The organism is Limnothrix redekei LRLZ20PSL1 (assembly GCF_043235035.1).
In the GTDB taxonomy this organism is placed as follows: Bacteria; Cyanobacteriota; Cyanobacteriia; order CACIAM-69d; family CACIAM-69d; genus CACIAM-69d.
On the sequence record NZ_JAZAQF010000043.1, the window covers coordinates 1 to 47842 of the forward strand.

The following is a 47842-nucleotide window of genomic DNA, read 5'->3' on the forward strand; positions in this document are numbered from 1 at the left end:
GAACAGAAACTATAGAGGTGTTGGAACAATTAACGAGACTAGCAGCCCGACTAGTGGATTTACAGTGCCTGAGAAACTGGTTTACTAAGTGCTGTTATTGTACCTAGTGATTGCGGCAAGGGCTGTATCTTCTAAAAAATCATCCCAGTTTTTTTCTTCCCAACTATATTGACGCTGAAAGTATGGCAGGACATAATGCACTGCACCGCCATTGCTGAACACTTTTGCAACGTTGTAGGGATTAGCTTTCACAGTCAGTTTGGAGTTGCAATGCAAATTGAGAGAGTTGCGCGACCTCGATTATCACACAGTTGAGCGTGCTAAAAATCAAAAATTTTTGAATCTGTGTTGAATGAGCAAGGGTAACGATGGACTCAGGAATTGGGTGAAGTGTAAGAAGTTTTGGAGTTCATGATGCGATCGCTCCGTTTGCAGTTGTTGGATCACGACTATCTCGATCAATTGGTGGCGATCGACCAGATAGCCTTGGGTGGTCTATGGAGCGCCGACACCTATCGTCGGGAACTGGATAGCCCGAATAGTGATTTGCTCGGGGCGATCGATCCGCAAGGACAACTGATCGGGTTTGGTTGCGCCTGGGCGATTGTTGACGAGTGCCACATCACGGCGATCGCCCTGCGGCCCGAGTGGCAGCGACAGGGCTTGGGCCAAACCCTGCTGTGGGGTCTGTTGAGCTTGGCGCGGCAACGGGAAATGAAACGCGCCACCCTTGAAGTGCGGCCCAGCAACCAAGCCGCCCTCTCGCTTTACGAAAAATTTGGCTTCCAGGAGGCCGGCCGTCGCAAACGCTACTACGCCGATGGCGAAGATGCGGCGATCCTGTGGTTAGGCAAGTTGGATTGGCCCCAGTTTGCTCAACAGCTCGATCGCACCGCTGCTGACCTGAGCGATCGACTGGCGCAACATCAATGGCAGTGGTGGGGAGAGATTGTGACCCCAACCGCCGGGGTCGGCAGCCCCCCAAGCCATGCGCTAGATTAAAAACCTATCTTTCAATCCTGCCCAACAGGTTCAACCAATTTTTGGGATTCACCCCAGTTCGCTGGCTCAATGGGGGTCTGCCAAATTCTGGCTAGCGATTGAGCTGGCCCATGTTTCACTCCCGATCGGGTTGTTTTGCCGCTGGCCCTTGCCATCAGTAATCCTGAGATCCGATTTTCAACCCAAACGTTCTTTAAAAATCCTAAAAGCATTCATCCATCCATCCCCCAGGATCGCCCAAAAGGCTTGATCCCCCCTTACCCCATCGGGGAACAAAATCTCCCGAAAATTAATGGCAATTTCTCGAGTTCTTGAGCTTGCCAAGGGGAAGGCGATCGAGTTGGGGAAACCGCCCGATCGCCCCCCAATTGCCGGCCAGGTCAGCCCCAAACTGCCCAAACCGCGCGTGTTAAAATCAGATTTGCCAGCACTTCGCAGGTGATAGGGAACCGCCAATGTTTGAACGCTTCACTGAGAAAGCCATTAAGGTGATCATGCTCGCCCAAGAAGAGGCCCGCCGCCTGGGTCATAACTTCGTGGGCACTGAGCAAATCCTTCTCGGACTCATTGGCGAAGGCACTGGTGTAGCCGCCAAAGTCCTGAAATCCATGGGTGTCAACCTCAAGGACGCTCGGATTGAGGTCGAAAAAATTATCGGTCGCGGCTCCGGTTTCGTGGCTGTGGAAATTCCCTTCACGCCCCGGGCCAAGCGGGTTCTGGAACTGTCGCTCGAAGAGGCCCGCCAACTGGGTCACAACTACATCGGCACAGAGCACCTGCTGCTGGGCCTGATCCGCGAAGGAGAGGGGGTCGCGGCCCGAGTGCTGGAAAATCTGGGCGTTGACCTGTCGAAGGTGCGCACCCAAGTGATTCGGATGTTGGGCGAAACGGCGGAAGTGACTGCCGGTGGCTCCCAAGGCCGCACCAAGACCCCGACCCTGGATGAGTTTGGGGCCAACCTGACCCAACAGGCCGCTGAAGGCAAGTTGGATCCGGTGGTGGGTCGCCAGAAGGAAATTGAGCGGGTGATTCAGATTTTGGGTCGCCGCACCAAAAACAACCCGGTGTTGATTGGGGAGCCGGGCGTGGGTAAAACCGCGATCGCCGAAGGGTTGGCCCAACGGATTGCCAATGGCGATGTGCCGGACATCCTGGAAGACAAGCGAGTCGTGACGCTGGATATCGGTCTGTTGGTGGCCGGTACCAAGTATCGCGGGGAGTTTGAAGAGCGCCTGAAGAAGATCATGGATGAGATTCGCCAGGCCGGTAACGTGATCCTGGTGATCGATGAAGTCCATACCCTGATTGGCGCGGGTGCTGCGGAAGGGGCGATCGATGCTGCCAATATACTGAAGCCAGCCCTCGCACGGGGCGAATTGCAGTGCATCGGCGCAACGACCCTGGATGAGTACCGCAAGCACATCGAGCGGGATGCAGCTCTGGAGCGGCGCTTCCAGCCGGTGATGGTGGGCGAGCCGACCGTGGACGAAACGATCGAGATTCTGCGTGGTCTGCGGGAACGCTACGAACAGCACCACAAGCTGAAAATCTCTGATGAAGCGCTAGAGGCGGCGGCCAAGCTGTCCGATCGCTACATCAGCGATCGCTACTTGCCCGACAAGGCGATCGACTTGATCGACGAAGCCGGATCGCGGGTGCGCTTGCTGAATTCCCAACTGCCTCCGGCCGCCAAGGAATTGGACAAGGAGCTGCGGGAAGTCCTCAAGCAAAAGGACGAAGCCGTGCGATCGCAGGACTTTGACAAGGCCGGCGAGCTGCGTGACAAGGAAATGGAAATCAAGCAGCAAATCCGCAACATCGCTCAAACCAAGAAATCGGAAGAGCGGGCCGATGATCCGCTGCAACCGGTGGTGGACGAGGAGGACATCGCCCAAATCGTCGCCTCCTGGACGGGTGTGCCGGTGAACAAGCTCACCGAGTCCGAATCCGAAAAGCTGCTGCACATGGAAGACGTGTTGCACCAGCGGCTGATCGGCCAAGACGAAGCGGTGAAGGCCGTGTCTCGCGCCATCCGCCGGGCCCGCGTGGGTCTGAAGAACCCCAACCGCCCGATCGCCAGCTTCATCTTCTCTGGCCCCACTGGGGTTGGGAAAACCGAGCTGACCAAGGCCTTGGCGGCCTATTTCTTCGGCTCCGAAGAAGCGATGATCCGCCTCGACATGTCGGAATACATGGAGCGGCACACGGTCTCGAAACTGATCGGTTCCCCTCCGGGCTATGTGGGCTACAACGAAGGCGGCCAATTGACGGAAGCCGTACGTCGTCGCCCCTATACCGTGGTGCTGTTCGATGAAATCGAAAAGGCCCACCCCGATGTGTTCAACATGCTGCTGCAAATCTTGGAAGATGGTCGCTTGACCGATGCCAAGGGCCGCACGGTGGACTTCAAGAACACCTTGATCATCCTTACCTCGAACATCGGTTCCAAGGTGATCGAAAAGGGTGGCGGCGGTCTGGGCTTCGAGTTTGGCGAAGACCAAGCCGAGTCCCAGTACAACCGGATCAAGTCCCTGGTGAACGAGGAGTTGAAGAACTACTTCCGCCCCGAGTTCCTGAACCGCCTAGACGAGATCATCGTCTTCCGCCAACTGAGCAAGGACGAGGTGAAGGAAATTGCCGAAATCTTGCTCAAGGAAGTGTTTGCCCGCTTGACCGAGCGCGGCATCACCCTGGCGGTGACCGACAAGTTCCGCGAACGGTTGATCGAAGAGGGCTTCAACCCCAGCTACGGGGCGCGGCCACTGCGTCGGGCAATTATGCGCCTGCTGGAAGACGTGCTGGCGGAGGAAATCCTCTCGGGCCGGATCAAGGACGGCGACACGGCGACGATCGACCTCGACGAAGACCGCAACGTGAAGGTGGACGTGACGGCCGGTGCGCCGCCCGCTGAAACCCGCGAGCTGGTGGGTCAAGGGGCTGAGTAACTCTGAGTCGAACGCGATCGAGCCAATCTCGTCTTGATCGCGATCGGGTTTAGTTCAGCTCAGTTCCAGCCCTTGATGGGGATGCACTAGTGCTTATTTGTGAAAGGGCGGCCCCAACGGGTCGCCCTTTTACGGTTTTTGCTGGCATTTGCTGGCATTTGCTGGGGCCAGTTCTTGATGTGGATTGGCTGAATACCATCCAGGGATCACCGCTGACCGGTGTGGCGACATCGATCGCACTGACCACAGCGCCAGTTAGCCGACTTGGGCGGTAACCCCAACGCTTGCAACAAAAAGCGCCATCGACAACCCCGATCGCCCCCGTAGCGACGCATCGAAAGCTCAACAGATCGACCCATGCGAGCTTGGCGGGCGATCGCCGCTGACAATTGCCCCGACAATTGCCCCGACAATTGGTAGTGGAACGGGTCGAGCCAGTCCAGTTGACCGAGGGCATGGAGCCAACTGAGAGCGATCGCCCCTTCAGCAAACTGATCGGCAATTTCAGCGATCGCGCCTTCCTGGGGCAAATGCCGGGCCACAAGACCCAAATTTTGAATTTGTTGGCGGGTTTGTTGCTGAAAGTGGCGATCAAGCCGTCGATCGGTGCTGTCCAGCCAGCCGGTGGGTTCACTGACCAACAGCAAAATATCGGCCGGCTGCCCATCCCGACCGGCACGACCAATTTCCTGCACATATTCCGCCGGGATCAGCGGCCGATGCCAATGAACAATCCAGCGCACATCAGGGCGATCGATCCCCATGCCAAAGGCGCTGGTGCAGACCAAAAAGGGCAACTCACCCCCCACCCACTGAGCTTCCAACCGGCGGCGATCGGGCGGTGGTAACCCGGCATGATAGGCGGCTGTCTGGTGGCCCCGATCGCGCAAATTCTGGGCCAGGTCTTCGCAGGTTTGGCGGCTGCGGGCAAAAATCAAGCCCCCTTGGCCGGGGCGATCGCGTAACCACCGCCACAAACGCCACTGGCGCTGGGCGGGAACCCAACAGCGTTGCACCTGTAATCGCAGGTTGGCTCGATAAGGAGATTGCTCAAACCGCGCTGGGTTCCGCAACCCCAGAACTTGGGCAATGATGGCGCGATCGGTGGGGGTGGCGGTGGCCGTGAACGCGGCGATCGGGATTGGCTTTTGGGCCGCTGCTTCCAGGGTTTGGCGGGCGATCCCTAACCGGCGGTAGGCGGGCCGGAAGGTTTCGCCCCACTGGGCCAAGCAATGGGCCTCATCGATCGCCAGGCCCTGAATTTGGGGAGCCAACCGCAACAACCGTGACCAAACTCGCTGGCTGAACAGGGTTTCGGGCGACAGATACAGCAATCGCAACTGGCTCCGCTCCAAGCGATCGAGCACCTCTTTTTGTTGCGATCGAGGCACTTCACTATGCAGGGTGGCGGCCGGCAATCCCTTGGCCCGCAGGTCTGCCACTTGCCGATCCATCAGCGACACCAGGGGCGACACCACCACAGTCAACCCCGATCGCAACAGGGCCGGCAACTGAAAGCACAAGGATTTGCCGGTTCCCGTTGGCAACAGGGCCCACAGATCCCGCCCTTGCAAAATGGTTTGGATGATGTCGCCCTGGGGGCCGCGAAATCCGTCGTAGCCCCACAGGGTTTGAAAGAGCGATCGCGCCCGCTGCCACTCATCCATCCCGATCGCGCCTCTGTCCCAAATGCCGCGCCATTCGTCAATGGTCTACACCGAAGCCAAGGGGCGATCGGCCGGTTTGGGATCAACTTTGCTGCACACTTCGTAGAAATTCGTGACCGGCGGCTTCAGGAAAAGGTGAGCCATTTTGGCAAAAATGGCCTCGCAAACTTCATTGCGATTGGCATCCATATCATCAATGTTGTCCCAAAAGATCACCGCAATGCCGCGATCGCTGTTGGTCTCTTGCAGCAAATAAGCCCCTTCAAAACCCTGTTTGTAGGTGGAAACTGCCGCTTCAAACAGTTGTTGGGCTTCGGCAAATTTGCCCGGCCGAAATTCCCCGATCGCCACGTAGGCATATTGATGTTTCAGGAAGTCTAGAAATTCGCTCATAGTGCTCGTCGAGTTCTAACGGTGCTTGCTTAAGGCCAGCCTAACTCGATCCTTTGGCGCAACTGGAAAAAGCCGATCAAACATCACTAACTTGTAGCGAATTGAAATGCTTTGCAACCTCTTTGTTCGCTAACTTTACGAAGCAATAATCAAAGCGATACTAAAGGTAATAATAAGCCAGTTGAACGAATCGACTTTCGACCAGATTTTTTTAGTTAACTTGGTTAACTCGGTTAACTTGGCTAACGGCGCGATCGGGTGATTGCCCAAAGTCCCAAAAATCCCAAACCCACGCCACCCACACCCAACCACACCAGTTCCCCAGAATGCCATGGGGTCTCGGTGGTCGTTTCAGCGGTGGCGGCCACTGGTGAAGCGATCGCAGCGGCCACCGGTGAGGGAGCAGGACGGGCCGCGGGGGCAGCTCCGGCCAGCACAGTGGTTTCGTATCGAAACTCAAAGGGTTGAAAGTCGCCCGGTTGTTTCGGCTGACCTTGCAACACCAAATCATAGGCCCCCGCTGCCGGAAACACGGTGGTTGCGCCGGGCATGTTCTGAAACCCTTCGGCGGCCTTGGGTGTGAGGGGCGGTTGCCAGGGTTGGGGGGCTGTCGGACTCTGCAAGCGGGGGCTGATGGTGAGTTGGCAGTTGCAGCGATCGAGGGGAATCGTTGCGCCGCCTTTGCGAGTGAGGCTAAACCAAACGGTGGCCGGCTCGCCCGCTCGGGGATTGTGGTCGGGTTCCAAGTGAAACAGGGCCGCCACGTCGGCTCCCGTCTTCACCTGGTGGGCCCCCGAGGGCCAGGTCAGGCCAAACCCCAGCCCGATCGCCCCCAAGCCAATGACCATCCAGCGAGCTGCTCGGTTCATGCGGCTTGCCCTAGATAGGCTTCCAAAACCCGTGGATCCGCTTGGATCATGTCCGGGGAGCCATCCGCTAAATTCTGACCATCCGCCAAAACCCACACCCGATCGCACAGGGACATAATCACATCCATGTTGTGTTCCACAATCAGGAAGGTCAGTCCTTCTCGATTCCAGGTTTGGATTCGATCACAGATTTGCTCAATCAGGGCTGGATTCACGCCGGCCGCTGGCTCATCCAGCAACACCAACTTGGGTTGCACCATCAGGGCCCGTCCCATTTCCAGCAGTTTGCGCTGCCCACCGGACAGGGAACCGGCATATTCCCGCGCCATGTGGGCCAGGCCGATCGCCTCCAACAGTTCCATGGCTCGCAATTCCAATTCCCGTTGCTGGCGACGGATGCGGCTGCTTTGGGTCCAAACTTCCCAAAACCGTTCGCCCCGTTGATCTTGGGCTGCCAAAATCATGTTCTCCAGCACCGACAGCCGGGAGAGCACCCGCGCCACCTGAAAGGTTCGCACCATCCCCTGGCGGGCAATTTGGTGGGGCGACAGATTGTGAATGGGTTGCCCATCCAAAAACACTTCACCACTATCGGAGGGAATGAAGTTAGAGAGCAGGTTAAAGAGGGTGGTTTTGCCCGCGCCGTTGGGGCCAATCAGGCCGGTAATGCTGCCCGATCGCACCTCAATGTTGGCTCCCTTCACGGCTTTCAGCCCCCCGAAGCTTTTGCAAAGTTGCTTGGCTTGCAGCAGGGGCCGAGCAGGCAGGGTTTCGGTCATTTGGGGCCGATCGCTGGTGGAAGGGGTCATGGCAACGGGCGACTCAAGGGGCAACGGGCCCCACGGGGCCCCACAAACACGGGACTGGCGGGATTCGAACCCGCGACCTAGCGCTTAGGAGGCGCTTGCTCTATCCATCTGAGCCACAGCCCCAAATCCAAATTTCAGACCGATTATAGGCGAATTTTTTGCGTTCCTTTAGTTAAGGCGGCAACGGTTACGGTGGTGGATTCACCTCCGGGGCGATCGCCTGGAGGGTCAATCGATAATGGTAGAGGGCCACGGGGCGGTTGCGGGTCACGGAGGCATAGCGATCGCGCGGGGCCAGATAAACGGCCGTGAACTGATCGGCTTCGATCGCGTCCGGGGCGGTGTGGCGATAATCCGTGGTGGTTTCCACCGCGTTGGCATAAACCGATCGCCCCTGTTGAGCACCCTCGTTTTGAAAGGACTGCACGATCACTTCCGTAGCCAAAAACCGTTGATCACTCGGAGTTTCGCTGGCTCGATCGGTCACGGTGGAAACCAAGGCCCGCTGATTGGCCAACTTCAAAATCTGCTCGTTGGGATTACCCGGATCCGCCACCACCCCAGCAATGGCCCCTCGTCCCAGGTAAGCAGCAGCAATATTCAAACCGTTAAAGGCGCGATCGGCCACAATCGGGGCCCGATCGGGCGGTTGATATTTCCGCAGGGGAAAGGCACTCAGGGCCGGCGCAATGGTTTGGGGGCCAAATCGCACCGCAAAGCTCACGGGCTGTCCCAGGAGCGATCGATTGCTCTCAAAACCGGGGGTAACAATTTCCGGCGCGAACGGAGCCGACAACTCCAGCAACGTACTGGTGACCTGCCAATCACCCGCCATCCACGGGGGATAGATCAAGTCGCCGGCGGCGGGTTTGGTGGGGGGCTTGGTGACCCAATAGGGAAAGGCATTCACCCGATCGAGCAGGGGGCCCGCCTGGGCCGCGGATGGCCAACCCAACCAAGCCATGAACCCCCAACCAAGGGCCAAACCCAGGGCAACCCCCGGGGCAATCCAACGGCTGAATCCTCGGCTTGCCGATCGCTTCAATCGCCGCGTCACCCCACTACCACCCCGTTTGGAAATTCATAAACAGCCCCACAAAAAACGCCAACTGGGCCGCCAGCACGAACATATACAGCACCGCGCGGGGCCGAAAAATGGACAGCAGCAGCCCGATCGCCTTCAGGTCAATGATGGGGCCAAATACCAAAAAGGACAGCAAAGAACCGCTGGTGAACGCACCCGAAAAGGAAAGGGCAAAGAAGGAATCCACGGTGGAACAAATGGAAATCACCGCCGCTAACACCATCATGGCGATGATTGAGGTGACAGGCCCTTGTCCCAAACTGAGCACCACCTCGCGCGGCACGGCCACCTGCACCACCGCCGCGATCGCGCTGCCCAAAATCAACACGCCGCCCAGTTCTCGAAGCTCCCGCACCACGTTCTCCAAAAACAATCGCCAGCGCTCGGCTCCGCTCATGCGCTCGCGCGATCGATCCACCGCCAAGGACTGCATCGTGGCCAACGAAGACTCCAGCGGTTTACCCGTGGTCACCCCTGGCCAGTAGGTTCCCGAGGTGAGCAAGCCCCGCTCTTGGGCCACTCGCTCAATGCCCGTTAGCTCGCGCGATCGCAGCATGGAACGGGCCAAACCCGGATTCAGAAAAGGTCGTAAATCCTTTTGAGCCCCAAACACACAGCCCACAATCACCGCAATCAGCAAGGCCGCCAAAACCCGAAACACCACCAATTCGGGTCGATCGCGAAAGGCCGTCCAGGTGGCCCAAATGGCCACCGGATTGGCCGTGGGCGCAGCCAGCAAGAACCCCACCGCCACCGGGGCCGGAATTCCCTGCAACAACAGCCGCCGCGCCACGGGCACATTGCCACATTCACAGACCGGAAAGCAGAATCCCATGACGCTGCCCGCCAAGGCCCCCAAAACGGGATGGCGCGGCAGCAGGGAAATTAAGCGCCCTTCGTCAATGAACAATAACAGCGCGCTCGAAAACACCACTCCCATGAGCAGGAAGGGCAGTGCCTCCACAATTAGGCTCAGGAACAGCGTAAAACCAGCGTTGAAAGCGCGATCGAGCGGCATTCAAATCTCCAAGCTCAAAGTCGGAAACTAACGAGGCCCAGGGCCCCATCGACCGGCGATGCTACGGGGCGATTGTACCGCACCGATACTAAAGAACTGACCGCCAGTCAGCCGCCCATTCGCCGCCGCTCGGCCACCCATTAACCCAGTTGGGCCGCCGCCGCTTCGGATACCTGGGCGATCGCATCTTGGCTGAGGGTCTCCAGCGCTGCCCGGGCCTCGGGTGCATCGAATTGCCCCAAGGTGAGGGCTAGCCGGTGGCGCACCTGCCAATCGCTGCTGTCCATAAACGGTAACAGATGGGGCAAGGCGCGATCGTCCGCCAACTCGCCCAGGGCCCCAATGGCCCCCAACCGCTCCAACTCGTTGTCCGAAGCCAAGGCCGACAACAGCACATCCACCGCCCGCAGATCGCCCAATTCTCCCAGGGCCGAAAGGATGCTGAAGCGCACCAGCCATTCCCCGCTGGATTGGTACAAGGCCACCAAGTCTTCGTAGGCCGCCGTCAACTTCAAGCCACCGAGGCAGTCGGCCGCCGCCGCCTGCACGTCCGGTTCCGGATCCGACAGCAACCCCCGCAACAACTCCAGCGATCGATCGGGATCTTGCCCGCCCAGGCTGTCAAACTGGCTCACCGCCGCATAGCGAACTCGGGTGTTGGCATCCCCGATCGCCAGTTGAATCAGCGCAAATCCTTGATCCGGCGGTAGGGCACGAATATCATTCACCGCTCGCAGGCGATCGCTCAAATTCTCAGAATGCAGCAACTCGCGAATTTGGTCAGGCGTGGCAGTCATAACAGCGTTATTTCAAGAACGTAGTCAAACAGAGATTCATTCAATCAACCAACGAACCAACAAACCATCAACCCGGCCCCAATCCCAGCCGAACAATGGGCGAAACAGGCGATCGCCCTTGGGCCCAAAGATGGGGTGGCGCTTTCAGCAACTATACGGAAAAACCGGAGGAGCTTCACGGCCCTGCGATCCCCGTCCAAGGACTTGACAGGGCTTTCAGCGTTGGGATCGCCATTTCTTAAACATACTGACAGATCCCCAGGCAAGTGGTTGCACAAATTTAAAACATAAATTTAAGAGCCGTTACCTGAAATAGCAGCTCGCCGCATTTCTGATACAAGGCTGTTATATTCATCAACCATTACTCAACGAATGAGTAAACATTGATTGCAACAGGGACTATCTCCAAAAACTCGATGGTAGATTAACAACATGAAGCGAGAGAGCTTCAGCTCCGAAACAGCCTCCTAACGACTCCTGTTGAAGAGTCAATTGCAAATAGTTTGATTGCAAAACGCTGTTTTTTGTTCAAAATCGAGCAATAGCACCCTGCTGAGACGCTCATTTCTCCCCAGCTTAATTATCCAGGGAATTTCGGTTTAAGTTGCTAAAATAGCAATTTTCAACCTTCATGAATCCTGTGTGAGTCATGGCAGTGTTGAGACCGAATCCGCTAAGGATCAACGTATGAGAGGAGAACAGAAGCAGTCTATCGCTTGGGTGCTATTCTCGTTTTTGGATTTGGGATTGAATCCAATTGCGCAAATAATCATCCACCAGATCCGGCACTTCATCATGGGGACAATGGCCCGCATTTAAAAAGTGCTCCGTGATTCGATCAAAGTATTGATGAAACTGAGCCGATCGCGCCCTGGTTTGCATCCAAGGATCTCCTTCGCCCCACAGCAACAGCAAGGGAGATTGCAACTTGCCCAGGAGTTGATCGACGTTTTCGCCCCGAGGGGATTTAAACACCGAAGCGAACACTTTCACGGCTCCCGGATCGCAAGAAGGGCGATAAATTTCTTCCACCAGGCGATCGGTCACAGCGGTTTGATCTAAATACACCTTTTGCAGGGTTTTGCGAATGGTGGATTTGCGTCTGGCATTTTGGAATAGTAAATAGCTGGGCAGCGGCTGCAACAGCACATTTTGAACCAGAGATCGAACCAGTTTTTGGAACCCATTGGGCTGGGTTTGGGTTGTGGTTTCCGTGAAGGGGCCCGCACTGTTCAAGAGGGCAACCCCACAAACCGATTCGGGATGATTGGCAGCCACACAAAGGGATGCATAGCCCCCCAAGGAATTCCCAGCAATCACAACCGGCTGACCAATCACCTGCTGAATGAATTCCTGGAGCTGCGCTTGCCATAGTTGACCGCTGTAAACCCAATCGGGCTTGGCCGATCGCCCAAAGCCCAACAGATCGATCGCCCAGACTTCAAAGTCTTGCTGAAGATCCGCGAGGTTTTTGCGCCAATGATCCGTCGAAGCCCCAAACCCATGCACCAACAGAATGGGCGGTTGCTGGGGATGGCCCGTTCCCGATCGCACGTAGTGAATCGCTTGATCGCGCCACTGCCAAAACTGACTGGGGGGCGCATCGGCCGCCGCCAACTGAGCACGGCGATCAAGATTCGGGGCGATCGGGAGATTCACGGCAGTCATGGGGCTAAGTCAAGAGGCAATTGTAAACCTATGTAAACATTCTAGCGCCAAGCTCAAATCTTGTCGCGATCATGGAACTTCTACAGGCCTCACTCCAGTCAGGGTGTTATGAATTCAATCACAATGTTCACCAGGTCAAAATAGATTAAAAGATTTGGCTGAAACAAGGATCGACTCTATGGCAGATGCTAAAACAGAGCTTCTTTTGGGATCTGAATAGAGACCATTTTTTGAGCGAGTTTGAACAAGTTTGGATAAGTTTATTCTGAGCGAAATCTTGAGCCACGAAATTTTAGTCACTGTTCACAGTCGGTTTTTATTTACACACAGCATCTCCCGATCTTGTTTGTAAATAAAAACTTGTGAGCAGAAGCTTGTGAACAAACGCTTGTGAATTTGATCTTGAATAGTCAAAAGATTGCGCGATTAACTAGCGCGATCAATTCGTCTGTTCTTTGAAATTTGAAACTGCTCCCCCAACTGGTCGGGAGCCAGTTTCGCTTGCCCATTAACCCTAGTCAGGACTCAACCCAATGACAGCCTTGAATAGCTTGTTTGATGAATCCTTTTATCTGGCAGCCTATCCCGACGTGGCAGCGGCCGTTCGCAATCGTCAACAGGTTAGCGGTTTGCAACATTTCCTGAATTCAGGAATGCGGGAAGGGCGCACAGCCATCAGCCGGTTCTATAGCCAACCCGATCGAGAGTTGGCCTATCGTCAAGCCTATCCCGACGTGGATGCAGCCATTCGATCGGGTGGTTTGGCCTCCGGTTTGCAGCACTATTTCCAGTCAGGAGAATCGGAAGGCCGCAGCCTGTTTCCCCGCGCGTTTGATGAGCAGTGGTATCGCAAACGGTTCTCGGATGTGAACAATGCCATCACCCAAAAAACCTTTACTTCCGGATTAGAACATTACGTGCGGTTTGGGCGTGGCGAACAGCGTGCCCCCTCAACCTTTTTTGACTTTGACTATTTTCAAGCCTATCCCGATGTGAAAGCGGCCAGGGACAACGGCGCGGCGTTTTTATCCGGCTGGGATCACTTCAATCAAGCGGGTCGCATTGAAGGGCGAGTGGCCACATTTTCGGGAACCAAAGGCAATGATTTGGTGGTGGGCAATGGGGCCCTCGATACGCTCACAGGGGTCGAAATGGATGCGGGACGATGCTTTGCGGGTGGCACGTTAACCGGTGGACAATGCCGAGAATATCTCTCCTTGGGAGCCAATGAACTGGATACATTGACGGGCGGGCCCGGTGTGGATTCCTTTGAAGTGGGCCGCCAACTCACCACCCGACTTGGCATCAACTACAACCCCTTTTACACCGCTGCTGGCAATTCAGATTTTGTGCGCATTCAGAATTTTGAACCGGGCAAAGATCGCTTAATTTTGGGAACTAAGCAGGGAGATCCTGGCTTTAGGGCATCAGGCACTGAATTTGTCAGCGCTCCGGATGGTGTTTATGTTTATGCCCGGTCTCAATCTCTGACGGGTGGGGCTGACCTGATGGCGATCGTGGAAGGGGTTGATCTGGATGCTAGCGATGTGTTGGTCAGCACAACTTTCTTGGGTAGCTAATTTGGAAAGCGGCTAGTTTGGGCTACCGCTATCCTTGGAATTTCCTTGTTTCTTTTGGTCACTGGTTCCTCAACGCCGATCGGGATTGAGTTCGGTGAGGCGATCGAGCAGGGGCTTAGCCATCCAATTCAAACCCACCTTAATTTGATGTTCCAGGGTGGGCATTCGGTACAGATACACCAGTCGCCGCAGGGCATAGGCCAAGGGCCCATCCAATTGCACCCCCAGGCCGGTGAGGGTGGCGCTGGTGTTGCCGAGGGCCAACATTTCGCCCAAATGCTGATATCGGAACGGCAGCAGGGGCCGATCGCACAAGGAAGCCCAAAGATTCCAGCCCACATAGTCTCCCGCTTGCAAGGCCGCTTGGCCGGTGCTGGGCACGGGACTACCTTGGGGATCGTTGGCATCGCGCATTTCGGCAATGTCCCCGAGGGCAAAAACCTCGGGATGGTCGATCGCCTGGAGGGTGGGTTCCACCAGCAGTTGATCGCGACCATTTTTGGGCAGGGGCAAACCTCGAACCAGCTCAGGTACTCGGTTCCCCACCGTCCAAATGGTCAGTTCCACGGGAATATCTTCTAGGCGGCCGCGATAGTCGAGCATGATGCGATCGGGGCCGATGTCGCGCACGCTGGTTTCCCAATCAATCCAAATGCCGCGCTGTTCTAAGGCCTTGTCAGCCGCTTGACGGTTAAAGTTGGGCGAATTGCGCAGAATTTGATCGCTTTGTTCAATCAGCCGCAACCGCCCTCGATCCTGAAGCCGATCGGCAAGTTTGCAAGCCAGTTCCACACCGCTGTAGCCGCCACCAACGACCGCCACTCGAATTTTGTCGCGATCGGTCGCCTCCAGAGACCGCAGCCGATCTTCCAACCGATAGGCATCAGCGATCGACCGGAAGGGCAGGGCATGTTCCGCCGCGCCGGGAATCCAGTCCATTGGCGTTTCGCAGCCCAGGGCCAACACCAACCGATCGTAGGTCAAGGTTTGTGGTTGGCCGGTGACGGGGCTGAGGCTCACCTGCCGCTGTTGAAGGTCGATCGCCTCCACAGTTCCTTGCACAAACCGCACTTGGGTTCCGGCCAGCAACTCTGCAAAGGGCGGGGCCACCTCCCAAGATTGCAGCTCGCCGGTCATCAACTCATACAGCAAGGGCAAAAACACGAATCGATCGCCCCGATCGACCAACAGAATTTCCGGGCGATGATCCCCCCAATCCAAGCGATCAAGGCGGAGGGCCGCATACAAACCCCCAAAGCCCCCTCCCAAAATCACAATCCGTGGGCTAGTGCTGTGAGCGGTCATAGGCTGGCGAGAAATAGAACTTGAAAGCAAACAATCGATCAGCCCAAGGGCGCGATCGAGCCGGGCCATCTACGGCCCCTAGCCTCTTCAGTGTAGAAAAGCTGTGGTCTTTTTGGGTGGTTCGCAGATCATTCGCCGTGCATTCGCAAACTACTCGCCGTGCATTCGCAAACTACTCGCCGTGCATTCGCAAACTACTCGCCGTGCGTTCGTAGTGCGTTCGTAGCCCATTCGCCAAGCCAACGCCAGCCGATCGCCACAGCATTGTCAAACGGAGTTGCCATCCTGAAGGAGTTCAGCACCTCAACACCCCTTAGCGCTCAACACCATCAGCGCCCCAACACCATGCAGAAACTCCCTTCTCTCCAATTTTCGGGTCAACTGTTTTCGGCGGAAACCCTGTTTCAGTGGATCGATCGCCTGTCCGATCGCCTGGGGCTGAGCCAGCCTCCCGTGGTCACCCGCGAACAATTGCAAGCCTGCCCGCCCCAGAGCCTCGGCCGGGAATGGATTGAGTTAGTCACCCGCAATGGCTATCCCTTGCTCACCAGCGGCCCCCGTCGCAAGCAATTGCATGATGCGATCCATGTGCTGACCGGTTATGGCACTGATGATTGGGGAGAATTGGAAGTGCAAGTTTTTCTGTTGGGCTGCAAATTCCGCCATCTCCATCTGCCGATCGTGGCGGGTCTGTTACGGCGATTGGGGCGATCGGGACAACTGACTGGCCCATGGCGCGATCGAGTCCGTGCAGCCTATCGTCGCGGCCAAGCAGCCGCCGACACCTTCGATCCTGACAACTGGCCCGCTGAATACCTGCTGGATATGCCGGTGATCACTGTCCGTGAGTGCTTGGGAATTCCCGCCCAATAGCCTTCTCTGGTAGCCTGGTTGGTTTGGTGATCTGGTTTTTTCATCACCATTCATCACCGCCGATCGCGATCAATTGCCGTCGATTTGCCCCTCAGCGCTGGGCAGCTCAGTTTCTCAATGGAGACGGGGACTTCGCAGTTCCCGCTCCACCGCGATCGCCCAAATATTTTTCCAACAGAGCCACAATCTTCTCCTTGCGAGGCGGTTTGGGCAAAAAGTCCGTAGAACCAACCAACTTGGCCCGCACGCGATCGACCAACCCATCTTGACCCGTCAAAATTGTGACCGGCGTATCGCGAAACCCTTCCAAACGGCGAATCTGAGTACAAATCTCATACCCATTCACCACCGGCATATTCAAATCCAAAAAGATGAAATCCGGTCGGTGTTTGCGCAACAACGGAATCGCCTGCACCGGATCCTGAGTTGACACAAACCGATAGCCCGCATGGGTCACAATATTTTCTAAAGATCGACAAATTACAATACTGTCATCAATACAGGCCACCAGTGCCCCCGCCGTTGGTTCCAGCAAGCCCGAAAGGGGATTGGGTAAATCTGGCAAGCTCCGAAATTCCACCGCATTTTGTTGCAAGAAATAGCGCAAAATGCGAATAGCCACCATCGAAGATTGTTGCAGCTTAACGTCAATGTCCCAAAAGGTTCGCTGACCATTAAACAGCGGCTGCAAACTATAAAAAGATGTGCTTTCCGTTTGTTCTTGAATTTTGGTATTCAAAGCCGACGAATCTTTCAACATCGGCGCACGATTGCTATAGTCCAAATCCAAACCCAGCAGTTGCCAGCGCTGCCAAAGCTGTTCTGCTACCTGCATCAAGGACTGGACTTCGCATTGTTCCAAAGTCACCTGGGATCCGGTGTCATGATCCAGCAGGGGAAAGGGCTGCCAATTAAATTGCGGCTCCATCATGCTGGCCGCTGTAAAAAGCATTTCCTTGGTCGCCGTGCAGACAATATCACGAGCCTGCTCTGGGTTAATTTCTTCGGCTTTCAGGCCACGGGCCAGGGTGAGCTGTTCCCAAAAACGCAATTCTGAAGGGCTGGCAAATTCAATCCGAATTCGGCTGGGGCGAAATTGCGGGCAACTGCGTTTGATGGCGCGGCTCCAGCGACGCACACGGTGAATTTCGCAGGTGGGATAACCGAGTTTGCCACGGTAAAACGGGAGCAACCAGGTGTGCTTGGTGTCGGTAAGCGACAGAACACCCGAGAGCTGCTTGGCATTGATCGTTGTCAGCAACGCCCTCAGTCTAGAAATCCCTGATGTTTGCCTCAACATCAACTCTGCGTATCCTCGTACCCTCAATAATTGGCAATGGCTGATTCAGATGGGTGACGATCGCCCTCGATCTTTGACTTACCCCAAGCATAAATCGATCACTGCGGGCGATCGGTTGTCTGTGATCAGTTGTTAGCGATTGTCTGTTAGCGATTGTCAGCGATCACTGGCGCGTGCTCGGTGGGCCTGTGACCAGTTGTTAGCGATCGGTGGTCGGTTACGGGTGAATCGGTAACGGGTGAATGGGTATCCGTGATCGTAGGCTTATTCGGCCGACCCGATCCGAGGGGTCACGGGTCGAATAATTGCTTTTTCGCTCGAAATCCGCAAAAGCCGGACTTTAAGCCACCAATTTTGCGCCTAGGCGGAGACAACCTCAATAATGCCGAGTTGGCGAGCCTTGGAGGGGTTGGAAACCCGGTTGACTCGCGGCACAGCAAATGGGTCACGAAGTTTGGCCGACTTTGACCATAGAAGATGGTTCAGACGATGGTGGGGTGATAGTTGCATCAACCCGGCTTGGGTGCAACGATCGAGATCATCGATTCCCCTGATCAGAGCGAATGCCGGCGAGGGTGTATAGCGGCTGGGCAAATCGATCAGGTTTATGTCGATCAGGCTCATGCCGATCGGGCTAGTTCGGATCGAGCTAGTTCAGAGCAGGCTAGCTCGGATCGAGCTAGGCAGATCGAGGCGTGGAAACAAGCCGTCCATCTTCAACGGAAACGAGGCGATCAGCAACATCAAGAATGCGATTGTCATGGGTCACCATCAAAATTGTGCAACCCTGCTGCTTGGCGAGGCCTTGCATGAGGTTAACCACCTCCCGGCCAGATTGACTGTCGAGGGCGGCAGTCGGCTCGTCGGCCAACACGATTTTGGGATGGCTGGCAAGGGCGCGGGCGATCGCCACCCGTTGCTTTTGCCCACCGGATAAATCATCGGGATAGTAATCCGTGCGATGACCCAGGCCCACAAGTTCTAGCATCTCGATCGCGCGCGATCGCATCTCCTGGACACTCCAACCCACATGCAGGGACAGACTCATTTGCACGTTTTGGGCAGCGGTCAGACTGCGATGCAAGTTGTGTGCTTGGAAGATATAGCCATTGTATCGTCGCGCCAAGACCAATTCTTCGGAGCTGGCCCCGTGGAGTTCTCGCCCCAACACGCTCAGGTGTCCTTCCTGGACGGAGCGTAAACCGCCAATCAGCGTCAGCAGCGTGGTTTTGCCGGAACCGGAAGGGCCCGTCACCAACACGATTTCCCCACGCCGAATTTGCAAATTAATCTCAAAGAGGACTTGTTTTTTCAAGTCTCCGTGACCAAACCAGTGATTGAGGTTGGCAATTTCAATGGCCCAGGCGGCTTCGGGTGCGCTGTTGATCGCTATGTTCAGCCTGTCGATCGCCCCGTTGGGCTGTCCCGTGGCGGCTTGGTTAAGGATGGGGTGAGTCATGGTGGTTGGTTTGCCTGTCTGAAATTGCCGCACTAGTTGCCTTGCTAGTTGCCGCACTAGTTGCCTTGCTAGTTACCTTGCTGGTTACCGCGTTGACTGCCGTGCCGGTTGCCACACCTAGAACATGTCTGCCGGATCCGCCGATTGCAAACGCCGCGAGGCGATCGCCCCCGACAAACAGCACATTACGAAGGTGACCATCAACACCAACAGCGCCCGCCCCAAGGTCATAAACATAGGCAAGTTGGTAGCGTTACGGGTCAGGGCATATAACCCAGCGGACACGGCCAAGCTGGGCACAAACCCAACAATGGCCAAGATCAGCGCTTCTTCCAAAATCACGCCAATGAAATAGCGGTGGCGATAGCCCATGGCCTTGAGGGTGGCATATTCCCGAATGTGGTCGTTGACATCGGTGGAAAGCACTTGGTAAACGATGATTACGCCAATGCCAAACCCCAGGGCCACACCAAAGCTGAAGATGAACCCAATGGCGGTGTTTTTGGCCCAGTAGTCCTTTTCAAATTGCACAAATTCCGCTTTGGTCAGCACGTTCACGTCGCTCGGCAAGGCGGCTTGCAGTTGGGTGCGCACGGTGACAGGATCGGCCCCCGGTTCCAGGTAAATCAGGCCGATGCTGACGCTGCCAGGATCCCGCCGGGGAAAGGCCCGCAAAAAGTTGCGATCGCTGGTGAGAATGCTGCCGTCGGCGGCGAAGGACGCACCCACTTTGTAAGTACCAATGACCTCAATTTGTTTGCGATCGAGGTCGGTTTGCACGGGTTGGCCCCGATCGAGCTGGGCAATGGTTTTTTGATATTCCCCCCGAGCTGCCCGATCGAAAAGATAGCGATCTTGCAACTTCAGATCATTTTGATGCTGTTGAATTTCCGGGAAATCAAAGGCCGGGCGATCGGGATTGGTTCCCAAAATCAGAATTTGCTTTTCCTTGCGGGTTTCGGGATTTTTCCAGTTGCTAATCGTGGCATAGAGGGGATCCGCATTGGCCACGCCGGGGATCGCTTCCGCTTGAAACAGACGACGACGGGCAAAGCTAGATAGACCAATCAGGTTGCGGGCCTGGGCGCTGATCAACACCACATCGGCGGTGATGGCCCGGTTCAGCCGGGTGTTGCTGTCATAAAGGGCATTTTGGAACCCCAGTTGCATAAAAATCGCCAAGTCCGCGAAGGCAATGCCCGCCAAGGCCGTCAGTAGCCGTCCCCGATCGTGCCGAAGCTGTAGCCAACCGAGGGGAATGCGACGTTGCAGGGCCGCAACCCAAGCGGGGGTCGTCTTGGTTTCGGGATTGGGGCGAGGTTGGGGGGCGGCTCCCAAATCAGCCGTGCCGGGAGCCAGAGATTCAGGGGCTGAGTCGGCAGAGCGAGTGAGGCGATCGAGCATGATGGGCATCCATCCCGAAGGGTTCTCAGACAGCGCGGGCAGTGATTGGGGAAACCCGGCTGCCAACGGTAAGCAAAAATTGAAGATCAGGACGCGCTAGACAGCCCGATCGATAAAGACTGGGGCCAAGACTGGGGCTAGGGCGCGTCGTCAAATCGCCTGAAACCCTGATTCCGCCGTTGGCAGATCGTGGGGGATAAGATGCTCAAGTCCCTTGTCACAACGACTGGAACGTGGAAAATCAATCGTTTCCGCCTGATCCTAGGAAATGACGACAGGCCCTAAGGCTGGGGCAGAGATTTCAGATCGATGGTGGCTTTTACTTGCAAATTGGTCAGATTGGCCACCCGCTGACCGTCGGTTGGCTCCAGCCGAATTCGCACTTCCACCACGCGCTCATCCAAATTGGCAGAGGGATCGATATCGCGGGTGGTCTGTTTGCGCACCTGCAACCCCGATCGCACCACCGATCCTCGCAGTTCACCGGAAAATGCATCACTCGTGATGGTGGCCGTTTGCCCCACGCGAACCTTGGGTGCATCGGTGTCATACACTTCCGCCACCACTTCCATTAGCTGGGTTTGACCCAAATCGGCAATGCCCTGGCTACCCACCAATTCACCGGGTCGAGCATAGATTTTCAGTACCTGACTGTCTCGGGGAGCGCGAATAATGGCACGGTTGAGATCCGCCCGCGCCTGCTTAGCGGCGGCGATCGCAGCGGCCAGGTCTGCTTCGGCCACCCGCAAATCCGTGGGGCGCACCTCCGCAATTCGATCGAGGGTGGCCCGAGCGGCGGTGAGCTGAGCCACGCCCGTTGTCCGAATTCGATCGAGGCTGGCCTGGGCTTCCACCACTTTTTCTCGATAGGAAGCATCGATTTGGGCCAAATTAGCCCGCGCTTCCACCAACCGAGCACGGGCCGTATCCAGGGTGGTGGTTTTGCTGTCCCGTTGAGAGGCAGAAATCGCCCCCGTGCCATAGAGGCTGGCATAGCGATCAGCTTCCACCTGGGCGTTGGCTAACTCCGCTTCCAAACGGGCGATCGTGGCCCGCTGGGCGGCCAGTTGGGTATCCCGTTCCGCCAGCAGTCGATCGAGCGTGGCCCGTTGGGAGCGCCAATCGCCATCCCGCTGGGCCCGCACCCGATCGATCTCTGCCGACTGGGCATTCAGTTCGCCCCGTTTGGCCCCAGCTCGCACCCGATCAAGGGCCGCTTCAGCCGAATCCACCTGGCGATCAGCCCGTTCCACCGCCGCCGCCAACCGTTCCGCCTCATCCAAAATCGCCACCACCTGGCCCGCCCGCACCCGATCGCCCTCCTCCACCAACAGGCGGGCAATTCGCGAATCCGTGCTCGATGACGGAGCCGCCAGCGTAATCACCTCCCCCGCTGGCTCCAGTTGCCCCAGGGCCGTCACCACCGTTGGCGACGGCAAGGGCGTAACCACCGGAGCTGGAGTTTCCGCTGCCCGGCTGCGCAACAACACCGCTCCCCCACCCACCAAGACCACCGCTCCCAGGGCGATCGGAATCGTCGCTTGAGTCCATTGACGGGGATTGAGCAATTTCCAAGGAACCGGACTGGTCACGATGTCGCCCTCCGAATCTTGTGCAGCGAGCTGTGGAGTGAGAGAGGTATAGCAGGTAATCAAACTGAACTGTCTAGTTCAATTTTGAGTATAGCTAGACTAAACCGTTTAGTACAATAGGAATTAATGCGGAATTCATCCCAAATCGTAATTTGCGGACTCGATCTCTCCAAACCTTTAACCACAACGGCCTTTTACCGCTCAAAATCACCTGATGCAATCCAAGGCGATCGCCCATTAATCTTTAATGACTGCCCAGAGGAGAGTTAAGGTTGAAACCTTGCGGAAGCGTCATGGGTTGGAACCCGTCAAAAGTCAACGCGCATCAGCCGCGAATTAACGCTTACACCGCCTCCATTTTGTCAATCATTCATCCCGCCAATCCTGTCAATTCTGGGCAGGAAGATCCTGGGCAGAGATCGGGGCAGCCCAGCCCCCCTTGCTCAATTCCGTTGCTATTTTGTAGGTAATGACCATGTCCGTTCCGGCTGCGCACCCGATCGCCCCCCTCAGCAAAAAACGCCAGATCCTGGACGGAGCCATGAAAACCTTCCTGGCCAAAGGTTATGCAGGCACGAGCATGGATCGCGTGGCGGCCACCGCAGGCGTTTCCAAAGCAACGGTTTACAGCCACTTCCAAAGCAAGGAAAGTCTCTTTGGGGCGCTGGTGGAAGAGCTGGCCCGCAGCAAGTTTCCGGAAATGTTTGACGAAACCCTCTTGGGGGCTGACCCACACCACTTTTTGCGACATCTGGCCAATCTCTTCATCTTCAAGGTGGGCCAGGATGAGGGACATATGGCCTTCATTCGCTTGATCATGGCCGAGTCGGAGCGGTTCCCGGAGCTATCCGAACTGTTTATTCGAAATTTTTGCCAGCGCGGTTGCGAAGCCCTCGCCAGCTATTTGACAGCCCATCCGGAGCTAAATATTGACGATCCAGAAGCGACCGCCCGCGTTTTTATTGGTGCTCTGGCCCACTTCAACATCACGCAGGAGATGTTGGGCGGCAAGCACTTGGTTCCCATGGATCCCCAGCGCGTCATCGATACATTGCTGGCCATGATTTTGCACAATCCCTAACTGAGAGATCCCCATTGCCAATCCGAGATCTGTCGATGGATCTAGGTCTAATGGATCTAGTGGATCTATTGATTCTTGATAGGTTCGCTGAATTTCCCCTAATTTCCTCAAATTTCATCAATAGACTCCATTGATCAGATCCGATCGCTCCTAGAGATCCAGCAACTCGATCGCCCTACTCGTGCAGATCGATCGCCTTGAGCTATCCAAACGCCGGGGATCGTCAATTGGCCAGGTTTCGCCGCCAGCCGCCAAAAAGTATTACCATTTTTTAACAGAGACTCAGTGTTTGGAGCACTGCGCGTTCTTCTTGGAAGGATTTCCCTCATTATTTCAATCATGACTATCGCCGCCTCTAATGCGATCTCAAATGGGATGGTTAATCCCAGTAGTTCAGCCACGGAAGACGAGGGCAAAGGGCTTTTAACCCGTCCCGATCGCAACACCCATGACGGACAACCTGCGCAAGTGCACCAGCCTCCAGCAGTCAGCAAGGATGACATGATGGACGCGGTACGGACGATTCTGTTAGGGGTTGGTGAAGATCCCGATCGCGAAGGGCTGCTGAAAACCCCGCACCGGGTGGCGGAGGCCATGCGTTTCCTCACCAGCGGCTATGACATGTCGTTGGAAACATTGGTCAATGGGGCCATTTTTGATGAGGGCCACAATGAAATGGTTCTCGTTCGCGACATCAACTTCTTCAGTCTTTGCGAACACCATATGCTGCCCTTCATGGGCCGGGCCCATGTGGCTTACATTCCCAACCAAAAGGTGGTGGGCTTGAGCAAGTTGGCTCGGATTGTGGAAATGTATGCCCGTCGTTTGCAGGTGCAAGAACGCCTAACCCGTCAAGTGGCGGAAGCGATCCAAGAAGTTCTGGAGCCTCGGGGGGTGGCTGTGGTGATGGAGGGAACCCACATGTGCATGTCGATGCGTGGGGTACAAAAGCCGGGTTCTTGGACGGTGACCAGTGCCATGGTGGGTGTGTTCCAAGAAGACCAAAAAACCCGCGAAGAGTTTCTGAACCTGATTCGGCATCAGCCGTCGTTCTAGGTTTTAAGGCAGGGCACTGAGGATCTGTCATCAGATCCTCGATCGTCTAAATCCTGCTGGTGCGAAGTCGTGGGGAGCCAAGGGTTAAGCCCCCGTCTACCTGTTGCGAAATCGTGAGGGATAAGGGGCTTAGTCCCCTTGTCTGCAATTTGTCTAGAAGTTTTCTACGACCTGTCTAGAAGCTTTCTGCAACAGGTTTCTGGGGCGGACTTACTAGTGTCTTGGTCTCTCGACTTCTGTACCCAATGAGCTGAGATCTGCGTCATTGTCATTGCCCGATCGGGGGTAACTCTGGGGCCGTTAGGGGAAGTGCTTTGGCCAAGCAGTTGGCATCTAAGAGCAGGAGGCCTTCTTGGGATTGAGCTGCCAAGCAGCGATCGACCCGTTGAGCCAGCGCCGATCGCTGGCCACTGGCTAACCAGCGCCGGGCTTCTCCGTAGGCGGGTTGGTATTGCCGTAGCCAGTCATTATTTTCCAAATAGTCGCGATCGAACGCGCCCGGATCCAGTAACCAGTGAGTGGGTTGATACTGGGCGATCGCGGCCCGCAATAGGTTGAGATCAGGGCTGTATTGGGCCCGCAGCAAGGTTTCCACACGCGATCGAAACTCGCGGTAATAGCCCCAGTGGTAGGGAATTGCAAATTCGGCCCCCACCAAAACGGATTTACCGGCAAAAGTGGGGATGTTGCTGGCTTCACCGGAAAGGGTGGCAATGCGCATATTGTTTGGATAGTCAGCCAAGATTTCATAGAGATCCGGTGCCTGGCCGATCACGTAGTTCGCCTTTGGAAACCCACGCACGGCCAACGGATAGGCAACTAACAACCCGATCGCCCCGAGCGTGAGACCCCAAGCCAAAAGTCGCCGCTGTCCTTGGGCCCAAGTCCAAAGCCGATCGAGCAGCAACACCAGCACAATTCCTGTGGCGATCGCCAAAACGGCTCTCAGGCCATGTTGGGTGTAGCGACTGGGCAAGTGCAACCGAAACAGCAGCAGATGGGCCAAACCAAAGCAACCGAAACTAGCCAGGGTCAACAATGGCAGAACTTCAATGCCCGATCGCACTTGAGACCAGAGGGGAAACCGATCGCGCCAGCGCCAAATCAGGGGCAAGCCCAACCCCAAAACCAGCAAAGGCGGCTCCAGCGGTGGTTGAATGCCGCTGCGACCCGCCGACAGCCAAAAACGCCCAAAATCTTCATAGAAAAAGCGCGATCGCCCATTGGGTAAAAATTCCGGTAACTGACGCGCTTGATCAACGGTGATGGTGGGGCCAAAGGCAGAAGCATTGGCCGCAAAGGGCAGTAACACCGCCACACAAACCCCCAGCCCGATCGCCCAAATGCGCCAATGGGCCTCCCGCCGCCAGACCCCGATCGCTAAACGCAGGGTCAACATGGCCGCCGTCACCAAAACATAGTGGGGATAAAAACCCCCCAACAGCCCGATCGCCAAACATAGCCCCCAGGGCGATCGCTTCACCCAAGCCCACAGCACCATCAAAAACAGGGGATTCAAAAAAGCCCGCGCCGTGCCCGAAGCCAAATCATCCTTCAGCCAAAGGTTTTGGAGAAACAGCAGCGCCGCCACAAAGCCGGCAAAGGGAACCGGCAAAATGGCTCGCGTGACGGCCCAAGCCAATCCCCCGATCGCGCCACTGAGAATCAACGGCCACCCCTTGGCCGCCATCACAGCTCCCCAATCCATTACTTCCGGGAACCAGTAGATGGCTCGAAATCCCCAGGGGGCAACGGACTCAAAATAATCCGCAATCCAATCACCCGGAAACGCATCCGGGTGACTGAGCCGCAGCATCCAGAACAAATGCTGCCGACCGTCATCGGCCACCACATAGGGATCTGCAAAGGCTTCCGGCAAGATGGCCAAGCCATAGCCCAAGCCGAACAGAATACTGGCAATCCACCAGAGCCGATCGACCCAACGGGCTGGCTCGGGGTCAATCAAAAGCTGTCGAAGCCGGGCGATCGCAGACATCATGGGGGGTTGGAAAAAGGGGCCAGGGTGTTGAACCGAATGTCGATCGCCATCAGTCATGGGTGCATCGATGAACCCATGAACAACAACCAAGAACACCCCTAGCGCCAATTTCAGTGCAACGAAACGAAGGGGTTTGTGCTGATGGTGCTGTTGATTAGCCCATCTTGCCAGGCGATCGCCCCCTCGGGATCCTTCGTTTCCCCCTAGCGCCACTTCCCCAGCGGTCATTCAGATCCCAGACATCTGGTTTAGGCTGGTAATGAGCGATCGCAAAACACCCTGTGAGCCATAGGCTTCATTGACCCAAAAACGGATTTTGGCTTTAAGCGAATCTTCGCTTCTCCTAACAGCAGTCCCATCTTGAAAAGCCTGCTCAACGCTCTCATTTATGATGGGCAATTGCGGATTCAAGATTTGGAAATTTTAGATCCCTATCAGCAACCGGAAATTCCCGATTCCAAGTTGAGCATTTTGGATGTGAAAGCTCAGCTTGATGATGGCTCCACCGTGATTATTGAAATGCAGGTGGCCAAGGTGGAAGCCTTTATACAGCGAATTTTGTATAACACCACCAAAGCCTATGCCAGCCAACTGGGACGGGGTAAGTATTATCTGGGACGGGGTAAGTATTATTGGGATTTGAGGCCCGTGATTGCCGTCACCATCACGGACTTTATCTTATTCGACGATCCAGAGGTGGATCAGTCCTTGCCCATTTCCCGGTTCAGCATTCTGAATGAAGAAACCCACGCCCTTTGCACCTCGCAATTGCGCTAGATTTTTGTGGAATTACCGAAATTTAGTAAGGATTTGGTGAACTTAGAAGGGCTGGTCGATCAGTGGTTATTTTTCTTGCAACGGGCCGGGGAGTTGCAACAAGCTCCTCCAGAATTGACCAGCGATTGGGATTTACAGTCAGCCCTGGACATTGCCAACGAAAGTCAACTGTCTCCGGCGGAGTTGCGCTTTTTTGAGGCGGAACTCGATCGACTGCGCGTCATGCAAGGGCAAATTTTCAGCGCTCGGGACGAGGGTCTTGCGGAAGGACTAGCTGAAGGACGGGCCGAAGGGCTGGCAGCAGGGCGTGCTGAGGGGATCACCTTAGGTGCAAAGCAGCGAGAACTGGAAATTGCCCGCGAGCTGCTAAAAACCCTGGATCCGGAAACGGTCAGCCGGGTGACGGGCTTGTCGATCGAACAAGTGCAGGATCTGGCCCAAGCCACCGATGATCCTTAAAGTTGCGCCAAAAATTGCACCCAAATTGCGCCGGGTTCATTAAGACCAAAACACCAATACCAAAACACCAATACCAAAACACCAAACTCAACGAGTTCTTTCGCCCCCAGCAAACCAAGGACAAATCTCCAAAGGGCGAAACCCTTGCCTTATACTGCGATCAAACGTTCCCCGATCGCCCAAGAGCTAACGGGAAGAACGACTCGATCGGCTCTTTGAACCCACGCCGCAAACTACCATGCTGGAACTGTACCAATTTGAGTTATCGGCTTACTGCGAGAAGGTGCGCCTTGCGCTGGATTACAAGAGCCTGGACTACCGCAAAGTTGAAGTGACTCCCGGAGTCGGACAAATCGATGTTTTTCGGTTGTCGGGCCAGCGCCAAGTGCCCCTGCTGAAGGATGGCAACGAGGTGATTGCCGACTCAACCGCGATTTTGAACTATCTCGATCGCGCCTATCCCGATCGCCCTCTTTTGCCCCCCAATCCTGCCGAGCGGGCCTTGGCGACGGTGCTGGAAGCTTGGGCCGATGATTCGTTCTATGCCGATGCCCGCAAGGTTTTTCTGGCAACCCTGGGTCAAGATCCGGGCTACCGCACGGCCCTGTTACCGGATGAAACGCCGGATCCGTTGAAGACCCTGGTGGGCTTCATTCCCGGTGAGGTTTTTGGGGTGATGGGAGCCGGTGTGGGTCTCACGCCGGAGGTGCTGAAAAAGGCCAAGGATAACCTCGGCCGCGCGATCGAAAGTCTATGCAGCCTTTTGGAAGCAAATCCTTACCTGACCGGCAGTCAACCCACCCTGGCCGATGTGGCGGTGGCGGCGGTGAGTGTGTTGGTGAAAATTCCCAGCACACCCTACTTTGATGTGCCGATCGGGCTGCGCGGGCGCGGCATTCCGGGCATTGCTGACAATCCGGCCTATGCTCGCTTCTTTGACTGGCGCGATCAGTTCTATCGTGACTTTCGCACGCCCTTGACCGGTGTGGCCAGTGCCAACCCCAGCAGCAATGCCGGGCCCACGACTATCTCGATCGACTAGGGTTTAGGAGCGTGGTTCGATCGAGCTGTTGAAGGCTGAGTCACGCTTGATCGAACCAACAACTGAACCCCGATCGAACCCGATCAACCTCATCTCCACCCCTATGCCGACTGCTCGCCGGGCCCGCCCCGATCGTCCTGCCCGATCGCCTCGATCCTCTCGATCGCGGGTGACCCTGCTGTCGTTGTGGCAATCGCGGCGGGCGGCCCGCAGTCGCAAGGTGTCTCCCCTGCCGCCCAAGCCGCCACTACCGCGGCCCATTCAGCGCCTGAAGCGAATTCAGCGTTGGTCAGCCATTGCGGCAATGGTTTCGATCGCCCTAGCCGTGTTGGTTTATGCCCAAACGGTGCAGTTGCAACAGGCTTGGACAATGGACTATCGCAAACTCCAAAGTCTTCAGCGCCAAGAACGAGATTTGCGCGTGGCCCTGGAGGTGTTGAAAGACAAGGTGGCCCGCCAAGCGGCGGCGACCGACTCCACCTTGCAACCCCCCCCACCGAAACAACTGATTTTCCTGAAGCCCGCCAACACGACGGAGGCCAGCGGCCGATCGCCCAACATGCCCGCAGCGTTGCCGCCGGCCACGGGTGAGGGGCAACAACCCGCCGAACCCAGGCCGATCGGCTACTGATTCCCGGTTGCGATTCTCAATCCTGCGATGGTCACGGATCGCCCATTGAGCGATTGAACCGCCACTCGGGCTTAAGCTCGGCGGTAGCGCATCCCCGGCAAGTTTTCCACCAGGCCCAATAGCTCCAATTCCGTGAGGGCCGCCATCACGTTTCCGGGACTGAGGCCACTGGCCGCCACGATCGCATCAAAGGCCGTGGGAGTTGGGTCGATCGCCCGCAAAACGGCAGCCGGAGCCGGAGCCAAGTTTGGTGGTGGCAGGGTTGGGGCGACGGCTGGCTTGGCCGTTGGGGTTGGTCCAGGGGCAGCGGGCCCCGGCGCAGGCGATCGGGCGGTTTCACTGGCGGTGGCGGACTCCGCTCGATCGAGCTGGGGCAGGGCCCCCAAACAATCCAACAGATGGTCTTCGCTCAAAATGACCTGCGCCCCGCTGTTGATCAGCTTCAGGCAACCGGCCGAAAGGGGCATGTCCAATGACCCGGGCAACACATAAACATCTCGGCCATAGTCGGCCGCTTGGTTCGCGGTGATCAACGCTCCCGATCGCTCGCCGCCTTCAATCACGATGGTTGCCCGAGCCAGCCCCGCCACAATTCGGTTGCGGCGCGGAAAGTGCGCGCGATCGGGCCCCGTGCCGCTGGGATATTCACTGAGGGCAAACCCGGAGCCGGGATAGTCAAACGCGCCCACAATTCGACCATAGAGATCGCGGTTGCCCGTGGGATAGACCCGATCGACCCCGGTTCCCAAGACGGCAATGGTGCGCCCACCCGCCGCCAAACAAGCACGATGGCTTTCCGCATCCACCCCCTCCGCCAACCCAGAAACAATGCCAAACCCCGCTTTGGTGAGACAGGTGGTGAGCCGATTGGTCCATCGCTGGCCATAGTCCGACGGTTGGCGCGTGCCCACGATCGCCACCAGGGGTTGCGTTCCCTGAAGTTCCGACGGGTGGGGTTGGCCTCGGTAATACAACAGGGGCGGGAAATCCGGCAACTCCCGCAGAAGTTGCGGATAGTCTGGATCGGCGGGAGTCCAGAACTGGGGATTTTTTTGAGTCCAATCGGCCAAGAGTTGCTCAGGGTCGATCGCCGATCGCCCGGCCAGGATTTTCGCCAACCGTTGGGGGCCGATGCCTTCGATGGGGGTTAAGTCCCTGGGATCTGCCTGCCAAGCGGCGGCCAAGGAACCAAAGGCCCGCTGGAGCCGCTGCAAGAGCACGGGGCCCACATCCGGAACCTGCGACCAGGCCAACCAGGCGGCTCGCTCCGTGGAAGGTGCAGTGGGGTGCGATCGGGACAGATTCAAAACAGATTCAAATTAGGAGGGCTAATTAACAGTGAACAGATTTGGTATCAACCGATTGGTATCATAGGGGGGCTATCGCGTCGTGTTCGATCGGGGCTGCCTTAGCCAAGCGTTCGATCGCGATTCGACAGTGCCCTTGTGGGCCCCCGCCGGCACTGAGTCACCGTTGGTAACTCCGCTACCGCGTTGGCCTTTGCCCCGGCTTGCCCCACAACTTGGCTGCCCAAGCCTCTTTCCTCGTTCGGAGCAATACAAATGCTGGCGCTTAAAATCACTGTATACGTTGTTGTCTCGTTCTTCATTGGCCTGTTTGTGTTTGGTTTTCTGTCCAACGACCCGGCCCGGAACCCCAACCGTCGCGATTTTGAATAAACCTGGGCTGGATTTTGGAATGCCATCGCTAGCCATCGATGGGTTGTCCATCGGCGCGATCGCAATTCCGAGCTTCAATCCTGCTCCTTGTGTTGATGATGAAACTCAGCGATAGCGACCAGTTTGCTACGCTGAGTTTTTGTGTGTGGCAGCAAGGATCCCAATGGCGGCATCTCTTGCCATATCCCCAGTACAATGACCACGCAAGCACGCTCACCCAAGGGATTGTTTGGGGCTGAGTAGTGGCCGGCTGGATGGTTTACTTGCGATCGAGATCCGGCTCGATGGTGTGGTTGATTGTCGTGATTTTTTGCCCATTGGACGACTGATTTATGCCCTACCCGGTGCTACCGCCCGAGATGCCGCCGCTAGTCCAGGACGTGGCTGTAACGCGGGAAACTGAGCCGACGGCCGCCGAGGGCGATCGCCCCCCTGAGCCAAATTCAACCGCCCCCGCGTCGGTTCCCCTGCGCCGGTTAGGATCTCTGCCGCCTCGGCCGGCTCGCAGCTTGCGGCCCGGATCCTTGCGAGATTTTCGGCAACAGCACCGCCAAGACCGACGGGCCGCCGACCAATTGGGGCCGAATCGGGCCTTGATTCACATTGATCGGCAAATCGATCGGCAAGTGGATCCGCCCAACCGACAAAACCCGCCCCGCCCGCAGGCCGAAGAGCAGACAACCGCCACCAGCAACGGGAAGAACCCGCCGGCCGGATTGCCGCCGCTGCGTCGCTGGGCAAGACCCACTCGCGATCAAACAACGCCCCCCCAATTAACCCAGTCCACCGATCGACCGTCAGCCGCCAACCCTGGCCAACTCGGGGAATCCACAGCGATCGGATCCACAGCAGTCGGATCCACAACTGAGGGATCTACAACTGAGGGAGCAACGGTCTACGCCGCTCAGGATTCAACGAACCAACCCAATGCTCAAGGCGCTGGGCAACAGCTTCGGGCAGACAATTCCGATGAGGATCCCCTGCGGAATGTGCCGCCCCTGTTTCCTCGGGAAGGGCCAGGGCCGGTGAACGAACCACCCAATGGAACCGAGGGGCCGGAAATACCGCCTCCCGAGCCAGCCACGGGCGATCCACCGTTCCCGCCGCGATCGAGCGATCAACCCCCATCCCCCACGGATCCGCAGCCGACGGAGCGACCGATCGACCCCGATCGACCGCCCCAACCGGTGAATGCGGGCGACCCCAACAATTCACCGAACCGAACCGATCGACCCGGTGGCGGCCGGCCCCCGCGGCCAGAGTTGCCCAATTTGCCCCCCGGTGCGATCGGGGCGATTGAGGTAACGGCCGATCGGCAGGAATTCGACTCGGTTCGGCAAATTTTCATCGCGATCGGCAACGTCACCATGCGTTACCAAGGAGCCGTGATCAATGCCGATCGACTCCAGGTCAGCCTTGATAATCGAATTGCCCTTGCAGAAGGCAACGTAGCCCTCACCCGTGGCCAGCAGGTGATTCGGGGCGCAAGGATGGAATACAACCTCGTGCAGGGGGATGGTTCCCTGTTTGAGAGCTACGGCGAAATTTTCCAGCCCACCACTGGCGAAGACTTTGCCCCGGCAGAGGTGATCACCGCCGGGCCCTATAATCCCGCCCTCGATCGCCCCTTGAGCGATCGCATTTCGGCCAACGAGCCGCTGCGGGATGTGCGCCAAACGGGCCAATTTGGGCTGCAAGTGGGCACGGGCAATTTTGGGCTATTGGATCCGCCACCGGGCCAGGTGGGCGAGGTGCAAAACTTCCGCTTCCAGGCCGATCGGGTCGATTTTGACCCCAACGGCTGGGTGGCCCAAAACGTGCGGATCACCAATGATCCCTTCTCGCCCCCGGAAACGGAAATTCGGGCCGATCGGGCCCGGCTGCGGCGCTTGTCGCCCTTGCGGGATGAGCTAATTGCCGATCGCCCCCGGGTGGTGTTTGACAATCGCTTCACCCTGCCCCTGTTGGTGCGCCGAACGGTGATCGATCGCCGGGAACGGCCGCCCCAGCCCTTTGAAATTCGCTACGACGGTGAAGATCGAGGCGGGCTATACATTCAACGGCAATTCGACGTAATTCGCACGCCCCGAGTTCGTCTGCGGGTCACGCCTCAATACCTGATCCAGCGGGCCCTATTTGACGAACAAGCCAACGGGCCAATCGGGCTGGATGTGTTGGGCTTGCAGGCTCGACTGACAGCGCAACTGTCCCCCACCACTTCTCTGCTGGGCGTGGTGCGAGCCGTGACGCTCGATCCCGATCGCTTTGAAGATGACTTCCGAGGCAGCGTTCGGCTCAATCAAATCATCCCCACCGGTTGGGGGCCCCACTCCCTCACCCTGGAATATAGCTATCGCGATCGGTTATTTAACGGTTCCTTTGGGTTCCGCACCGTGCAACGCAGCATCGGGGCCGTCTTTGCCTCGCCCCAAATCCGGATTGGCAACACCGGCTTCATTGCCAACTACCAATTGGGCTACCAAAACATCAATGCCCAATCGGACTTTGGTGATCTGATTGATGAACCCAGCCGCAACACGGACGATCGAATCACCCTCGATCGCACGCAAATGGCAATTGCAGTGGCCCGCCCGATCGTCCTGTGGCGTGGCGAGGCTTTGCCGGCCACACCCGAAGCCGGCCTGCGCTACAGTCCCGTGGCCCTGCGGCCGAGCATCGTGCTGGTTCCTCGCTTGCAAATGGTTTGGCAAAACTACAGCAGCGGCGACTATCAAAACGTGCTCACCGGCTCGATCGTCCTCCAGGGACAGTTGGGCCATTTTTCCCGTCCTTGGCTAGACTACACGGCCTTCACCTTGGGCTACATCGAAAACTGGCGACATGGTTCCTCGCCGTTCCTGTTCGATCGCGTTGGTGATGCGCGGGTGGTGGTCGTTGGCCTCACTCAGCAAATCTATGGACCCTTCCGGGTTGGCTTCCAGCAGGTCTACAACGTTGATACGGGCGAACGGATCGACAGTAACTACACCCTGGAATATAGCCGCCGCACTTACGGTTTGCTGTTGCGCGTTGATCCAGAGCGCCAATCCGGCTCCCTGCAACTGCGCATCACGGATTTCAACTGGACGGGCAGCGGTCAGGAATTTGGTGATATCTAGGCCCAATCGCTCGATATGGCCTGATCGCCTTCACCTCCAGCCTTGATCTAAAACGATCGGCAAGTCATGAAACAGATGCCATAAAGCGATTAGCAGGTGGGCATTGCCCATCCCACCGGCCACTCAAACCTTGCTCTTAAATGGGCAGGTTGGCCCTGGGGTCGAACGACTCGATCGCCCGTAATTGTTCATACAACGCCAACTCATCGGTGCTCAATTGGGTTGGCGTAGCGATTTGGATTTCCACAATCTGATCGCCCCGGCGATCGCGGTTGATCGGATAGCCCTTATTCGACAGGCGCAGCCGCTGGCCGTGGCGCACCCCGCGCGGCAGGTTCATCTTCACCATCCCATCCAAGGTCGGTACCTCGATCGCGCTGCCCAACACCGCCTCGCTGGGGGTGACTGGCACTTCGCAATAGAGATCGACTCCCTCCAGCCGGAAAAAGTCGTGGGGGGCGACGGTGATTTTCAAGAACAAATCACCCCCATTAATTCCCTGATTTTTGAGGCGGATCCGCTGGCCAGTCACCAACCCTGGCGGCATGTTCACTTCCAGCGATCGGCCGTCTTCTAGTCGAATTCGTTCCCGGCCACCGCTAAAAGCCTTTTCCAGGGGAATGGTTAACCGTGCTTCCGCGTCCCGGGCAACCGGTGGCTTCACGGTATAGGCCGTGCGGGTTGTGCCGGGCCGGTAGTAATCTCGATTGCCCGGTTGGGGTGGGGCCGTCGGTTCGCCGCGTCGATTCAACAGCCGATCGACAAAGCTATTGAAGTCAATAAACTCGCTGTAGTCCAGGTTGTCGGCCACCCGAGATTCGGAGCGATCGCCCCAGGTGCGTCCTGCTGCAGCCCGCCGGGCATTTTGGAATCCCTTCTGTTTCCAAAATTTGCTGTATTCGTCGTATTGGGCCCGCTTGGTTGTGTCCGAAAGTACCTCGTAGGCTTCGCCAATGTCCTTGAATCGCTCTTCGGCTTCCTTGTTTCCGGGGTTCAGGTCGGGGTGATATTGCCGAGCCAGTCGCCGGAAGGCCCGTTTAATTTCGTCGCCGCTGGCCTCTTTGGCAACACCGAGAATTGCGTAGTAGTTGCGGAAGTTTTGCATTCGGGGAGGTCAAGTTCAAACAGCTGCGATCGCGATCGGCGCTTCGGCTTTCCAGCTTACCGCGATGGGCCCTTAGGCGTTCGATCGGCTAACCGATCCGGTCGATTGGCAGCGCGATCGGCCAGCTTCGGCCATCTAACGACTGGCCGCAGATTGCGATCACCCAACCATTCCAAGCGCGATCGGCAGCAGGTACCCAGAGCCGGATCGGGAGCGTCCTGGATCAACCCGCATGTCTGAATCCATGTCTTGATCTAGGGATGCCCGCTGACCCCGGGCGATCGCCCCTCAGCTATAGTGAGGGGATAGAGCCAATCACGGCGCGATCGCCCGTCCGGCTCGGATTTTTGACTTGTTATTTGCTGATTAAACCCATCATGGCCGCAAAACCCGCTGCTCCCTCCTTTTCCATGGAGGACTTCATGGCTGCCCTCGACGAAAAAACCGTCTCTTTTGAGGCGGGGCAACGGGTCAAGGGCAAACCCTTTGAGTACGCCAACGACGGGGTTTATGTAGACATTGGCGGCAAATCCGCTGCGTTTTTGCCGGTACGCGAAGCCGCCATGCGCGAACCCTCGGGCGCTGAGGAACTGCAAAACCTGTTGCCGCCCAATGTGGAGCGCGAGTTCATTGTGCTCAAGGAAGCCAACGCAGATGGTCAGGTGACCATTTCGATTCGACAAATGGTGTTGGATCAGGCCTGGAAGGAGTTGGCCAAGGCCCAAGAGGAGAAACAGGCGATCGCCGCGCGTGTGAATGGGGTCAACAAAGGCGGCGTGACGGCGGCCGTGATGGGCTTGCGGGGGTTCATTCCCCGATCGCACCTGGTGGAACGGGAGGATTTGGACTCGTTGGTGGGCCAAACCTTAACCGTCGTGCCGATCGAGGTGAACCGCAATGCCAAAAAACTGGTGCTCTCGAACCGGGAAGCGGCCAAGGTCGGCCTGATGGCACGCCTGAAGGTGAACCAACTCGTTGAAGGTAAAATCACCGGGATTCGCCCCTTTGGCGTGTTTGTGAGCTTTGAGGGCAACACAGGGCTGCTGCATGTCAAGCAAATGAGCCAAGCCCATGTGGCCTCGATCGAGGATCTGTTCAGCCAGGGCGAAACGATCCGCGCCGTGATTATGGAAATCGATGAGTGGAAGGGACGGATCGCCCTTTCAACAGCGGTGCTGGAAAATCACCGGGGCGAAATGTTGGAAAACAAGGCCACGGTGATGACCGAGGCGATCGCCCGTCATGCCCAGCTTTATCCCCATTGGGACGCAGAGCCGGAGCCGATCGCGGAGTCCAGCCCGGAGCCAACCGAGCAGCCCACCGCCCCGGAAGCCGCAGAATCGATCGCACCGACTGACTCAACCGAGTCAAGCGAATCAAGCGAATCAACCGCAGCCCAGGCCAGCCCCGAGGCGATCAGCCCGGAAACACCAGACAACCCGGCAGCACCGGAACCCGCCACCAAGCCAGAACCGGCCCCTGCGCCCAAAGCTCCGATCCGGCTGGTGGATTTGAAACCGAAACCTAGCCGCGCTCCTGAGTCGAACGCATAGCACCTATGATCCCGATCGCCCTGGTCTTGGCCCTTTGCCTAGAGTGGGCGATCGCCCCGGCGGCGATCACGGGTTTGCCCCCTAGCCCACTCGCCCAAGCCACGCCGAACCAACCGGCAGGGATCCGGAGCGATCGGTTGGGGTTGAATGGCCTGCGCTTGGGCGACAATCCCCAACGGGTGCGCGCTCGGCTCGGCCGGCCCCAACGCACCCAAAACCAGCCCCCTGGCAACTATGACCGCTACGAGGCTTGGTATTACCCCAACCTGATTTTGGGCTTTGGTGATGGAGCGTTGGCCATGATCACAACGACGCGACCCAACTGGGGAACGGCTGAAGGGGTACGGGTGGGCGATCGCTCCAGCCGCATCCTGGCCATTTATGGAGACCCCAATTGGCGCGATTCCGATCGCTGGGGCTACCTGACCGATGACGGGGCTTTTTTGACATTGCGCCTACGGGGCGATCGGATCGTGGAAATTCTCTGCGGTTGGCTGCCCGATTAAGTTGGTTGCCCGATTAAGTTGGTTGCCCAATTTAAGTTGGTTGCCCAATTAATGATTCAACACCCATGAGCAACCATGGCTAAAAAGCAAAAATTTCCGCATCTCTTGGGTTCCAAATGGACGGCCCGCCAACGCACCTTTGGTTGGCGACATTTTCAGGTGAACAATCGCAAAAACGAGGGCGATCGGGTCTATGCGGAACTGGTGGCCTCCTGCGATCCCAATGCGCGGTTTTGGATTGATGCGCGCAATCTCAAAAACCGTGATCTGTGGGCAGCGGGCTGGCAAACCCTCGAAGAAATTGAAATTCTGGCAGCGGTCGATCGGGGCGATGACCTGAGCGAAGAAGTGGAAGTGCTGCACCCAGACGCACTGTGATGCCCAGCCCCTAGCTACTACTTGGAAGGGCCATGGGGCTAGAGCGTGTCGTCAAATCGCCTGAAACCCTGATTCCGCCGTTGATCGATCGGTCGGGGGAATTAGGGTGGTGGGCGCAATGAAGATCAACGGAGAGGGTGGGATTCGAACCCACGGAACCTTGCGGCTCACTCGATTTCAAGTCGAGCGCATTCGACCACTCTGCCACCTCTCCCGGTAAGCCCTGTTATTTTACCGCTGTCGGCGCAAAATCGACCCCTGATTCTGAGATTTCCCACCCAGTCAGCGGAATTTGAAACTGCTGCGGGGCTGCGATCGCGGCCAAATCTGCCCGGAACTGCACCACGGGGCCAATGATGGCGATCGCCGGGGCAGAAAATCCCGTTTCGGTCACTCGATCGCACACCGTTTCTAAGGTGGCCACCAATTCCGCCTGTTCAGGACGGGTTCCCCACCGAATCAGCGCCACGGGGTCGGTGGGCAATCGCCCCGCTGAAATCAAGGCGGGCACAATCTGGTTCAGGTTATGCACACCCATATAGATCACGATCGTTTCAGCACTTTGGGCGATCGCTGACCAATTCACCTGGGGGCGATATTTCCCCGCCGACTCGTGCCCCGTCACAAACACCACCGATGAGCTGTAGTCGCGATGGGTTAAGGGAATGCCCGCATAGGCCGGCGCAGCGATGCCAGCCGTCACGCCCGGCACCACCTCCACCGGCACACCCGATCGCAACAGATCTTGCATTTCCTCGCCCCCTCGGCCAAACACAAAGGGATCGCCCCCTTTCAGCCGCACCACGATCGCCGCTGTCTGGGCTTTTTCAATTAGTAATTGGGTGGTTTCTGCTTGCAACTTTGAGTGACGGCCCCGGCGTTTTCCCGCGTCAATTCGTTCCGCCTGAGGATTAATCATGGCCAGAATCGGGGCACTCACCAACGCGTCGTAAACCACCACATCGGCCAATTCGAGCAATGTCTTTCCCTTCAGGGTCAGCAAGCCCGGATCACCAGGCCCCGCCCCCACCAAATAAACCTTCCCGATCGGCTGGGGAGTCGCAAAGTCGGTCATGAATGAAGAACTACCGGAACGTTCGAGATATTGATCTTAAAGGATGCCTGAGCAGTATTTCGGGGAGCAATTTTGGGGTCATGGGCGGCCGAAATCGCCCAACTGTGCCTACTGGGGTTTGCATTTACCCGCACGAATCAGACCCACACGCTTGGCGATCGCCTCCGCCAAATCTCCGTAGGGGCCCCACCGATCGCCCGCTGGATGGGGATTGGGCAATTCGGCCAGGCGATCGCTCGGGACAATTTCGCAGCGATCATCTGCACAACGCACAATATAGAATTCCGGCACTTCCATCAACGCCTTCAATCTGTTGATTAACCCTAATTACCGAAATTGCCGATCAGCCAATTAATCAATCAACCAGCCAATTAATTAATCAATCACCCAATTAACCAATCACCCAATTGACCAATCACCGAGCCGATCGCCCGTTGATGAACAGCAACTTGCTTCCTCAAAGATCTAATCAGCTATCGGGGAGCAGTGGCGGCGCTGGCTCCAGCATTTTCACCATCCTTCAGCTTGGCAATTTTTCCTTGCAACACTTCCAAAGCCTTCGCGTATTGGGCATCTTCTAGCGTGCCAATTTTGTCGCGATTTTCACTCAGGAACTCCCGTTGTTGATCGGTCAATTCCACCTTGATATCGGGATCGATCCCGTGTTTGTTGATGTCGCGACCGCTGGGAGTCAAATATTTAGCCACCGTCACCGCCATCCCGGAACCATCGCCCAGGTTCCGGACTGACTGTACCAACCCTTTTCCAAAGGTTTTTGTCCCGATCAAAACGGCGCGTTGATTGTCCTGCAAAGCTCCAGACAGAATTTCGCTGGCGCTGGCAGATCCCCCATCCACTAAAACCACGAGGGGTTTGTTCGTGAGGGCAGTGCGGTTGGCCTGTTGGCGATCAGTCTCGCCGTTGCGATCGACCGTGGACACGATCGCCCCCTCATTCATCCACATCCGCGCAATGTCAATGCTGGCATACAGCAAGCCACCGGGATTGGAGCGTAAATCCAACACATAGCCAGAAACGTTTTGGGATTCTAGCTTTTGGATGGCTTCGCGCATTTCCGTGGCGGCGTTGGCGCTGAATTGGGTCAGGCGAATGTAGCCGATCGGGGCTGTGCCGTCCTTGGGCCGCTCGCTGAAGCTCACCGGATGCAGCTCAATGCGGGCCCGCTCGATCGTGTAAGTCATGGTGCGATCGCCCCGTTGCAGGGTCAACACCACCGTGGTTCCCACCGGGCCGCGAATCAGCTTCACGGCTTGGTTAATATCCATCCCCTTGGTGGATTTGCCGTCAATGCTCAGGATTTTATCCTTCGACAAAATGCCCGCCTTGGCCGCCGGGGAGCCATCGATCGGGGAAACAACGACCAATTCTTTGGTTTTCTTGTCTTCACCCAACTGCAATCCCACCCCCGTCAGTTCACCGGAGGTGTCGATTTGCATGTTGCGGAATTCATCGGGATCCATGAAGCGGGTGTAAGGATCGCCGAGTTTTTCCAGCATTTCCCGAATCGCTTTATAGGCTGCTTCGGGTTGGGTATAGTCGCGGTTCAAGTAATCTTGGCGCACCGCTTGCCAGTCCACCTGGTTGAAGGTGCCATCCACATAGAGCCGATCGACAATTTGCCAAACCTCGTCAATCACTTCCTTCGGGTTTTCTTGGAAGAAAGCATGACCTTGCGAAAGGTGAATGCCCGCGCCTGTCAGAGTCACAGCAGCCACCGTTGTGGCCGCCGCACCTAAAACGAGCTTGCTATTCGCGATCGGCATAAGGCTCTAGTTCATCATTCGCGCGTCTCATTCTCATCATAGTGTTTTGCCGGGTCGATGGCGATTGGCAAAGAAATTACGACATCACTTGATTGAACAGGCTGCCCAGGGCGATCGCTTGGGCACGGGGCATTTGGCCATAGCTGAATCGGTAGGGAATTTTTGACCCCAACAGCGGCCGCATGGTTTCTAGCAGGTAAGGACTGCCGTATAAAATCACGCCCGCTAACTGGTGGGATTCTTGGAGGGCTTTCAGCCAAGCGATCGCCCCTTGGGTGAGGTTGGCACTGCCTCGGAAGGGATTGCCCCGGGCAAAAATTTGCAAAAGGGTGGGTTGCTGGGCCGCCAGAGAACCGATCGCCTCGAAGTCCACCGGGCTGTAGCTGTCCACAATTTGCAGTTGCCCGATGCCCCACTGGCGCGGCCAGGCGATCGCCGGGACAAATTGCCCCAGGAAGTCGCTGGCGATCGCGTCATCCACCACGATCAGATTGCGGGCGATCGGGCACTGGGTTGGAGTATCGGCCGGGGAGTCGATCGCCGCTTCGGGGGTCAGCTCTGCCAAAGTGCCCAAATTTTCCAAGGCTTCCTGGGCCAAGGTGCGATCGGGCGTTTCGGGTGTTTCGGGCGATCGGGGCAGGGCCAACACCCCGTTACCACCGCCCAAACTGCCTTCCAAAATGGCCGTCACGGTGGCTTGGTGCTGGGGCTGGCCCAATTGTCCCCGCAGGTCGATCGCGCTGGGGGGAACGTCGGCCGCCTGTCGATCGGCCGCCTGAAAAACCTTGCCCTTGGCTTGCCAAATCCGCGCCACCGATTCCCGAATCCGCTCCGGGGAAATGCGTCCCGCCTCCACAGCCTGCGCCACGGCCTCGATCGCCCCCGGGGGATCCACCGGCATCAACAAAATATCGGCCCCCGCTTCCACGGCCATCACAGGCGCTTCGTTGGCCCCATAGTGCCGAGCGATCGCCCCCATCACCAGCGCATCGGTCACAATTAGCCCCCCAAAGCCCAGGTCTTGCCGCAGCAACTGGGTCAAAATCGATCGCGACAGGGTGGCGGGCAGTTGGGCATCAAGGGCGGGAATTTGCAAATGGGCACTCATCACCGCATCCACGCCGGCCTCGATCGCCGCCACAAAGGGAGGCAGCTCGATCGCGTTCAATCGCGGGCGATCGTGGGGAATCACCGGCAGAGACAAATGGGAATCGATCGCCGTGTCGCCATGGCCCGGAAAATGCTTGGCCGCCGTCAAAATCGGGAATTGGTGGGCCCCGGCGATGAAGGCCGCGGCCAGTTGCCCGACCAATTGCGGATCGTCCCCAAACGATCGCACATTAATCACCGGATTAGCGGGGTTGTTATTCACATCCACCACCGGCCCCAGCAACCAATTCAGCCCGATCGCTTGGGCTTCCGCTGCCGTCATGGCTCCCAAGTTGTGGGCCAAGGTCAGCGCTTGGGGTAAGTCCTGCTGTGCCAACGCACCGAGGGCCATCAGGGGCGGCCCTTGGGTGGCTCCCCCAAACCGCTGCCCCACGCCCTCTTCAATATCCGCCGCAATCAGCAGAGGCACGGGGGCCCACCGTTGAAACTCATGGGTTCGCAGCGCCACCTCTGCCGCACCCCCACCCAGCAGAATCACGCCCCCCACGCCCAACTCCTGGATCCAAGATTCCAGCACCGAAGCGATCGGCTCCCAAGCGGGATAGCGAATTTGGGCATCAAACAGAAAGCCCGAAGCCCGCACAACAACCATTTGGGCAATCTGTTGGCGCAGGGTCAGGCGATCGAGGTCAGGCAAGGGGAACGGGGCCGAAACAGTCATGGCAGCAACTCTAGGCAACTTCTCGCGATTCCTGGTGGAACCATAACCAACAATGAGGCTTTTCGGCCAGCATAGGCTCGTAATCGCACTCACAGCCAAGCAATGCCGTGCTCACTTTTGCTGCTGTTTGCGTTCGTGCTCATCCGGGTCTTGGCCGCAAATCACCTTGGCCGCCTCAAACCCGTCCTGTCGATTTTGGTCAATGCATTCCGACCAGGCTTTGTTTTTCTCGATTGCCCGTTCAAAATCAGACTTGCCAAACAGCACATTCCACATCGGCGGCACGATCGCCATCATCGTCGCACCAAACAACACACACACCACCCGTTCAACCCAAACGTTGGATCGCTTAGGGGACTTGTCGGAAACCGTCTTGGTAATTTTGGGAGCCATCGGACTGGATGAAAAACTAGCCCAATCCTAGCGAAGAAGGCGAGCCAATCGGGCCCACTTTCGCCTCTTCTCACTCCGAATCCATCCGCTGTAGTGGATCCTTCAATTTCTAAAGATCATCCGTTTCAACCCCCAGGATCCGGGCAACCTGCATGATCACCACAACTTCCTTGGATACCATAGCCGCCTGCTTTTACCGCTGAGATCGCATCTTTCTTCTTAACGGTGAGATTATTCCACCACCATTGATTGCGGGCCCGCCCCTTCAACAAACCCAACTTAACCGCCTCTCAAGGCAGGTCGATCGCCCCCATAGCCTCAAGGGCCTTCCACAACACCGCCACCCCCACTTGTTCCGACACCGCTTGGGGATCGAACTTACCATCGGCCACATATTTTCCCGCTTGATAGTGATTGCTCCCGCTCCACAGATAGGGCGTGAGCACCGTGGGGCGATAGAGCCGATAGCCAAAGCCGTTGAACCGTTCGGCTCGCCACAGCCAAGCCCCCAAGGAACGATCCTTCACGCGCGGGCCGTCAAACTCCTTGAGGGTGAGGGCATCGATCGCGCTGTCTTCCCAAGTTTTGAAGGGGCCCCGCCCGATCGGCTCGATCGTGGTGCGCTGGCTGAGGGGTTGCCCGTTGTGTAAATGGCAGCGAAAGTCACAGGTGGACTCTAGGTTGTGAATCGCCGCCACAAACCACCAGGGCACTTGGATCGCAGTCTCAATGGCCCCATAGCGCGATCGAAACTTCAAAGCGCGATCGGCTGCTTGTTTGGCCCTGGCTTGCCAGTTGGAGCGGATTTGGCAAGTTTCCCAGAGGCGATCGTATTCAGGCTTGAGATCCGGAAGGCGGGTGGAGGAAACCATCGCGAGGACGACGACAGGCGTTGCAATCTCTCTGCTAAGTCCACGATAACGCTGGACGGAGATGAGGGCGCTGGGTTGGGGAAATTGTTAATGCTGTTTGAGCGTATTGAGCGTATTGTCTGAGCGTACCGATTGATTACGGCAATTGATCACGGCATTAGCGATCGGCCCGGGAACGATCGGGCAACTCCTGTTCCTGGGCCAGGGCCCGAATGGCCGCCCATTCCCGATCGCTCAAGGGTTGTTCCTCCAGCTCGATCGAGAACGTATCCCGAGCCGCCTGGGTCAGGGTCGCCACCAGGTGCGATCGGGACAGGGGCGGCAACCGGGGTTCCAGCGGCTCCGTGCCAAAAATCTGGTCATGGAGCGATCGGTTGGGATGCAGGGCGATCGAACCATGTTGCAACACCGCCACACCTCGCAAATATTGAGCGCTGCCGATTAACTTTTCGCCACCGTCAGCCAGCACCAAATCCGCATCGGTGGCCAGCGCAAAACAGTTGGCTTGGTTACGCAAACCGACCGATCGCCCCTCGCCAAACCGCAACTCCACCCCCAGAGCCTGCCAACCCGCAATCAAAAATCGACAAATTCGGCAATAGGCATCCCGACGGTTGCCGAACTGGGAGCCAATGACCGCATAGGTGAGATCATCCCCATGGAGCACGGCACGGCCCCCCGTGGGCCGCCGCACTAGGGGAATCGGGCGATCGGCCCATTGCAACTGTTCCCAAGCGGCCGGGTAACGCCGTTGATGGAACCCCAGGGAAATGGTGGGTTCCGACCAGGTATAAAACCGCAGAACCGGCGGGCCCGCTGCTTGAACATGCTGCTCAAACAACCAGCGATCGATCGCCATTTGCACCGCGCCGGATTCGTTCAAGGTTGGGATCAGTCGCCAGCGATCGCCCATGGCCTCAATTGGTGAATAGCCTCAATTGGTGGATATATCAATCGCGGTCCCGCGACTCGCCAGAAAAAGCCGCTTTAACCAAATTCCGCTTGCAGTGCTTCGTCATTGTCATCGGCGATCGAAGCCACCAGCGTGATCGATCGGGAAATTTCCCCCGGCGACAGTTCCGCCACCGTGCGGGTTGTGGTCACCACCACAGAATTTTCCGCGATCGCATAGCGGGCCTCAAAGGTGCTCAACCAATTAGCCGCCATCAGTTTTTTCAGCAACCCGGCCTCATCCTTCACCGGCAGATTCAACACCGATGACCACACTGTCAAAGTGTCATCGTCGGTTTCGCCCGTCAGTTGCACATAGACCTCCACCGAGCCGTATTGAAACCGCCAAAGGGACGATCCGCCGCTGCGATTAACCATGGCGCTGTTTTCTGTGGCCAAGCTGGAGATCACCGTTTCGATCGTCTCGATCGCGCTGGTGGGCCCTTCTGCTACGTCCAACAAAGCTTCTTCCGCCGCCGTTGTCATAGATCTAAGTCAAGTGTTGAGTCAGGTTAGCGGGCTGGAGGGGGTTTAGCCCCGCAGGAGCCGAGCAACTGGCCACAGGCCAACCACCCGATCGCCCCATGCCCACCCCATCCAGTGTGGTCGCAACGCTCGATCGATGCAACTGATGCTGAACGTCTATTGCTGAACGTCTGTTGCTGGATATTCGGGATCTTAATTTTCAGAATTTTCAGGGCGATCGCTCGGCTTCCGGGCCACCCAATATTTGCTCAGGAAATGGGTCGAGGTTTCCACCTGCTCAAACCCAGCCTTGTCCAAATAGTCCACCAAATCATCCGTGATGTAGTGGCGATAGAACGGTTCATGGAACGCCGCCGGGAACCCTGCCAACACCGGCTCCAACTCCGGCACATCGGCCGACTGAATTGAATCGCACAGCACCACCGTGCCCCCCGGCTTTGTCACCCGGAACAGCTCTTGGATCACCTGGGAGCGCACCGGCCCCGGCAACTCATGAAACAAAAACGTGCTGGTGGTGATGTGGAAATAATCATCCACGTAGGGCAGCGCTTCCCCTTGGCCCTGGGCGAGTTGGGGCAGCTCACCGGGCTGTTGCGACAACGTTTGATTGGCCTTGCGCAGATAGGCCGGCGACAGATCCAGCCCAAACAGCGCCGCCTTGGGCAGAATCGATCGAAGGAATCGCAGGGTGCGCCCCGTCCCGCAAGCCACATCCAACACCCGCAGATCGCGCCCCGTCACTTCTGGGAAAGCGCGTGCCCCCTGGGCGATCGGGGCCAGCACCCGCCGCCGCATCACATCCGCCGTCCCGTTAAACAGCAATTCCACCTGCAAATCGTACAAATTCGCAGACCAATCGCTCAGATAGCCATCGGTTTGGTAGTGGAAATTTTGTAGGTAATACTTCGGATAACCGTTGGTGTCGATCGAGGGCGAAAACTCCTGAAAGCGCTTTTCCGACAGACGCATCCAAGTTTGGAACCCATCCCAAATCACCAACGGATAGAACTTCAGGAACTCATCCCAAGCATTTTCAAACACCAACTCGGGCCCATAAACCCCCTGTTCCACATCCTGCCAATCGGTTTCCAGCAGCGTTTGCATCCGGCGCTGCAACAACTGGAACACCTCCGGCGGCAGGCTTTGATTTCGTTGGGGCAGGGGTTTGATCGCATTCAAAACCCGCGTGTTCATTTGCTTGTGGGCCAAGCTAAAAGCTCCCTTGCCTTGCTGAAACGTCTGATAGGCCAGCTTCAGCAGGTCATTAGGATTCGGCAGCGGAAAAGGTTGCTGTGGGCGGCGATCGGTGGTGGCAGTCATGGCAATAGAAAATTTTGAAGGGCGATCGACCCGAGACCGGGAATGCGTCGATCACTTGGATTATTAAGGGGCAAGTCCCCGGCGAAAACCAAACCCCGATGGCAATTGGGGCGGTCTTGAGGGTCTATTGTAACGAAAACTTTACGATCAATCGGGCGATCGGCTCGATCGCGCCGGTCTGCCGTAGGGTGCGTAGGGCAAGACTTTCTGGGTTGTTGATGTTTTCTTTGTGCCCTACGCACCGCCACCGTTGATGCGAGAAAAACGACTCGTGATCCCGAGGGTGATCGACGGTGCGTGGGAGACAAACCAGCCAAACCGTTACCCCGAAAGCGTTCTCCCACACACCCTACGCCTGTTTTGGATTTAAGGTGCTTGATGCCACTCGGTTTCGATGCGATCACGATTTTTGGTGACGGAATTGCTGAGGAGTGTGGAGGTCGATCAGTTAACGAATTCGTAGCAGGCTGGTGACGGAAATATCTTTATCCACGGCTTCCCAGTGCATCCCAACGCCGCCGCCAATGGGCCGCCAATGAGTGCGTTGTTCAGGAGTAGCTTGATAGGGCCGTGGAAACCAGTCAACTTAAGGTGAGATCGATAAGCAAAAGCTGGCTATGATCGTATGCTAATGAACTCCAGCAATACAGTTCAACTCAATAAATAGAACATCATTATGAAAATCAGCAGCCTAAGTAAGAAAATTCTCAAAGAGAATTTTTTGACTGATCAGGAAAAAATATTTGCCACAATTTTTCACTATTGTCAAAAATTAGATGCCTGTCCTGGTTGGTTAGATGGCTACAACTTCTTGGCAAAGATACTCATTGAACAAGAAGCTGTGCCGGAGGCAATCGCCGTCTACCAGCAGTCCATTCAGGTTTTGCCAGAGCAAGCCACGCTCTACGTCAATCTAGCAACCTTACTGTTAACTCAAGGTAATTTTGCTGCTGCCTTGCGGGCCTATGAGCAGGCGATCTTACTAGATCCTAATTGGCATCACAGCTATCTGTGCCTGGCTCGGCTGCATAAGCATTTGGCACAACTAGAGGACGCAATTGCCGCTTGCGATCGCGGCTTGAAGGTTTCTCCCGGGGCAGGCGATTTATGGCAACTTCGATCGCAGTGCTTGGAGCAACAGGGACGATGGGAAGCAGCCATTGAAAGCTATTTACATCTGCTAGCAATCAATCCTGGCTCGGATGTAGCCTATCAGGCGATCAAACGCCTTGGCGTTGATCATCAGCGCCAAGATTGGTTTGATTTCTGCTCTCAGCATGACTTAACTCCCTCGCTCTTGCATCGCTTCAGTCAAATTATTTCCTGTGACGATAGCCTTGTTTGGTCAACAGCATTGCCCAAAAATTCATCTAATCAAGATGACGGAGCATTAACACTTACACCCCAAGTAGGTGATTGCTTTGAGCTTAAGGCAGCGATGGTTTGGATTGAATCACAAACTGTTGCAATTTTAAACCATGAGAGAAAGTTTCTGGTGGAAGCTTGTAGTGGCAAGTTATCAACTCTGATACGAGAGAAATCTACGCCTGATCGATCAGAAATTCAACCAGGAAAAGCATTAATTTTATCTACTTTATGTGGAGAAAATTATTATCATTGGATGTTTGATATCTTGCCTAGAATTGGCACGTACAAAGAAAAGTTTTATCAAGATGAAAATGCTCTTGATAAGATTGACTATTTTGTTTTTGACAAAATCAATCACCCATTTCACAAAGAATCCTTAAGCTTGCTTGGAATCGAAACTAGCAAAGTAATAGAAACAGGCAGCCAAGCAGTCTTATGTTTTGAGTCTGTCTTAGTTCCGTCTTACAGCCCTTGCCGCAATCACCAGGTACAATAACAGCACTTAGTAAACCAGTTTCTCAGGCACTGTAAATCCACTAGTCGGGCTGCTAGTCTCGTTAATTGTTCCAACACCTCTATAGTTTCTGTTCTGAATTTCCACAAAAAGATTTT

The 47842-nt window shown here is 56.6% G+C and carries 43 protein-coding genes, 2 tRNA genes and 3 pseudogenes; 17 read left to right on the forward strand and 31 right to left on the reverse strand.

Translation table 11 applies throughout. The features are described from left to right. Window positions 1-107 (forward strand): annotated as a pseudogene (locus VPK24_RS07400) (IS630-like element ISAtsp7 family transposase); the annotation flags it as partial. On the opposite strand, the gene VPK24_RS07405 reads toward VPK24_RS07400, so the two are convergent. Beyond that, window positions 85-252 (reverse strand): hypothetical protein, encoded by a 168-nt coding sequence (locus VPK24_RS07405; protein ID WP_393011852.1) that lies wholly within the window; start codon window positions 250-252, stop codon window positions 85-87. The pseudogene VPK24_RS07400 and the gene VPK24_RS07405 overlap by 23 nt on opposite strands. A gap of 159 nt (window positions 253-411) precedes the next feature. On the opposite strand from VPK24_RS07405, the gene rimI reads away from it, so the two are divergent. Both rimI and VPK24_RS07415 read left to right on the forward strand, forming a co-directional pair. After that, complete coding sequence (gene rimI, locus VPK24_RS07410) at window positions 412-1002, forward strand: ribosomal protein S18-alanine N-acetyltransferase (protein ID WP_393011786.1); 591 nt, start codon at window positions 412-414, stop codon at window positions 1000-1002. Between the two features lie 455 nt (window positions 1003-1457). Continuing rightward, a complete protein-coding gene (locus tag VPK24_RS07415; protein WP_199291434.1) occupies window positions 1458-3947 on the forward strand; it encodes an ATP-dependent Clp protease ATP-binding subunit in 2490 nt (829 codons plus the stop codon). Window positions 3948-4153: 206 nt separating this feature from the next. On the opposite strand, the gene VPK24_RS07420 is transcribed toward VPK24_RS07415, so the two are convergent. The 9 genes from VPK24_RS07420 to VPK24_RS07460 form a co-directional block, all read right to left on the reverse strand. Next, window positions 4154-5614, reverse strand: coding sequence for a RecQ family ATP-dependent DNA helicase (locus tag VPK24_RS07420; RefSeq protein WP_393011788.1), 1461 nt, complete (start codon window positions 5612-5614; stop codon window positions 4154-4156). 45 nt (window positions 5615-5659) lie between these two features. Next, window positions 5660-6007, reverse strand: coding sequence for an antibiotic biosynthesis monooxygenase (locus VPK24_RS07425; protein WP_393011790.1), 348 nt, complete (start codon window positions 6005-6007; stop codon window positions 5660-5662). A gap of 242 nt (window positions 6008-6249) precedes the next feature. Continuing rightward, window positions 6250-6876, reverse strand: a complete 627-nt coding sequence (locus VPK24_RS07430; protein ID WP_393011792.1) for a hypothetical protein — start codon at window positions 6874-6876, stop codon at window positions 6250-6252. Next, entirely contained in the window at window positions 6873-7685 is an 813-nt protein-coding gene (locus tag VPK24_RS07435) for an ABC transporter ATP-binding protein (RefSeq protein ID WP_393011794.1), read from the reverse strand. Before VPK24_RS07435 ends, VPK24_RS07430 begins: the two co-directional genes overlap by 4 nt. A 49-nt stretch (window positions 7686-7734) precedes the next feature. After that, window positions 7735-7808: transfer RNA gene (locus tag VPK24_RS07440), tRNA-Arg, on the reverse strand. 64 nt (window positions 7809-7872) lie between these two features. After that, the gene (locus VPK24_RS07445; protein WP_393011796.1) at window positions 7873-8742 is read right to left on the reverse strand and encodes a DUF6816 family protein; all 870 of its coding nucleotides are present in this window, start codon (window positions 8740-8742) and stop codon (window positions 7873-7875) included. A gap of 4 nt (window positions 8743-8746) precedes the next feature. After that, window positions 8747-9787, reverse strand: coding sequence for a permease (locus VPK24_RS07450; protein WP_099531776.1), 1041 nt, complete (start codon window positions 9785-9787; stop codon window positions 8747-8749). Between the two features lie 140 nt (window positions 9788-9927). Then, window positions 9928-10584, reverse strand: a complete 657-nt coding sequence (locus VPK24_RS07455; RefSeq protein ID WP_393011799.1) for a HEAT repeat domain-containing protein — start codon at window positions 10582-10584, stop codon at window positions 9928-9930. Between the two features lie 723 nt (window positions 10585-11307). Then, complete coding sequence (locus VPK24_RS07460) at window positions 11308-12252, reverse strand: alpha/beta fold hydrolase (RefSeq protein WP_393011801.1); 945 nt, start codon at window positions 12250-12252, stop codon at window positions 11308-11310. A gap of 533 nt (window positions 12253-12785) precedes the next feature. Here VPK24_RS07460 and VPK24_RS07465 point away from each other — a divergent pair. Next, window positions 12786-13832: a hypothetical protein gene (locus VPK24_RS07465; RefSeq protein ID WP_393011803.1), complete on the forward strand. Its 1047-nt coding sequence runs from the start codon at window positions 12786-12788 to the stop codon at window positions 13830-13832. 69 nt (window positions 13833-13901) lie between these two features. On the opposite strand, the gene VPK24_RS07470 is transcribed toward VPK24_RS07465, so the two are convergent. After that, window positions 13902-15137, reverse strand: a complete 1236-nt coding sequence (locus VPK24_RS07470) for an NAD(P)/FAD-dependent oxidoreductase (RefSeq protein WP_393011805.1) — start codon at window positions 15135-15137, stop codon at window positions 13902-13904. 345 nt (window positions 15138-15482) lie between these two features. On the opposite strand from VPK24_RS07470, the gene VPK24_RS07475 reads away from it, so the two are divergent. Beyond that, window positions 15483-16010, forward strand: coding sequence for a hypothetical protein (locus tag VPK24_RS07475; protein WP_393011807.1), 528 nt, complete (start codon window positions 15483-15485; stop codon window positions 16008-16010). A 106-nt stretch (window positions 16011-16116) separates the two neighbouring features. On the opposite strand, the gene VPK24_RS07480 is transcribed toward VPK24_RS07475, so the two are convergent. The 5 genes from VPK24_RS07480 to VPK24_RS07500 form a co-directional block, all read right to left on the reverse strand. After that, complete coding sequence (locus tag VPK24_RS07480) at window positions 16117-17271, reverse strand: response regulator (RefSeq protein ID WP_393011809.1); 1155 nt, start codon at window positions 17269-17271, stop codon at window positions 16117-16119. Window positions 17272-17670: 399 nt separating this feature from the next. Next, window positions 17671-17934: a hypothetical protein gene (locus VPK24_RS07485; RefSeq protein ID WP_190525678.1), complete on the reverse strand. Its 264-nt coding sequence runs from the start codon at window positions 17932-17934 to the stop codon at window positions 17671-17673. A 55-nt stretch (window positions 17935-17989) separates the two neighbouring features. Then, window positions 17990-18769 carry a DevA family ABC transporter ATP-binding protein gene (locus VPK24_RS07490; RefSeq protein ID WP_393011811.1) on the reverse strand — a complete coding sequence of 260 codons (780 nt, stop codon included), beginning with the start codon at window positions 18767-18769 and terminating at the stop codon, window positions 17990-17992. Window positions 18770-18886: 117 nt separating this feature from the next. After that, a complete protein-coding gene (gene devC / locus VPK24_RS07495; RefSeq protein WP_393011813.1) occupies window positions 18887-20182 on the reverse strand; it encodes an ABC transporter permease DevC in 1296 nt (431 codons plus the stop codon). A gap of 272 nt (window positions 20183-20454) precedes the next feature. Then, window positions 20455-21765, reverse strand: coding sequence for an HlyD family efflux transporter periplasmic adaptor subunit (locus VPK24_RS07500; RefSeq protein ID WP_370567642.1), 1311 nt, complete (start codon window positions 21763-21765; stop codon window positions 20455-20457). A 475-nt stretch (window positions 21766-22240) separates the two neighbouring features. Between VPK24_RS07500 and VPK24_RS07505 the strand changes: the two genes are divergently transcribed. After that, on the forward strand, window positions 22241-22846 hold the full coding sequence (locus VPK24_RS07505; protein WP_393011816.1) for a TetR/AcrR family transcriptional regulator: 606 nt from the start codon (window positions 22241-22243) through the stop codon (window positions 22844-22846). 339 nt (window positions 22847-23185) lie between these two features. After that, window positions 23186-23902 (forward strand): GTP cyclohydrolase I FolE, encoded by a 717-nt coding sequence (gene folE, locus VPK24_RS07510; RefSeq protein WP_393011818.1) that lies wholly within the window; start codon window positions 23186-23188, stop codon window positions 23900-23902. Window positions 23903-24170: 268 nt separating this feature from the next. Here the strand turns inward: folE and VPK24_RS07515 are convergent, their stop codons facing one another. Then, complete coding sequence (locus VPK24_RS07515; protein WP_393011820.1) at window positions 24171-26129, reverse strand: hypothetical protein; 1959 nt, start codon at window positions 26127-26129, stop codon at window positions 24171-24173. Between the two features lie 69 nt (window positions 26130-26198). On the opposite strand from VPK24_RS07515, the gene VPK24_RS07520 reads away from it, so the two are divergent. From VPK24_RS07520 to VPK24_RS07535, 4 genes are all read left to right on the forward strand, one after another. Next, window positions 26199-26678, forward strand: coding sequence for an Rpn family recombination-promoting nuclease/putative transposase (locus VPK24_RS07520; protein WP_393011850.1), 480 nt, complete (start codon window positions 26199-26201; stop codon window positions 26676-26678). A gap of 6 nt (window positions 26679-26684) precedes the next feature. Continuing rightward, window positions 26685-27137 (forward strand): hypothetical protein, encoded by a 453-nt coding sequence (locus VPK24_RS07525; RefSeq protein WP_393011822.1) that lies wholly within the window; start codon window positions 26685-26687, stop codon window positions 27135-27137. A gap of 238 nt (window positions 27138-27375) precedes the next feature. Continuing rightward, window positions 27376-28179, forward strand: coding sequence for a glutathione S-transferase family protein (locus VPK24_RS07530; protein ID WP_393011824.1), 804 nt, complete (start codon window positions 27376-27378; stop codon window positions 28177-28179). 103 nt (window positions 28180-28282) lie between these two features. Continuing rightward, window positions 28283-28810 (forward strand): hypothetical protein, encoded by a 528-nt coding sequence (locus VPK24_RS07535; protein ID WP_393011826.1) that lies wholly within the window; start codon window positions 28283-28285, stop codon window positions 28808-28810. A gap of 71 nt (window positions 28811-28881) precedes the next feature. Here VPK24_RS07535 and dprA read toward each other — a convergent pair whose 3' ends face one another. Beyond that, the gene (gene dprA, locus VPK24_RS07540) at window positions 28882-30117 is read right to left on the reverse strand and encodes a DNA-processing protein DprA (RefSeq protein WP_393011828.1); all 1236 of its coding nucleotides are present in this window, start codon (window positions 30115-30117) and stop codon (window positions 28882-28884) included. A gap of 255 nt (window positions 30118-30372) precedes the next feature. On the opposite strand from dprA, the gene VPK24_RS07545 reads away from it, so the two are divergent. Together VPK24_RS07545 and VPK24_RS07550 are read left to right on the forward strand one after the other, a co-directional pair. After that, window positions 30373-30489 (forward strand): photosystem II reaction center protein I, encoded by a 117-nt coding sequence (locus VPK24_RS07545; protein ID WP_099531763.1) that lies wholly within the window; start codon window positions 30373-30375, stop codon window positions 30487-30489. Window positions 30490-30821: 332 nt separating this feature from the next. Continuing rightward, on the forward strand, window positions 30822-33608 hold the full coding sequence (locus VPK24_RS07550) for a DUF3769 domain-containing protein (RefSeq protein WP_393011830.1): 2787 nt from the start codon (window positions 30822-30824) through the stop codon (window positions 33606-33608). Between the two features lie 136 nt (window positions 33609-33744). Here VPK24_RS07550 and VPK24_RS07555 read toward each other — a convergent pair whose 3' ends face one another. Then, window positions 33745-34713 carry a DnaJ C-terminal domain-containing protein gene (locus VPK24_RS07555; protein WP_099531761.1) on the reverse strand — a complete coding sequence of 323 codons (969 nt, stop codon included), beginning with the start codon at window positions 34711-34713 and terminating at the stop codon, window positions 33745-33747. Window positions 34714-34973: 260 nt separating this feature from the next. Here VPK24_RS07555 and VPK24_RS07560 point away from each other — a divergent pair, with 260 nt between their 5' ends. The 3 genes from VPK24_RS07560 (at window position 34974) to VPK24_RS07570 (ending at window position 37150) form a co-directional block, all read left to right on the forward strand. Further along, window positions 34974-36266, forward strand: coding sequence for a S1 RNA-binding domain-containing protein (locus tag VPK24_RS07560; protein ID WP_393011833.1), 1293 nt, complete (start codon window positions 34974-34976; stop codon window positions 36264-36266). Window positions 36267-36271: 5 nt separating this feature from the next. Then, window positions 36272-36772 carry a hypothetical protein gene (locus VPK24_RS07565; RefSeq protein ID WP_393011835.1) on the forward strand — a complete coding sequence of 167 codons (501 nt, stop codon included), beginning with the start codon at window positions 36272-36274 and terminating at the stop codon, window positions 36770-36772. A gap of 75 nt (window positions 36773-36847) precedes the next feature. Continuing rightward, window positions 36848-37150 carry a TIGR02450 family Trp-rich protein gene (locus VPK24_RS07570; RefSeq protein WP_190525665.1) on the forward strand — a complete coding sequence of 101 codons (303 nt, stop codon included), beginning with the start codon at window positions 36848-36850 and terminating at the stop codon, window positions 37148-37150. A 129-nt stretch (window positions 37151-37279) separates the two neighbouring features. On the opposite strand, the gene VPK24_RS07575 is transcribed toward VPK24_RS07570, so the two are convergent. The 11 genes and pseudogenes from VPK24_RS07575 to VPK24_RS07625 all read right to left on the reverse strand — a co-directional run. Then, window positions 37280-37364: transfer RNA gene (locus tag VPK24_RS07575), tRNA-Ser, on the reverse strand. 12 nt (window positions 37365-37376) lie between these two features. Beyond that, on the reverse strand, window positions 37377-38225 hold the full coding sequence (gene cobA / locus VPK24_RS07580) for a uroporphyrinogen-III C-methyltransferase (protein WP_393011837.1): 849 nt from the start codon (window positions 38223-38225) through the stop codon (window positions 37377-37379). Window positions 38226-38333: 108 nt separating this feature from the next. Continuing rightward, complete coding sequence (locus VPK24_RS07585) at window positions 38334-38522, reverse strand: DDE transposase family protein (RefSeq protein WP_393011839.1); 189 nt, start codon at window positions 38520-38522, stop codon at window positions 38334-38336. Between the two features lie 176 nt (window positions 38523-38698). Then, a complete protein-coding gene (gene ctpC, locus VPK24_RS07590) occupies window positions 38699-40009 on the reverse strand; it encodes a carboxyl-terminal processing protease CtpC (RefSeq protein WP_099531757.1) in 1311 nt (436 codons plus the stop codon). Window positions 40010-40085: 76 nt separating this feature from the next. Then, window positions 40086-41840 (reverse strand): glycoside hydrolase family 3 N-terminal domain-containing protein, encoded by a 1755-nt coding sequence (locus tag VPK24_RS07595; RefSeq protein WP_393011841.1) that lies wholly within the window; start codon window positions 41838-41840, stop codon window positions 40086-40088. A gap of 111 nt (window positions 41841-41951) precedes the next feature. After that, window positions 41952-42233, reverse strand: coding sequence for a hypothetical protein (locus VPK24_RS07600; RefSeq protein ID WP_190525659.1), 282 nt, complete (start codon window positions 42231-42233; stop codon window positions 41952-41954). A 290-nt stretch (window positions 42234-42523) separates the two neighbouring features. Beyond that, the gene (locus VPK24_RS07605; RefSeq protein ID WP_190532467.1) at window positions 42524-43105 is read right to left on the reverse strand and encodes a hypothetical protein; all 582 of its coding nucleotides are present in this window, start codon (window positions 43103-43105) and stop codon (window positions 42524-42526) included. Between the two features lie 157 nt (window positions 43106-43262). Further along, complete coding sequence (locus tag VPK24_RS07610) at window positions 43263-44018, reverse strand: lipoate--protein ligase family protein (protein ID WP_393011843.1); 756 nt, start codon at window positions 44016-44018, stop codon at window positions 43263-43265. A 74-nt stretch (window positions 44019-44092) separates the two neighbouring features. Continuing rightward, window positions 44093-44542, reverse strand: a complete 450-nt coding sequence (locus VPK24_RS07615) for a YbjN domain-containing protein (RefSeq protein ID WP_190354091.1) — start codon at window positions 44540-44542, stop codon at window positions 44093-44095. A 192-nt stretch (window positions 44543-44734) separates the two neighbouring features. Beyond that, window positions 44735-45862 (reverse strand): class I SAM-dependent methyltransferase, encoded by a 1128-nt coding sequence (locus tag VPK24_RS07620; RefSeq protein ID WP_393011846.1) that lies wholly within the window; start codon window positions 45860-45862, stop codon window positions 44735-44737. A 448-nt stretch (window positions 45863-46310) separates the two neighbouring features. Beyond that, a pseudogene (locus tag VPK24_RS07625) lies at window positions 46311-46433 on the reverse strand (DUF2442 domain-containing protein); the annotation flags it as partial. Window positions 46434-46538: 105 nt separating this feature from the next. On the opposite strand from VPK24_RS07625, the gene VPK24_RS07630 reads away from it, so the two are divergent. Beyond that, window positions 46539-47726 (forward strand): tetratricopeptide repeat protein, encoded by a 1188-nt coding sequence (locus VPK24_RS07630; protein WP_393011848.1) that lies wholly within the window; start codon window positions 46539-46541, stop codon window positions 47724-47726. Here the strand turns inward: VPK24_RS07630 and VPK24_RS07635 are convergent. Beyond that, window positions 47711-47842: pseudogene (locus tag VPK24_RS07635) on the reverse strand (IS630-like element ISAtsp7 family transposase); the annotation flags it as partial. The gene VPK24_RS07630 and the pseudogene VPK24_RS07635 sit on opposite strands and share 16 nt — an antisense overlap.

What these genes read in the sequence shown, in the direction of transcription:
- VPK24_RS07505 (WP_393011816.1), top strand. Translation starts at nt 22,241, where the DNA reads ATGTCCGTTCCGGCTGCGCACCCGATCGCCCCCCTCAGCAAAAAACGC.
- VPK24_RS07465 (WP_393011803.1), top strand. Translation starts at nt 12,786, where the DNA reads ATGACAGCCTTGAATAGCTTGTTTGATGAATCCTTTTATCTGGCAGCC.
- VPK24_RS07535 (WP_393011826.1), top strand. Translation starts at nt 28,283, where the DNA reads ATGCCGACTGCTCGCCGGGCCCGCCCCGATCGTCCTGCCCGATCGCCT.
- VPK24_RS07455 (WP_393011799.1), bottom strand. Translation starts at nt 10,584, where the DNA reads ATGACTGCCACGCCTGACCAAATTCGCGAGTTGCTGCATTCTGAGAAT.
- VPK24_RS07425 (WP_393011790.1), bottom strand. Translation starts at nt 6,007, where the DNA reads ATGAGCGAATTTCTAGACTTCCTGAAACATCAATATGCCTACGTGGCG.
- VPK24_RS07595 (WP_393011841.1), bottom strand. Translation starts at nt 41,840, where the DNA reads ATGACTGTTTCGGCCCCGTTCCCCTTGCCTGACCTCGATCGCCTGACC.
- folE (WP_393011818.1), top strand. Translation starts at nt 23,186, where the DNA reads ATGACTATCGCCGCCTCTAATGCGATCTCAAATGGGATGGTTAATCCC.
- VPK24_RS07585 (WP_393011839.1), bottom strand. Translation starts at nt 38,522, where the DNA reads ATGGAAGTGCCGGAATTCTATATTGTGCGTTGTGCAGATGATCGCTGC.
- VPK24_RS07550 (WP_393011830.1), top strand. Translation starts at nt 30,822, where the DNA reads ATGCCCTACCCGGTGCTACCGCCCGAGATGCCGCCGCTAGTCCAGGAC.
- VPK24_RS07485 (WP_190525678.1), bottom strand. Translation starts at nt 17,934, where the DNA reads ATGAGCCTGATCGACATAAACCTGATCGATTTGCCCAGCCGCTATACA.
- VPK24_RS07515 (WP_393011820.1), bottom strand. Translation starts at nt 26,129, where the DNA reads ATGACCGCTGGGGAAGTGGCGCTAGGGGGAAACGAAGGATCCCGAGGG.
- VPK24_RS07430 (WP_393011792.1), bottom strand. Translation starts at nt 6,876, where the DNA reads ATGAACCGAGCAGCTCGCTGGATGGTCATTGGCTTGGGGGCGATCGGG.
- VPK24_RS07460 (WP_393011801.1), bottom strand. Translation starts at nt 12,252, where the DNA reads ATGACTGCCGTGAATCTCCCGATCGCCCCGAATCTTGATCGCCGTGCT.
- VPK24_RS07555 (WP_099531761.1), bottom strand. Translation starts at nt 34,713, where the DNA reads ATGCAAAACTTCCGCAACTACTACGCAATTCTCGGTGTTGCCAAAGAG.
- VPK24_RS07435 (WP_393011794.1), bottom strand. Translation starts at nt 7,685, where the DNA reads ATGACCCCTTCCACCAGCGATCGGCCCCAAATGACCGAAACCCTGCCT.
- VPK24_RS07600 (WP_190525659.1), bottom strand. Translation starts at nt 42,233, where the DNA reads ATGGCTCCCAAAATTACCAAGACGGTTTCCGACAAGTCCCCTAAGCGA.
- VPK24_RS07420 (WP_393011788.1), bottom strand. Translation starts at nt 5,614, where the DNA reads ATGGATGAGTGGCAGCGGGCGCGATCGCTCTTTCAAACCCTGTGGGGC.
- VPK24_RS07545 (WP_099531763.1), top strand. Translation starts at nt 30,373, where the DNA reads ATGCTGGCGCTTAAAATCACTGTATACGTTGTTGTCTCGTTCTTCATT.
- cobA (WP_393011837.1), bottom strand. Translation starts at nt 38,225, where the DNA reads ATGACCGACTTTGCGACTCCCCAGCCGATCGGGAAGGTTTATTTGGTG.
- VPK24_RS07415 (WP_199291434.1), top strand. Translation starts at nt 1,458, where the DNA reads ATGTTTGAACGCTTCACTGAGAAAGCCATTAAGGTGATCATGCTCGCC.
- VPK24_RS07450 (WP_099531776.1), bottom strand. Translation starts at nt 9,787, where the DNA reads ATGCCGCTCGATCGCGCTTTCAACGCTGGTTTTACGCTGTTCCTGAGC.
- VPK24_RS07610 (WP_393011843.1), bottom strand. Translation starts at nt 44,018, where the DNA reads ATGGGCGATCGCTGGCGACTGATCCCAACCTTGAACGAATCCGGCGCG.
- VPK24_RS07490 (WP_393011811.1), bottom strand. Translation starts at nt 18,769, where the DNA reads ATGACTCACCCCATCCTTAACCAAGCCGCCACGGGACAGCCCAACGGG.
- VPK24_RS07615 (WP_190354091.1), bottom strand. Translation starts at nt 44,542, where the DNA reads ATGACAACGGCGGCGGAAGAAGCTTTGTTGGACGTAGCAGAAGGGCCC.
- VPK24_RS07605 (WP_190532467.1), bottom strand. Translation starts at nt 43,105, where the DNA reads ATGGTTTCCTCCACCCGCCTTCCGGATCTCAAGCCTGAATACGATCGC.
- VPK24_RS07565 (WP_393011835.1), top strand. Translation starts at nt 36,272, where the DNA reads ATGATCCCGATCGCCCTGGTCTTGGCCCTTTGCCTAGAGTGGGCGATC.
- VPK24_RS07475 (WP_393011807.1), top strand. Translation starts at nt 15,483, where the DNA reads ATGCAGAAACTCCCTTCTCTCCAATTTTCGGGTCAACTGTTTTCGGCG.
- VPK24_RS07570 (WP_190525665.1), top strand. Translation starts at nt 36,848, where the DNA reads ATGGCTAAAAAGCAAAAATTTCCGCATCTCTTGGGTTCCAAATGGACG.
- rimI (WP_393011786.1), top strand. Translation starts at nt 412, where the DNA reads ATGATGCGATCGCTCCGTTTGCAGTTGTTGGATCACGACTATCTCGAT.
- VPK24_RS07560 (WP_393011833.1), top strand. Translation starts at nt 34,974, where the DNA reads ATGCCCGCTGACCCCGGGCGATCGCCCCTCAGCTATAGTGAGGGGATA.
- VPK24_RS07620 (WP_393011846.1), bottom strand. Translation starts at nt 45,862, where the DNA reads ATGACTGCCACCACCGATCGCCGCCCACAGCAACCTTTTCCGCTGCCG.
- VPK24_RS07530 (WP_393011824.1), top strand. Translation starts at nt 27,376, where the DNA reads ATGCTGGAACTGTACCAATTTGAGTTATCGGCTTACTGCGAGAAGGTG.
- VPK24_RS07470 (WP_393011805.1), bottom strand. Translation starts at nt 15,137, where the DNA reads ATGACCGCTCACAGCACTAGCCCACGGATTGTGATTTTGGGAGGGGGC.
- devC (WP_393011813.1), bottom strand. Translation starts at nt 20,182, where the DNA reads ATGCCCATCATGCTCGATCGCCTCACTCGCTCTGCCGACTCAGCCCCT.
- VPK24_RS07630 (WP_393011848.1), top strand. Translation starts at nt 46,539, where the DNA reads ATGAAAATCAGCAGCCTAAGTAAGAAAATTCTCAAAGAGAATTTTTTG.
- ctpC (WP_099531757.1), bottom strand. Translation starts at nt 40,009, where the DNA reads ATGCCGATCGCGAATAGCAAGCTCGTTTTAGGTGCGGCGGCCACAACG.